Genomic DNA, 57,671 nt, shown 5'->3' on the forward strand with positions numbered 1-57,671 from the left:
AAATACGTTCCCGTGGTAAAATGTGTGTATAGCTCATCGGGAGCACTCCTTTATTAGTTGATTGGCGTTAACTAATGTGTACCCGATTGAGCTATTTTTATTTATCTACCGTTCGACTTAATATGATAATCTACACATTTAAAAAAGGATTACTGCAATATAATATATTATTTTATTTTAGGAGGTTGAACCATGCGATTACTACCGCGTGAAATTGATAAATTGATGATCGTTGTTGCGGCAGACGTTGCCAGAAGACGAAGGGACCGAGGACTTAAATTGAATCACCCTGAAGCAATGGCTCTTATTACATATGAGGTGATGGAAGGTGCTAGAGACGGTAAAACAGTTGCAGAACTCATGGCTTATGGTGCGACGATTCTATCTCGTGAAGATGTAATGGATGGTATTCCAGAAATGATTGATGACATTCAAGTAGAAGCGACGTTCCCAGATGGGACGAAGTTAGTCACAGTGCATAATCCGATCAGATAAATGGTTTATAAAAAGAAAGGGGACGTAACGATGATACCAGGCGAATATATTTTAAAAGATGAACCGATCATTTGTAATGAAGGTGCTGAAAGTATACATGTACAAGTTATTAATCATGGCGACAGACCTATTCAAATCGGTTCCCATTACCATTTTTACGAAGTGAATAATGCATTAAAGTTTGATCGAAAAGTGACATACGGGAAACGTCTCAATATACCTGCAGGCGCTGCTGTTCGATTTGAGCCCGGCGATGAAAAAGAAGTGCAGCTAATTGACTATGCTGGAGAAAGAGAAGTTTATGGATTCCATAATAAAGTAGACGGAGCATTGGAAGGCGGGAATGCAAAATGAGTTTTAAAATGGATAGAGAGCAATATGCTCAAATGTATGGACCGACAACCGGAGACTCTGTCCGACTAGCAGATACAGATTTGTTCATCCAAATTGAAAAAGATTATACGAAATATGGAGAAGAAGTTGTGTTCGGTGGCGGTAAAGTTATTCGTGATGGAATGGGACAACATCCTTTCATTACACGCGAAGAAGACGAACGCGTACCTGATACAGTGATTACAAATGTTGTCGTGCTTGACTATACAGGAATATATAAAGCGGATCTAGCTATTCGAGACGGTAAAATTTCGGGTATCGGCAAAGCAGGTAATCCGCTCGTGCAAGACAAAGTAGATATTATTATTGGAACTTCCACTGAAGTTATTTCGGGCGAGGGTAAAATTATAACTGCTGGAGCAATTGATACGCACGTGCATTTCATTAATCCGGCACAAGTAGACGTTGCACTTACTGCGGGGACAACCACACTAATAGGCGGTGGAGCTGGACCAGGAGATGGTTCTCGAGCTACGACTTCTACACCGGGTGCTTGGCATCTTCATTCCATGTTGAAGGCTTTGGATGGACAACCGATCAATATTGGTTTAACAGGCAAAGGGCATGCAGCAGCGGGTGCTCCTTTAGCGGAACAAATAATTGCAGGTGCGATTGGTTTGAAAGTCCATGAAGATTGGGGCGCGACACCTTCTGTTCTCGATCATGCATTACGGATTGCTGATGAATATGACGTGCAAGTAGCACTTCATGCGGATACATTAAACGAATCCGGATTTTTTGAAGATACGATCAAGGCGATTGATGGTCGCGGTATCCATATGTACCATACAGAAGGTGCAGGAGGCGGCCATGCTCCGGATTTGATTAAATCTGCTGGTATGATGAATGTGTTGCCGGCTTCTACTAATCCGACATTGCCATATACGATTAACACGATTGATGAACATTTGGATATGGTAATGGTTGCCCATAACTTAAATCCTTCTGTACCAGAAGATATCGCATTTGCAGATTCGCGCATTCGCAATGAAACGATTGCAGCAGAAGATGTCTTGCAAGACTTAGGTGTCTTTAGTATGACAAGCTCCGATTCTCAGGCGATGGGCCGTATCGGTGAAGTTGCACTTCGTACATGGCAAGTAGCTCACAAAATGAAAAAACAACTTGGAGTTATGGAAGGTGATAGTGAGCATTCGGATAATAATCGGGTAAAACGCTATGTAGCCAAATATACGATTAATCCAGCTATCGCTCATGGTATATCAGAGTATATCGGTTCAATTGAAGTCGGAAAAATGGCGGACCTTGTTCTATGGGATCCGAAATTCTTTGGAGTTAAACCTGAAATGATTTTGAAAAGTGGAATGGCGGTCTTTAGCTTAATGGGCGATGCCAATGCAACGATTCCGACACCACAACCAATGATTTATCGCCCGATGTACGCGACACTTGGGAAGGCATTATCGCAAAGTTCCATTACGTTTGTATCCCAGATTGCATATGATCAAGGAATTAAAGAAAAGCTTGGACTTGAAAAAGTAGTATTACCTGTTCGTAATATACGCAGTCTGACGAAAAAAGATATGAAATTAAATACCGCTACGCCACATATTGATGTGGATCCACAAACGTATGAAGTGAAGATTGATGGAAAGCTTATTACATGCGATCCGATTGACGTAGTGCCAATGGGACAACGCTATTTCTTATTCTGAGGTGAAGAAAATGATTGTAGAAGAAGTCTTGATGAATATTAGGGATCTAGATCCAAGTGAGTATGAAAGACGTCATAAAGAGAAAGTGTACTTAGAAAGTGCACACTTAATGAAGAGAATTCAACGCGTGGAAACTGATCACGGACGTGAAATTGGAATTCGATTAAAAGACCCGCGTGATTTAGAAGCGGGAGACGTTTTGTTTATGGATGATAAGAATATTATTTTGATTGATGTGTTGTCTGACGATCTCATTATTATTAGTCCACGTACAATGCTTGAAATGGGAACGATTGCTCATCAGCTTGGAAACCGACATTTGCCTGCGCAGTTTGAGGGTGAGGACATGCTCGTGCAATATGATTATTTAGTTGAGGACTTGTTGAAAGAAATGGGTATTCCATTTAAGCGAGAAGAACGAAAAGTTGCAAAGGCTTTCCGTCACATCGGGCATAGCCATGACTAATCATGCACTATCATTGCTACAGCTATGTGATTCTAGTTTTCCTATCGGCTCATTTAGCCAATCATTCGGACTGGAAACATATATTCAGAACGACAAGGTCACCGATGCCCATACGTTTTCCGAGTGGCTACATGTCTATGTGCATGAACAGCTCGCTTATGCAGATGGATTAGCTGTAAGACTTGCTTATGATGCCATGGATATGGATGACCTTGAAAAAATTTGGGAACTGGATCGCATATTGACTGTGCAAAATCTTGCCCGCGAATCACGAGATGGTACACAACGTATGGGTGACAGGATGTTAGACATTGCTGAATCCATTTACAAAATACCGGTATTATCTATCTACGCGCAGAAAATCCGTGATAAAGAAGCTTTTGGCCATCCCGCTATTGTTTTTACGATGATTGGACATCACCTTCAAGTTGAAAAGAATACAACGATTTTATATTATTTATACTCGACGGTTGTTAGTCTCGTGCAAAACGCCGTGCGGGCCATCCCGCTTGGACAAACTGCAGGACAGAAGATTATTTACACATTTCAACAACAACTTCAGCAAACTACAGACAAAATTATGGTGTTAGATCAAGAAGAGTTTGGTGTCGTATCGCCAGGACTCGAACTTTCACAAATGCAGCACGAACGTGTTGGCATACGTATTTTTAGTTCGTAACGAACGCAATGAAATTGATATTAAGGATGTGCTTAGAATGGGACCAATTAAAATAGGTGTAGGCGGACCAGTTGGTGCAGGAAAAACCATGCTGGTCGAAAAGATTACACGCGCTTTAGAGGGCGAAGTAAGTATGGCGGTTATTACTAATGATATATATACGAAAGAAGATGCCAAGTTTTTAGTTGCGAACGGTATTCTTCCAGAAGACCGCATTGTCGGGGTGGAAACAGGAGGCTGTCCACATACGGCAATTCGTGAAGATGCATCGATGAACTTCGCGGCAATTAATGAATTGAAGGAAAAACATCCCGATGTTGAGCTGATTTTTGTAGAGAGTGGCGGGGATAACCTAGCAGCTACATTCAGTCCGGAACTCGTTGACTTTTCCATTTATATAATTGACGTGGCGCAAGGTGAAAAAATCCCGCGTAAAGGCGGACAAGGCATGATTAAATCAGACTTGTTTATTATTAATAAAACAGATTTGGCACCATATGTCGGGGCAAGACTTGAGGTAATGGAGTCTGACACAAAGATATTTAGAGGAAAGAAACCGTTCTTTTTCACCAATTTAAAAGACGATCAAGGACTAGATGAAGTGGTAGAGTGGGTTAGAAAACATGCTTTATTAAAAGGACTAGGACAAGATGTCTGAATGGACAGGCGTTCTTGACCTTGTCATGGAAAATCGGCTAGGCCGTTCCGTGGCGAAAACTGTATACTTCCAAGGCGCATTTAAAGTGATGCGTCCTGTCTATTTCAATAAGAATAGTTATCCATGCTATTATTTATTGAATCCTGGCGGTGGCTATTTAGATGGGGATCGGTATCAAATGAAAGTCACGCTTGGTGAAGGAGCGATGCTGACGTTGACGACTCAATCATCTACGAAAGTATATAGAACGCCTACCAAGCCAGTGTACCAAGAGACGATCTTTCATATGAAAAAGGACAGTTATCTGGAGTACTTACCGGATGCACTTATTGCATACAAAGATGCCAGTTGCTATCAGAAAAATAGTATATACATGGAACAAGGAGCAACATTGCTGTATTCCGATATATTGACTCCAGGTTGGTCGCCAGAAGGGGAAAAATTCAGTTACGAGATGCTTCGTTTGAAAACGGAGATTTATATGGAAAATCAACTTGTTGCCTTTGACCATATTAAACTTCATCCAGCAACTCAAAATATGAATGAGTTAGGCTTTATGGAAGGATACACGCATTTAGGTTCGTTAATTGTCGTTGGAGAAAAAACGAGCGATGCTTTATTGGATCGATTGTATGAAGCAATTCAACAAGAGGCAGGGGAATTTGCATTTGGATTATCCAAACTTGCTGTTCCCGGCTTCACCATTCGCATATTGGCAAACTATACACAGGTTATAGAGCGGATTATTTCAGTATGCCACCATGTTATTAGCGACGAATGGTATCAAACGAAACCAAGTTTTTTAAGGAAGTACTAGAAAAAGGTGCGACAATTCAAAAGAGTTGTCGTGCCTTTTTGTGAATTATAGTAATACTACATAAATGAATATATGTGAAATGCAATGAAGATAGTTTCGTTGTCTACTATATGATATGTAGCTCGCATGCTAAAATCTGTTCAAATAACTGAAGTAGTTAGCGTGTTATTTCAAATGATTGAAACACGAAATTTGGGGTATCATTATATATACGCACTGTAATATATAGAGCTTAAACCTGACCATATTTCCTAATTACACAAAATAGGTAAGAACGATAATTGATTTGACAACAACCTATTGCTAAGATATATTTGAAATTAATTTTTTATATGAAGCGGGATTTGTAAGCGGACAGGAATGATGGGAAAATTAAACTTACGGCTAGGTAGCTTGAATTAGTAGTAATTGATGAAGTAAGATAAGCCATTTTATTAAAAAGAGGGGCTTGATACTATTTTTGGAGGTGTTTCCTGTGGTAGATGACTTTGAAGCGGAAAAAGTTTTTGAAGACAGACCGTACGAGCGAATTCAGTTTAAGCTCATCTTAGATGGACGTAATTATAAAGGTGACTATCATGATGGTGAAATCCAATGGCTTCATCCACATCCTAAGCAAGATGTCGGCGAAGAAGAAGTAATTGCCATAGAGGATAAAGTTTTGGAATTGTTATCCGAGCAAGGAATTAGAAATGAAGCAGATGATATTGAAATCGAACGTTCGCTTGGCAGAAATCAAACTCGGCCACTTCAGTTGTTTAAATTGAAAATTCAAGGCGAAGAGTTTAAAGGGACATTTATTAATGGCAAAATCGAATGGTTTCATCCTAAACCAAGACGTAAACTAAAAGATGAACGCGTGAAGAAAATAGAAGAAGATGTTCAGAAAAAGCTAAAAGAACATCTAGAGTAAAGAATTGAAACTGCATGACTTTTGCCGAAATAAACCAAGAAAATTATTCGGTTGAATGGGGACAACTTGTGGTCTGCTATCAATCACTCTGTTGAAGGTCCGTTAGTGTGTAATCTCAAACCGTTTGACCTTTCTTACAAGATATGCCTACAATGGATATACAAATGAAATAGTCGTTACCGCTAGGGGTGCTCTATGGAGCTGAGAGAAGCATATTGCTTTAACCCTTTAACTTGATCCGGTTCATACCGGCGTAAGGAAGTGGTGTAGATATTACGTAGCTGATTTCTATGCTCTGTGATGTCTCTCCGCCACTTCTGGTCAAGAAGTGGTTTTTTCATTTACTATGAAAAAGGGGAGAGTATACATGAAGTTCACTGAGCGTTTATTAGAGAAGACATTACCGATTTGGAGACAGAATCACAATCATCCATTTGTCCAAGAGATTGGAAATGGTACGTTGGATCAGGAGAAGTTTCGTTTTTATATGGTGCAAGACTATTTGTATTTAATTGACTATGCGAAAGTGTTTGCTGTAGGCACGATGAAAGCGACCGATGTCGAGATGATGGGGAAATTTGCTACGTTACTTAACGGAACTCTAAACACGGAAATGGATCTTCATCGTAAATATGCAACTCGTTTTGGCATTACCGAAGAGGAGCTTGAAAATGCCAAGCCGTCTCCAATTGTCCTAGCGTATACGCATTATATGCTACATGTTAGTCAAAACGGTTCTTTAGCAGAAGTCGTTGCTGCATTACTGCCGTGTGCGTGGAGCTACTGGGAGATTGGTAAAGAGCTCGCTGAATTGCCAGGTGCGTTGGATCATCCGTTGTATGGTGACTGGATTCGCATGTATTCATCGGAAGACTTTGGTGAGTTGGCTACTTGGTGCTTAGAATTAATGGATGAAACGGCAGAAGGAAAGCCTGAATCGGAATTAGTGAGATTAGAGGAGATTTTCCTTAATACGACACGTTATGAGTATATGTTCTGGGACATGGCCTATACGAAACAAATGTGGCCTGGAGTGCAGGAAGAACAGACGATTACAATATAATATATACGAAACATCTAACGATTTTAGTTAGATGTTTTTTATTTAGAATCGATTTGTTACAAACAGCGCATGCTATTCTTGAAGGAGGTGTGCGCCATCTTTGCAAAAATAGGTTTGTCACTTGGAGTGTTATTGACAAGTGGGTCGGGTACTAGTGATGCGCCAATTGCTACACTCAGTAAAGTGGAAGTGCCGGCATATGCGAAATGGTCAAGGCTTGCTATCAAGCAAACGATGCTCAGATATCCCCAGGCAGATATCAAGGATTATTTGCATATCGCTACCGATTCAAAGAAAGTCACGAGTGTGGAGAAATTTCAACTTTGGTTAAAAGAGGACGAACGAGAATTTGGTGTGATCGTGACTGTCACCTATTCAGCTGAAACAGGGAAATTTATTCGCATCGACTTTCAAGAAATGCCTGTTTAATAAAACAACGCCCCTATACCATATAATCTGGCGTAGGGGCGTTGATTTATTCGGGATCTTTCTGATAAAAGAAATTGGGGGTCAAGATATCGTTGGTATAACGCTTGTGATAGACATGCGTGGCGGCAGGTGATAGCGGTGGAATAAGCCATACCCAGTTGCCTGTCACTTTTCTTCCGACACTCTGCTCTTTCTTTTCAAACGATTTGAATTGTTTAGCTGCGGTATGGTGATCGACAAGTGTGACTCCTTCTTGCTGATAGGAATGTAGAACGGCTATATTTAATTCTACAAGTGCTTTGTCTATCCAAAGACAACGATTGGATTTCGTATTAAGCCCCATAAGTTCGGCGACAGACGGCAAAAGGTTATAACGGTCTGCATCTGCAAGATTACGTGCGCCAATTTCTGTACCCATATACCAGCCATTAAATGGGGCCATTGGATATTCAATTCCACCGATATCAAGAAGCATATTGGAGATGATCGGAACGGCATACCATTTTGTATTCAGCTCTGAAATACCTTTAATTTCGGGATGACTGATAGGTACTTCTCTTACTGACGTTTTCGGCAATTCGAAAAGCCGTGGGGATTTCCCATACTCCTGAATGACAAGCGGTAATACATCAAAAGGTGTTTTAGTTCCTTGCCAACCAAGTCGTTCACATAACTTTGTCATCTCAATAGATGCAGAGTCGCCAATGATTGTAGAGCCATCCTCGTATCCGGCATAACGAACCAATTGATGATTCCAGATCCTCAGAGGGTCTTTGTCTTGTGCTCGTGGGGCGAAGACCGTAATCGTCGAACGAATATCTCCGTCGTTCGTTGCATACTCCACATGATGCTTCAATTTTTCAAATGCTTCTTCAGCAGTAGTAATATGTCGTTCATCAAATACTTCAAGGGTTTCCCACAATAAGCGTCCGATACAGTGATTACTGTTTCGCCAAGCCATTTTCGCACCATGTGTCAGTTCAGGTTGTGTATGAGTGTACGTTCCTGTTTGGATAATCTCCTCTTCAATTTCCTTCACGCGCCTGATTTGTTCCTCTTGAGAAAAACCTAGTTCTTCATAACAACTATGAATAAACCGCGCTGCTTCTTGGAAGAGCTCAATTCGATTTACAGATAGTACCATAATCATCAACTCCATATACAGAGTGTAGCATGTGGGTAATGGGATGAGCCCAATAATTCCTTCAAATTACTGACTTTTCATTTAGTCTGGAAATAAACGGCGTATCATTTCTTGCCCCGCGTCTTTCGGATAGGATCGGTATAGGTGACCTGATAGGCGAACCGGGTCACCGAAGAAATATCGTTCATATTGTGTTTGTCTTGTGCCGAACGAACTCATTGTTAAATCCCAAGCTAATCGAAATAGTTGTACACGTTCTATCGCGGGTTTCGTAGCTCCTTGTAAGTACTTTGCGAGATCAGGTTGAATGGACGATTGGAAATCTTTATCTGTAGGTAACGCAACCATCCCACTCGCTCCGATTAGCTGAATAATCTCACTGAAACGTGGGTAGACTTTCGGGAAAATATTACTAGCAACTTGAAGTGGTATTGCACTTGGACACATATATCCCCATTGGTCGAGTGCCGCATCGGCTTCCGATTTATCTCGCAATGCTTTCATCGTTTCGAGCCCAATAATTATTTCTGATAGTTTCTCCTGAATATGGAGATATTCAGATACATTAATTGTTTGGACGAGCTGCTCTGCCAAATTCAGCATAAACTCCGTTTTGACGATCTGTCTAGTAATGACTTGATGTGTGGCAAAAGGATGGAATGAACTCATAGAAAAAAACTCCGAAGCTACTTCGCGATTGTGATGAAAGAATACACGCTCCCACGGGACGAGAACATTATCGAAAACAACTACAGCATCCATTTCTTCAAACCTTGAACTCAGAGGGTGATTGAATGTGGAACTCCCGCCTACGAATGACTCTCTACAAAGAAAACGTAAACCTTCTGTAGCGGAAGGAATTGAAAAGGCGAAAGCTTCATCAGAATCTCCAAGAAATGAAGGCGTGCTGAACACCAATACTTCATCCGTCACGCCGCCCTGTGTTGCAAGTAGCTTAGCTCCTTTAATGATGAGACCTTCTGATGTCTTATCTACAATCTTTGCGCAAATGGGTTCATCTGAAGTGTGAAAGGCACTTTGAGATCGATTGGTTTGTGGTGTAATGAAGGTGTGTGTAAAGGATAGGTCCTCTTCTCTTGCTCGTTCATACAGCGCTTGAATATGTTCTGGAAAACAGTTTTCCTTGCCGATCAAGTGAGGAGAAGAAGAGGCGAAACTCATAATTACGGTATTAAGATAATCGGGACTTCTACCAAGTAAGCCGCAAGAAAGTCTTGCCCATTCTTCGGTCATTACTCGACGTTTCTGTAAATCCGCTTTGGTTTTCGGTTGTAAGTAAGAAAGGCCAATTTGCTCATTGGTGACGGGAGAAGTGTATGTCATGAGAGAACTGTGTGAAGGTGACAGTTGTAAATCATATAGAGAAGCTTTCGTTTCTATAAGACCTTTGAAAGCAGGGTGTTTAGAAATAGGTCCTTTCAATTGTTGCCCATCCAGCCAAATCTCAGTATTCTGCTCATCCATTCTACGGACAAATTCATTGCCATTTATAGCGCCCATATCATTCCTCCTGAATCTTCTAGTTACTATAGTATATTATGACATCGTCCTGAATGATCAAAACAGTTTTCGTTTTGAACAATAGACAATAGTTTTGATACAATACAGAAAGAGTATATAGGGAATTTATCGGGATAAGCGAAAGGTGTGTTGATAAATGGATGAAGAATTGGCAATGAAGTATATCGTGGCGTGCACAAATTTATATGGGATTGTGCCTATTGGAAAAGTTGTTGAAATATACAATGATCAAAACGAAGAAAAGATTTCATTGGATGAAGTAGAAAGCTTTTTGCAATCTACACAAGTGAAAGAAAAACTAGAGGAAAGCTTTGTCTATATTCAATCAAACGAATTTGTAGCTGAAGCGACAAGCGATAAAGATGAAAAGGAAAACCTGAAAAGAATTGCAGCTGGAAAGCCATATTATGTACCGGGAAAAGAAGAATTACTACGTTACATTGACGAAGAGTATTTTCAAGAAACGCCAGAGCAGTTACTAGTAAAGAATATGTTGAAAGAGGATTTCGGTAATCAATTGGATGTAGACGAAGAAGTCTCTGAACTAGTATATAATCTGCAAGTAAGTGGCGGCGACTTCATGATGGAACTGTCTTTATTTGTATCTGGTCTGGAACTGCCTATAAAAGAATCCGAGCGCTATATCCCTGCGATTGTCGAAGTGGCGGACACAACTAGATTATGGGAAAATTGTGGGCATACTATGAAAGAATTACAGCAACACTAATTAGTTCATTTCAATAGACAATGCTTGACCCAGCAAGATAGAATAAGAGTACAATTAAACACTTTGGAGGATATCATTCATGACTTTAAAAGAATTGACTGCAAAAGAAGTACAGGAGCAATTGGAAAGCGGTAAAGAACTCAATATCATTGATGTACGTGAAGATGACGAAGTAGCGGAAGGCATGATTCCAGGTGCACAACATATCGCTCTAGGCAATCTACCTATCGAAATGCATGACTTGAATGCAGAAACACCTTACATCCTAGTATGCCGTTCAGGCGGCAGAAGTGGCCGTGCACAAGAGCTTATGGCAGACGAAGGTTTTGATGTAACGAACATGGTAGGCGGCATGCTAGCATGGGAAGGCGAAACAAAATAATAAACTAAACCAAAGCTGTCGTAAGAAGTGAAAACTTCTTACGACAGCTTTTTTTGTGCGCAGAAAGATCAGTAGTGTTTATGAAGGGCTGAGGCTTTGTTTGGCTCACCACGAACACTTCAAACGCGTCCGCCCGCAACGATGCTTTAACCTTTGCAGATTTCATGTTGTAGCATACGGCAATCCACACAATCTCCTTCTCTAAACTGCTTATCATATACTGCGTAGACATAACCTTAAAAGTCCAAGCGTATAGTGAAAGAAAAAGGCGGTGTCTGTATGAAAAAGTGGCTTGTAGCAGGGTTGCTAATAATTTTCTCATTAGGTGGAGTTTTATATGGAGTCAAAGCATCTGATCGTGGTTTCTTTCTGCCCTCGGAGCTTGGTGGGGTAAGTATCCTCATTGATCCCGGACATGGCGGGGAAGACGGAGGTGCTTCGGCAGGCGAACTCATTGAAAAAGATATTACTTTAAACATCTCCCATGAAGTGAGTAAACTATTAAAGAAAAAAGGTGCAACTGTAGAAATGACGAGGGAGAAAAGTGGAGATGCAGTAGCAGAACATGCGCCATCCGAGAAGTTTACTTCGTTGAGAAGTAGAAAGTTCGCAGACTTGAAACTGCGTGAAAGCATGGCAGTCGATTCGAAGCCGGATATGTTTATTAGCGTACACGTTAACGCGATACCAGAAGAACGTTGGAGAGGGGCGCAAGTATTTTATCATCCAGGTGGTCATCCTGAAGGTAAGCAACTGGCGACGTCTATCCAAAACGAATTGCGTGATCAGTTGAAAAATACTGAACGGGAAGCTATGAAAATCACAGGGGTCTATTTATTGAAAAAAGTTCCGGTTCCAGCTGTATTGGTAGAAACGGGTTTCCTGTCCAATCCGGAAGAAAGAAAACTGTTGGCAAATAAATCGTATCAGAAAAAAGTAGCTGCGGCGATCGTAGACGGAATAGTGAAATATCAACTTGCTGATGAGCAATGAAGCATATGACGTTTGGGTAAATAGGGAATATGATATACTGAAAAGGAGTGAATGAATTCATTAAGGAGTGTTGAATTTGATTAATGAACAACAAGTCCGTGAACTGATTGGCGCATTGGAAGATCCGTTTTTACATAAAACATTGGCAGAAACGAATGGTATTGTGGATGTAACCATTAAACCAGAGAAAGAACACGTCAGTGTTAAAGTCGCGATTGCGAAAGTGAATACCGGAGAGCAATTGACGCTACAATCAAAAGTAGTAGAAGTGTTGAAAGAAGCAGGTGCCGACTCAGTAGGTATTCGATTTGAAGAGTTGCCTAAAGAAGTATTAGAGCAATTCCGTGGTACTGTTACTGAAGCGGAAACACAAGACATCTTATCCCCCTTATCCAATATTGAGTTTATATCGATTGCATCTGGTAAAGGAGGCGTAGGGAAATCTACGGTCTCTGTCAACTTAGCAGTAGCTTTAGCTAGACGCGGCAAAAAAGTTGGTTTGATCGATGCAGATATTTACGGATTCAGTGTCCCGGATATGATGGGTATAACAGCTATGCCTGAAGTTCGGGAAGATCGTATCATGCCAGTAGAACGTTTTGGCGTCAAAGTAATTTCAATGGGCTTCTTTGTTGAAGATAACGCACCCGTTGTATGGCGTGGTCCTATGCTTGGAAAAGTGTTAGATCAATTCTTCCGCGATGTGGACTGGGGAGAGCTGGATTACTTGTTGCTTGACTTACCACCAGGAACAGGTGACGTAGCTCTTGATATTCACCAAATGATTCCTGCATCCAAAGAAATTGTCGTTACTACTCCACACCCAACAGCAGCATTCGTTGCAGCACGTGCAGGGGCAATGGCGTTACAGACTGAACATGAGTTACTTGGAGTTATTGAAAACATGTCTTGGTTCGCATCGGAAGCAACAGGCGAGAAAGAGTATGTCTTTGGGCAAGGCGGCGGTGTTCGTCTTTCTGAAGAACTTCGTACAGAATTATTAGGACAAATCCCTCTCGGACAGCCTGACTGGAACGAAACGGATTTTGCACCTTCCGTTTATGCAGAAGATCATCCGATAGGAAAAATCTATTTAGATGTTGCTGATACAGTAATTAAAAAAACAGAAAAATAAAATGTGACAGACGAAGAAAGGATTACTTTCCTTCTTCGTCTGTTTTTTCTTCTTCTTTACCGCCATCTTTAGCGGATTCTCCTCCAGCACCTTTTCCTGCCTTCATAATCAGTTCTTGCCACTTCGCTTGCATGAGAGGACTATTGATTGTATCCTCTATAGCCTTTTCCATTTCCTTCTTGAGCGTTGCTGAATTCACGATGTTCTCCATTTGTTTCATCATGTCTGGTTGACCAAAAAACTTCTCCATTTCTTTTTGAAAAGAAGCGTCTCCCATCAAATCTTTCATGATATCCGCTTGTTGCTTTTTCATGCTTTTTGCGATGGATTCGGTGAATTTTGGATCTTCAAAAGCTGTTTTCCAAAAACGTTCACCTTCTTTAGAAAGCAATACATTCTCAATGCTCTGCTTAACTTCGGGCTGTTCAAGTACTAATAACTCCCTGAACTCAGGATCTGTCATCAATTTACGGAGTGCCTTTTTTCCGTCTTCCGTCTGGATTGCATCTGTCATCATCTTTTTCATCTCATCATAGCTTGGTGCCGCCTGATGACCTCCGCTGCAACCTGTAAGAAATAGAAGGAATAGAAAAAGAACTGCAAATTTTTTCATTCCACTCAACCTTCCACTTGTATTTTCATTTATTGTTCACAATATAAGAAGGAATATGCATGAATCGTTCAATGAAATAGATTTTTTTGTCGATCGTTGATACACTAGGATGGACATGATAAAAAGGGGAACAGTGCTGTGACAATACGAAATTGGGTTAAATTTTTCTTACGCGCAATGGCAATTGGCGGAGCGATTACAGCGGTTGTCGGTCTAATTGTACGTTGGGACTTTTTCTATGGATACTTACAGGCGGGCGAGATCTGGCAATTTCTTGGTGCCTTTTTATGGATGATTTTCTTAGGATTTACGATGAGTGTAGTCGCGCAGATGGGCTTCTTCGCCTATTTGACCGTTCATCAGTTTGGTGTGAATATGTTCCGTACACTCACCTTGTGGAACTGGGTTCAAATGCTGATCATAGTAGTCGTGCTGTTTGACTTAGTTTTCTTCCGCTTCCAATTAACGAAAGCAGATACGAGTCGCACGATTCTGTATATTTTCTTACTGATTACCTTGATTGCAGTATCTGTAGTGACAGCGTACTTCAAAGCACAGTGGACGAAAAAACATGCATTGATTTCTGCATTATTTTTCATGATTGTCATCACGACGCTTGAATGGTTGCCGGCACTTATGGTTACTTCAGGTAATAAAGATGAATGGGTAACCATTCTTTTATTCCCGCTACTCGCAGTGAATGCATATCAATTATTAGTATTGCCTAAATACAATAAGCAATCCGATATTGATAAAGAAAAGCTGGATAAACGTAGAAATGAAAGAAAAAAGACGAAGAAACAAGCAGAGAAATCTAAAAAGAACTGACAGGAGATCATCTCCTGTCAGTTTTTTATTGTGGAATTTTTTTTGTTTTCACAGTTGACTGAAATAGCAAGTCTTCTACAGATTGAAAAGTACGGCTGGCAATTAGTCGCTGAATATCAGCTATCGCTACGTGTTCATTTTGAGCATATGGAACGGCAATAATTTCTCCCTTAGCAGCCTTCGGTAGTGTTCCGCCAGACCAATGAACGGTAGATCCTAAAGCATTGATTTCTGCTTCGTTCAATTCTTGTAGTAGTGTTAAGGGGAATTCTTCATCTGTCGTTCGGAACCAAAGAGGACGCATGCTAAACAACTCTTCAAACGTTCGAAGTTGCTCGCTTAAAAGATTGGAATCACTTTCATAATGTTGACCCTCAGTACCGAGTAATGCGACAGGAAGAGAACGCTGTTTAATTTTCTCTGTAATGTGAGGGAAGCGTGAAGCCCAGTCACTATCGATAAATAATAAAGGATAGGGCTGCGACAGGTTTTCAAGAAGTTCCTCCACTTCTTTTTCACCGAATGAAATATTAATGGTCAGTGCCGAACCTTGGATACCTTTCACTATCACTGCAGGTTGTTCAGTCAATCGGAAAACTGTTTTCAAGGTAGAGGAAGGCTTGGCCAATTGGGGAACGAAAGCTAAGAATATTGCAATCAATACAAAAAGGAAGAGAAGTTTTTTTATCATGCCAATCTCCTTAATTATGTGAAGTCTAACCTATTGTATGAAAAACTCTTGACGTCTATGACTAAGACCACTATAATTAAAAAAGCTTGAGTGATTTAAAAGTATCTGTTGCACAGAGTTAGCAAGCATGCTATAATGGTTTTTGTCGTCAAGCGTACTAAACATATTATTATTCCGCAGTAGCTCAGTGGTAGAGCAATCGGCTGTTAACCGATCGGTCGTAAGTTCGAGTCTTACCTGCGGAGCCATTTTTTTATGCTTCCATAGCTCAGCAGGTAGAGTGCTTCCATGGTAAGGAAGAAGTCGCCGGTTCGAGTCCGGCTGGAAGCTCCATGAAGACTATCATGGCCCCTTGGTCAAGCGGTTAAGACACCGCCCTTTCACGGCGGTATCACGGGTTCGAATCCCGTAGGGGTCACCATTTAATTTTTAAAAGAAAAGCAGCAATGCGAAGCTTATTGCAATTTTAACACGGTGGGGTAGCGAAGTGGCTAAACGCGGCGGACTGTAAATCCGCTCCCTCCGGGTTCGGCGGTTCGAATCCGTCCCCCACCACCATGTTTGTTTCACCTTTAAAAAATTAACCAGCTATACATTGGGGTATAGCCAAGCGGTAAGGCAACGGACTTTGACTCCGTCACTCGTTGGTTCGAATCCAGCTACCCCAGCCATTTTACTACAGTACCTACAATTCAATAATAAATCCGTCGAATCCTTATTATTAATAAATAATTAAGGGTTTTTTTGTTGTGTAAAATACTTAATCATATAGAACAATTACAATTATCATGTATAATTAACTATAACACATATAGGTAGTTTATCTTGTATGGGCAATGAAAAATAACCAGATATAGGGATTGTGATATAGCTATGCAAGAGTTTCTAAACGATATGGATGTATTTGTGAAGTCTAGTAGTGAAAAAGAAATACAAAAGGTTCTTAGTGATATTGCCTATACATTAGAACAGGCAGCTATTGTCGTAATCACCGACTCAAAAGGAATGATTCAATATGCCAATCAACACTTTGAAAAAATTTCAAAATACTCAAGGGAAGAATTAATTGGCGCTAATCAACGTATTGTAAACTCAGGTTATCATGAGGCAGCATTCTTTAAAGAGATGTGGTCAACAATCGGGACGGGCAATACTTGGCGTGGCGATATATGCAATCGTGCTAAAGATGGATCAACTTACTGGGTAGACACAACGATTGTTGCATTTTTAAATGGTAAAGGAAAACCTTATCAATACATCGCAATTCGCTATGACATTTCCGAAAGAAAGAAAATGGAACTAGAGATTCAAAAAAATGCAGATCTTTATGAAATTATTACAGATAATGCATCTGATTATATCGCGATCATTGATCGGCAAGGGAAGTTCTACTATGTTTCTCCATCTTTTCAGAAGCTTCTTGGACATTCAGTGGACGAACTATATTCCAATTCATTGTATTCTTACATCTATAAGAAAAATCGCCAAAAAGTAGAAAATAAAATTTTGCATTTTGGAGGATATCAACGTCAATCACTTAATTTGGAGTACTCTTTTTTAGATAGTAGAAATGGATTGCATATTATGGAGGCAAAGATTGATGAAGTAAAGGAATTGGTTGAATATGAAGACAAACTTTTAGTCGTCATGCGAGATGTTACAGAACGTGTGAAATCAGACGAGAAAATAAAGTATCTAGTCTACAATGACCAATTGACTTCCTTAATGAACAGAAATTCATTTAGAGAACAGATGGCTTTGGCATTTGAAAGAGCACGTACCCGCAATCAAGTATTTGCTCTTGTTCATATGAATATTGATCGTCTTCGTTATGCAAATGATTTACTTGGGCATGAAGCGGGAGACTATTTATTGGCAATGGTTGGAGAACGACTGAAACAGAGAACAGGTCCTGAAAGCCTGTTAGCCCGTATTGCGGGAGATGAATTTGCATTCATCATATCCGGATTAAAGGACGGAGAAGAGTTCTTTAATCATGCGGAGGAGATTCGTACTTTTTTGGAACAACCTATCCAAGTTGGAAAACAAAACTACACATTGTCTATAAGTTGTGGTGTGTCTTTGTATCCCGAACACGCCAATCAGCCTTCCGATTTGGTTACTAAAGCTACATTGGCATTAGGTAAGGCGAAGTTACAAGGTGGCGGCGATACGGTAATGTACGAGCCGGGTACTTCAAAGATGTCATTAGAGCGAATTTTGTTGGAAAATGAATTGAGAAAAAGCGTACAACAACAACATTTTTATCTTGAGTATCAGCCGAAAGTGTTACTGGATACCGGTGAGTTGACTGGCGTAGAAGCACTTGTACGTTGGAATCATCCGGATTTAGGTATTATTCCACCTAATAAATTCATTCCGCTCGCCGAGGAAACGAAAATCATCATACCACTTGGAGAATGGATTTTGCGTGAAGTGTGTAGGCGTGCAGAAATAGAAGCCGCTGCTGGTGAAACATGTCGGTTTGCTGTGAATGTCTCAACAGTCCAAATGAAAGAAGAGGGCTTTGTTGACTTCGTATTGAATATCATTAAAGAATACCATGTACCACCTGAGATGTTGGAATTAGAACTGACAGAAAGCTCATTTATGGATACAGATGGCATGAAAGAATCCATTCAAAGGCTTCGCAGTGAAGGCGTTACTGTGGCGATTGACGACTTCGGTACAGGATATAGTACATTCAGCTATATTAAAGAGCTCCCAGCCGATACGTTAAAAATTGATATGTCATTTGTGCGAGATATATTGGAAAATGAAAACAGTCAAGCTATTGTCAAAGCGATTGTAACTCTTGCGGATACAGCGGGATTGAATGTAGTGGCAGAAGGAATAGAACTACCTGAGCAGGCAGAAATGCTCTATAAGTTAGGGTGCCGTGAAGGGCAAGGTTATTATTACGGACGACCGATGTCACTAGAAGACGCGAGAGAAATATGAGAATACCGTTCTACTTAAAAATATGAATATCAGGTGGGAGGATTAACTATGCGCGAACTAGTCATTTCTTTAATCGGAGTACCCTTGGATCTTGGTCAGAGCCGGCGTGGAGTGGATATGGGACCAAGCGCGATTCGGTATGCAGGAGCGGTAGATCGCCTGCAGGCATTGGGGCATCATATTAAGGACGAAGGGAATGTTTCTGTTTCTCCTATTCATGATCTATCGTGTAATGAAGCAGGATTGAAGAACTTAACAGAAGTGACAGAAGCGACTGAAGAGCTTGCTGCGAAAATTTCAGCCATAGTAAAGGACAAAAAGTTTCCATTAGTTCTCGGTGGAGATCATAGTATTGCAATTGGTACACTTGCAGGGTTGTCGGAACACTATAAAAATCTTGGTGTTATTTGGTATGATGCGCATGCAGATATGAATACGAGCGAAACATCTCCGTCAGGAAATATCCATGGTATGCCGCTTGCGGTCAGTATGGGGCTGGGACATGAGCGATTGGTAAATGTGCATAGTGAGGGAGCGAAAATCAATCCTAAAAACGTGGTAATCATCGGAGCACGCTCAGTAGATCCTGGTGAACGACAATTGATTAAGGAAAAAGGCGTAAAAGTATTTACTATGCACGAAATTGATCGTTACGGAATGTCAGCGGTCATACAGCAAACACTTGAGTATTTTGCTTCAAGAAAAGTAGATGGTGTTCATTTGTCATTAGACTTGGACGGTTTGGATCCATTGTATACACCAGGAGTTGGAACGCCGGTGCCAGGTGGGATCACATACCGTGAAAGTCATCTGGCTATGGAATTGCTAGAAGATGCAAATGTTATTACATCCGCGGAATTCGTTGAAGTAAATCCTATACTCGACAAGTACAATAAGACAGCTGATGTGGCAGTCGGTCTAATGGGATCATTATTTGGTGAAAAACTACTATAATTCGTTGAAGTGATCTAAGCCTGCGGGTTTGGATCATTTTTTCTATTTAGGAAATCGCTATCACTGGTAGTCAGAATAATGATAAAGTAGAGATGGACATAATAAATGAAAAAAGTGAAACCAAATGCAGTTTCTAACGTATATAAAGGGACAGCCGCATGAGAGCGGAGAGTGAAGCCTATTGGACGAATTAATTAACAAACGAGTAAAAGAAGTTTTACATGGTAATCAGGAAGCTTTTGAGGAAATTGTCATCCATTTTCAACACCGTCTATATCAAGTTTGCTATCGAATGTTGAACAATGCAGCAGAGGCGGAAGATATTGCACAAGAAGCCTTTGTGCGCGCTTATGTAAATTTGGAAACCTATGATCAAAAGCGGAAATTTTCTACTTGGTTGTATCGTATTGCCACCAATTTATGTATTGATCGTATTCGTAAGAAAAAACCCGATTACTACTTGGATGCAACAGTTCCAGGGACTGAAGGCTTGGACATGTATTCGCAAATCGCAATGGTACAACAGTTACCGGAAGAAGAAGTAGAAAAGATGGAAATGAAAGATCGTGTTCAATATGAAGTAAACAGGCTGCCCGATAAATACCGCACGATTATTATTTTACGATATATGGAAGACCTACAGTTGCAGGAAATCGCTGACATCTTGGAGATGCCACTCGGCACAGTAAAAACACGAGTACATCGAGGACGAGAAGCGCTTCGGCAACAAATGGGGAGTATGTAGGAGGTTAGATTCATGGAAAAATGTCCTAAACATGTTGTCCATTATATGCATGCGTTTTTAGATGGTGAAATCACCAATGAAGAAGAGCAGATTATGAACGAACATTTGAAGTTATGTGTTGAGTGCAGAGAAACATTTGAGGAACTAGAGCAAACCGTTACTTTATTTAAGGCTGTAGATGTAGTGGAAGCACCCACTGGTTTTGTCAATGGCGTGACTGCAAGATTGCCAAGACAGACGGTTAAGAAAGGTCCGAATAAGTGGTTACGTCAACATCCATTTATGGTGGCGGCTGCGATGTTTTTACTACTGATGAGTGCATCTTTCTTCTCGAGTTTTGAAAATGAACAGCAGTTTTCGTTTACGAAGCAGCCTAATTTGGTTGTTGAGGGAGAAACGGTTGTTGTACCGGCAGGCGAAACAGTTGTTGGAGACCTTGTCGTGAAGAATGGGAACCTTCGAATAGAAGGAGAGGTTGATGGCGATGTCACGGTCATTAGAGGTTCTAAGTATATGGCTTCGACTGCCGTTATAACGGGATCAAGTGAAGAAATCAATGAAATCTTTGATTGGCTGTGGTATAAGATGAAATCTGTGGCAAAGGAAATTATCCCTGCGTCGAAAGAACAAAAGCTTGAAAATGAGTGATAAAATAAATTACAAAGTGATGCGGCTTACGGGCTTATGCATCACTTTTTTAATTTTCACTCAGACGTACAATACCTTTTAGTTGGGCATGTTAGTTGGGAATTATGTTATACTAAATTTATAAGATTTTTTTTAAAAGGTAGGGGAAGCACATGCCGGGTTTGGAGCAAGCAACAACGTTAGCACCAATAGAAATACTGAAAAATATTGTGGATGTGCTTCTTGTTTGGTTCGTACTATATAAATTAATTACCATTATTAAAGGAACAAAAGCTGTCCAATTACTAAAAGGTATATTTGTGATTTTAATCGGTCGCTATATTACGGAATGGCTCGGTTTGAAGACACTTCAATGGATGATGGAAGAAGTACTGCGATTCGGTTTTTTGGCTGCAATCATTATATTCCAGCCAGAATTACGTAGAGCGTTAGAGCAGCTAGGACGGGGCAGACTCTTTGCGCGGACTGCTATGCAGGAAGAAGAAGAACGTGATCGACTGATTGAGGCATTCGTCAAATCCGTTAGTTATATGGCGAAGCGGCGTATTGGTGCTTTAATCACGATTGAGAAGGAAACAGGTCTTAGTGAATATATCGAAACAGGCACCCCCATGAATTCACATATTACTTCCGAACTTCTCATCAATATCTTCATTCCAAACACACCGCTACATGACGGTGCAGTCATTGTGACGAAAAATCGTATTGCTGCTGCGGGTTGTTATTTACCATTGTCGGAAAGTCCGTTTATTTCTAAAGAGCTCGGTACACGACATCGTGCGGCACTTGGAATCAGTGAGGTCACTGATTCGGTAACTATCATTGTTTCAGAAGAAACGGGTGCTATAAGCCTGGCTGCGGATGGGGAAATTAACCGAAAATTAGATATCGAGGAATTCGAAAAGCTATTACGTATTTCATGGTTCGGTAACACCACAGGACAAACAGATACTTCTCTATGGAAGTGGGGGAAGAGAAAAAATGGATAAATTCATGGATAGCCCCTGGTTTCTACGACTGACTGCTCTGTTTTTAGCAATCATGCTGTTTTTATCAGTAAAAGCAGAGGACCAATCAAGTCGTAATACAATAGGCGATGTGTTTGATCTCATGCAAGACGTACCCGTAGAAGTATATTACGATACGGAAAATTTAGTAGTAACCGGAGTACCTGACATGGTCAATATGACAATTGAAGGACCCGCCCAAATTGTACAGACTACTAAATTGCTAAAGGACTTTACATTGAAATTAGACTTGCAAAACTTGACACTCGGTGAACATAGTGTGCGTATACAAGCAGAAAATTTATCAGATAAACTGGATGTTCGGCTAGATCCTGCAACGGTTACTATTAATATTGAGGAAAAGGTAACTCAATCATTTCGTGTCGATCCAGAGATGAATACTAGATTGCTAGCAGAAGGCTACGAAGTGAAAAGCATGGGCGTCCAACCCTCTTCAATTAATGTTACAGGTGCGAAAAGCGTGGTGGATGCCATTAGTTTCGTAAAGGTCTCTATTGCTAGTGACGGTAGCCTAGATAAGCCTTTTGAGCAAAAGTCACGTGTTCGTGTGTTAGATCGGGACTTGAATAAGCTATCGGTTGCATTGGATCCGGAAGAAGTGACCGTCAAAGTGGATATTCAGGAATATAGTCGTGAAATACCGTTGAAGTTGCAACAAAAGGGACAATCTCCGGATGGAATAACGATTGAAAGTGCAGTACCCGAAGTTCAATTCATTCGAATGTACGGTCCAAAGAGTTCAGTGGACGCAATTAAAGATATTCCAATAGAACTGGAGATAGATAAAATAGATAAATCCGGGAAAGTGGAAGTAGATGTGAAAAAGCCAGATGGAATTACTAAAGTGACACCTGCTAAATTAAAAATCCAGGTGAAGGTTTCAGGTGAAACATCTGACGTATCGAAAAAGACGGATGATACTAAAGAATCGTAAAGCACGTACCAAACATGATCTACTAAGATAAGATCGAAAGGAAGAATACAACATGACACAGTATTTTGGAACAGATGGCGTCAGAGGTGTAGCGAACAAGGAACTTACACCTGAACTGGCATTTAAATTAGGAAGAATCGGTGGATATTTATTTACTAAAGATGTAGAAGGAAAAGCAGAAGTTCTAGTAGGAAGAGATACACGGATTTCTGGTTTAATGCTTGAAAATGCGTTAATAGCAGGTCTATTATCTGTTGGTGTGGAAGTTATGAAATTAGGCGTAATCAGTACACCAGGCGTAGCCTATTTAACACGTGTCATGAACGCACAAGCAGGTGTTATGATTTCAGCATCACATAATCCGGTTGAAGATAATGGAATTAAGTTCTTCGGGGAAACCGGTTTTAAACTGACTGATGCACAGGAAGAAGAATTCGAACAGCTATTGAATGCAGAAGAAGATACATTGCCCCGTCCGGTTGGTGGGAATGTTGGAACCATTACAGAATACTTTGAAGGCGGTCAAAAGTATATTCAATACCTGAAACAAATTGTCGATGAGGACTTTGAGAATATCCATGTGGCACTTGATTGCGCACATGGTGCAACTTCGGTCTTGGCAACCCATGTTTTTGCGGACTTGGATGCAGACTTAACAACAATGGGTGCTTCTCCAAATGGCTTGAACATTAATGATGGTGTTGGGTCTACACACCCCGAAGCACTTGCAGCACTTGTAGTAGAAAAAAGTGCTGATATCGGTTTAGCATTTGATGGTGATGGAGATCGTCTCATCGCTGTTGATGAAAAGGGAAATATTGTTGACGGTGACCAAATTATGTTCATAGTTGCGCGATATTTACATAGCAAGGGCAGATTAAAATCAGATACTATTGTCTCTACTGTGATGAGCAATCTGGGCTTCTATAAAGCTCTAGAAGAATTCGGCATGAAGAGTGTTCAAACAGCTGTAGGGGATCGGTACGTCGTAGAAGAGATGCGTAAAAATCATTATAATCTTGGTGGAGAGCAATCAGGTCACATTATTTTTATGGATTATAATACAACAGGCGATGGCTTACTGACAGCATTGCAACTCGTTAATATCATGCAGCAAACTGGTAAAAAACTTTCGGAATTAGCTAGTGAAATGAAAGTGTATCCGCAAAAATTAACTAATATTCGTGTAATGGATAAATATGCGGTAATGGATAATATGCGTATCGTTGGAGTTATTAATGAAGTAGAGAAAGAAATGAACGGCCAGGGAAGAGTTCTTGTACGACCTTCGGGTACGGAGCCACTCGTCCGTGTAATGGTCGAATCTGAAACAGAAGCACAATGTGCAGACTATGCAGATCGAATTTCACAAGTAGTGAAAGAAGAAATGGGTCTAGAGTAAATATATTGTTGAGCTGGTAATAGGGAATTCTATATTACCAGCTCTCTTTTTATAGAAGTAGAATACCGGGGAATCAGAAGTACAGGCCGAAATGGGAATGCTTCCGCTGAACGGAGAGGAAAACAGTGAGTCAAAAAAAATATCAGAATATGCTTGCACAACGAACAGAGAATATCTTTGAAGAGTGGAAAGTGCGTGGTAGTTTAACGGAAAGAGAGTTGTATTATTTTCTTCATAAATTGAAGGGAACGTCTGGGACAATCGGGTTGCAACAGTTGTCTCTCTTTTGTGCGTCACAATTAGAGATTTTAACATCTTCCAACGATCAGAAAATACCCGTTTCTTCATTAGAAAATTTGAAGAATCGTATTCGTTCGCATTTTGATGATACCATTACTGTGAAAAAAGAAGAATTTCAATTACCGGATCGTTACGTCAACCGTCTTGATCAAGAGACATTCGTTCTAATTATTGATCAAGACTTAGAATTTGTATCCAATTTAAAAGAGTTGCTCGAGAAGCTTGGAGCTCAAGTAATTATTTCATTAAATGGGAAGCGCGGAATTGAACAATTTTACTCTATGAGGCCAAGTATTGTCATCATAGATGCCAAGTTGCCTGATATGACAGGTTTTGAAGTACTTGATCAAATTGCAGAACCTGCGCGGCAAAAAAATACGACTTTAGCTATCTCGAGTGAAGAAGTGACAAAAGAACTTTTGATTGAAACATATCGTAGAGGGGCCATGGATTTAATACCTAAACCTTTTGATATGGATGTCTTTTTCCCTTATTTATTCAATCGGCAAATGCGTCAACATGCGGTCAGTAGCAGTATGATTACAGATAGTTTGACGGGTGTAGGTAATCGACGCTACTTTGACGAGACTATTAATATATTGGCTAAAAAAGCTGATCAATCCGAAGTGATTTTCTCACTTGTCATAATAGATTTGGATCACTTTAAACAAGTAAATGATCTGTATGGACATCCTGTCGGCGATGAAGTTCTGCGGAAGTTTGGTGAAATCATTAAAGAAGAAAAACGTGAAGGTGATTACGTATTCCGCTACGGCGGGGAAGAGTTTGCTTTATTATTTGATACTATCAAAGCAGAAGATACTGTGCATGCCGTCGATCGCATTCGGGAAAAATTTAATGACACTACATTCACTTCTGATGAAGAGACGTTCCAAGTAACCTTCTCCGCGGGCAGTGCGACATATAAGGGGAATACTGCAAACTTGATATATGCTGCTGACCAGGCTCTTTATGAAGCAAAGCGTTCAGGGCGAAATCAAACTGTGATTTACGACCAGAGAAAACGGGTAGTGAAGAGAAAGTTGATTGTCATTATTGTAGATGACGACTCGTTCATTAGGCAGATCCTTCAGCAAACGTTGATGGAGTTAAAGTCTTCGGACATTGATATTACAGTGAAGACGTATGCTGATGGCCCTTCGTTTCTGGAAGATGACTGGTACAGCCCAGACGCTTATTTCATCGTACTACTTGATGGTGTCATGCCAAAAATGGATGGTCTAGAAGTATTAAGTCGATTAAAGAGCGACCATGCTAAAACAAACGTCACAGTATCCATGATGACAGCTAGAAAAAGTGCAAATGATATTAAGGCAGCTCTTTGGCTTGGAGCAGATGACTATATTATTAAGCCATTTCAACCATCAGAAGTCCTCGGAAGAATTGATAAATTAGCTAATCGTTTATTTGATAAAAGAGAATAGAAGGAGGTACCCACTTTGACTCATATAGGAAAAAAAGTGTTAGTTGTAGACGATGAAGATATTTTACGCATGTTGCTGACGGACACTTTGGAATTTGAAGGGTTTCAAGTAGAAGAAGCAGAAGATGGGGTAGAAGCTTTGGAAAAGATTCAAAGAAATTCATATGACGCCATTCTTTTAGATTATATGATGCCACGTATGACGGGTTTAGAATTATTAGAACGTCTACAATCGTTAAAACTAACAACACCTATTATTATGCTTACTGCGAAGGCACAGCAAGCGGATCAGGATACTGCTTTAGCCAAAGGGGCCTCTTACTTTGTTCCCAAACCATTTAGCCCGAGTGAATTAGTAGAATTAGTTAAGTCGCTATTTTAATTACAGTACATAACTAAAAAAGAACGTCCTCTCCGTAAGGAAAAGGACGTTCTTTTTAGTTGTTCTCTGGATATAAAATCAGTCCATCAGATCGTTCTATTGTTTCCATGATAATGGATGATAAATCGCTAAGAGGATAAGGCTTCGTCAAATACTCACTAATATGGAACTTTTTCATCAGTAACGGTTCTTTTTCCAATGAAGAAGATATAACGATGGGGATTGATTTAGTTTTAGTATGTTCTTTCATTTGGCTAATTAGATCCCAACCGTTTTCACCCTCTTCTAGCATAAGGTCGACGAGGACTGCAGCCGGTTGCAGTTTTTCAATACATACAAATGCTTTGTTTACTTTGGAATGATGAATGACTGAAAATCCATTGCTTGCTAACTCTTCTCCCAGTAATAATGAAATATTCACATCATCTTCTACTATGACAATCAAAGGTTTGTCGTAGTCAATATTTTCTATTGGCAACTGCTGTTTCAAAGGAAGGGAGAAGAAGATTGTCGTCCCTACGTTTTCTTCAGAACTTACCCAAATCTGTCCGTTATGGTCTTGTATAATCTCCTTACATATAGATAAACCTAGACCGGTACCGCCAATTTTTCTACTATAACTATTATCGAATCTATAAAATTTCTCAAATAGATGTCCAATAGTATCTGAAGGGATGCCAATCCCTTCGTCCGCTATGGAAACGACAATTGCGTCTTGTTGATTTAACAGGGTAATATTTACATTTCCACCTTCAGGAGAAAACTTAATAGCATTCCCAATTAAATTCATGAATACTTGCAGTACACGATCATAATCCGCTCTGACTATAGATGAATATGTGAGATCTTGCATCTTTAAAGTATGGCGAGGGGATTGTATCATTAAATAGGATACAGCCTTTTCAGCTACTGTATTAACCGATACATCTTCTATTGTATACGATTGACGCCCTGATTCCATCCGCTGTAAATCTAAGAAGTCATTGATGAGGGCAGTCAATCGGTTTGCTTCGCTGTGAATAGTTTCAAGATAGCGTTTTTTGCGTTGCTCATCCATATCTTTATTCAGTAAAAGCTCAGAGAATCCGAGTATACTTGATAAAGGAGTTCGTAACTCGTGACTGACAGTCGACACCAATTCTGTTTTCATTTTATTGACATCGTGTTCATGCGTTATATCACGGTGTACGAAGATCGTACCCACTTTTTCTTGTTGAATAATAATTGGGACACTATACACATTCATGACCCGAGACTTTTTAGAAGGCAATGAAAGTGTATAGTGGTTATTTATGAATTCCGTGGATTCGGATCGGATTGCCTCATCAAGAAATGCTTTGTATTGAACAGGGTCATTGATTTGCTTCAGGAAATACTCTGTCCACTCTTCTCTTGGCCATGCCTTATGTTCCGTTTCAGGTTCCATGCCAAGTAAATCAAATAAGGCTGTATTATACTTATCGCCTTCACTTGTATTTGAAACGAAACGAATTCCTTCATTGATGTTATCCAATATATTCTGATTCAATTGACGTTCATGACTAATGAGTTCGTATTGCTCAATCCGGTCCACAGCAATCGCAATTCGTTTAAGCAAACCGTATAAATCTTTTTGGTCGTCATCCGTAAACGGCTTGCCGATACGCGAGAGAACGGAAACGACACTTAATTCGTTAGCGACATTGTAGATACCTGTCACAAAATCATAGACATATGTAGTACTGTCAGCTATTCCTTTTTCATATACTGCTTCTCGTTTGATCATAAAATAGGGCTCTGTTTCAAGTCTTATTTTTATATAATCTAGTCGTTCTTGTTTTATTTCATTGAAAAAATCTTGTGAAATTCCTTTCAACGTATGAATCCCATTTTTAGGAAGCCAAAGAAAACTTAAATCGGCTTGATAGATGTGATTTAAATAGTCGGAAGTTTGGTCGCATACTTCTTGCTTATCCAAAGAAAATGATAAAATATGACTCAAACCGTTGTAACGTTCTAAACGGATACGGGTAAATCGAGCTTCAGATAAAGCGAATTCCATTTTAGTCTGGCGATTGAATAATTCATCTTGCTGTGTAATCAACTCTTCATTTTGGGCAAGAAGCTCTTGCTCATTCATTTGTATACGTTCCATCATTTTATGAATGGATTGCGAGAGAGCACCGATTTCATTCTCTGACTGAATAGGCTGGAATAAGACAGTACCTTCTGTTTCATACTGATCTGCTGCGCGCGTGATATCCTCTACCGGCTTAACCACCCGGTTGATAACGTTCCAAACCATATAGATTGGAATAAGCAAGAAGGTAAAGCCGAAGATGGTGATAATCAAAAAGAATGCTTTAGTTTGTTGCATCGTATTATTGTATGCGAGTTTCATCTTTTCCTTTGAAGAATCTTCGTATTCATTAGCATATTTAAGGAAACTGTTGACGTTTAGGTTGGTACCACTCTTTGCTAATTCCTGTAAGCCATCATAATCATCCTCTTCAACAAAATGAATCGCTTTTGGAAGGGTGACACTTTCGTATTCCATTAAGAAGTTATCGATTTCGTCAATGATTTGCTGTTCGTCTGCATTTAGTTGAAGAGATTTAAATTCACTGGAATAAGAATGAATGTCTTCGATTGCTTGATAAGCAAAGTTTAGTTCTTCCTCTATTTGAAAAGCGTAGTAACCACGTATCCGAAAGAATAGATCTTGAATCGAATCGGATATTTCTTCAATCAATTCCGATTTATTTATTGAATCTTGCTGTAGATCTTCTAGTTCGTCCCAAGAGCTACTAGCATAGAAATACATACTACCCATTCCGATGATCGCGATGACTATTGATACGATAAATACTTTTATGTATTGTTGGCGAATTCCTTTTTTCTGCACGACCCGATTGCCCCTTCCCACTTTCGCATCTACTCCTATTCTACCATTTTGAGATGTTATATACAGATAGAATTTTCTGTTAAGAAATTATTTATTTGAGATGTGATAGGTCAAAATTATTATGTATGAAGACTAGCCAAAAGTAAATGATAGTTGAAGTGGTAAACATAGAAGTCAGTAGAGAAAAAAAGGACAAGCCGATAATTTAATAGGCTTGTCCTCTAGCGATTCAATGACAGAGTTACTCGAAAATATACTTTAATGCTAAAACTGCTTGATCTACCGATTCTACCGTAACATGTGCTTTACGGGATAGTTCTTTTAATGGGTGGTGATGATTTTCCTGACGAATCAGAATGAGTGGCTTCCCGAAAGCGACTGCTGCGCTGGCATCCATCGCAGTATTCCATTGTTTGTACTGTTCACCAAATAAGGCAATGACGACATCTGATTTTTTCATTAATATTTCCGTTCGTAAGTTGTTGAGGCTTGAAGCTGCAGCATCTTTGAAGATTTTATCCGGTTGTTGTCCTAGTATTTCTTCTCCTATGTTGTCTGAGCGATCATGGTCTTCCATGGGGCCGACAAAGTCGACAGGTAATTGTAGATCTTTTGCTTGTTGTTTGACTTCATCTCGCCAAGATGTGTGAATTTCACCAGCTAGGTATACTGTTAATCGCATGAAAACCCCTCCTAGTTTGATAGACTTTATTGTACCATGCATCCTATCTTCCTTCATCCGATGTACTGGGGGAGAAAGAGTTCATGAATATGGTACACTGAATAAAAAGAGGAGAGATGAGTATATGAATGGACAAAATCGTTCAGATGTAAAACCTGGGTTACGAGTAGCTGTTATTTTAAAGAAAGATCAGCGTAGTGGAGTGAAAACAGAAGGTGTTGTCAAAGATTTATTGACTAATTCCAGCTTCCATCCACACGGTATTAAAGTGCGACTTGAAGATGGACAAGTTGGACGTGTAGCGGAGATATTAGGATAATAGAAAAAGAGAGGGGGGAAACCCTCTCTTTTTCTAATAATGATTATTCTCCATCCCGATACGTAACAGCTGTACCAGTTGCGATACACATCATCATGCCTTCACGTACCATTTCGAAATCTAAGTCTACACCGATGACAGCGTTCGCACCCATAGCACTCGCTTTCTGGGACATTTCATCAATTGCTGTTTGACGTGCTTCAGTTAGTTTGCTTTCATAAGCAGCGCTGCGTCCACCTACAATATCGGTGACAGATGCAAAAATATCTCGTACGATATTTGCTCCCATGATAGTTTCCCCTGATACAATCCCGTGATACGTTTCAATTGTCCGGCCCTGCAGCATGTTAGTTGTCGTGTGTAACATTCGATCTCCCCCTTTTGGTTTGTATATATACGTTATGAAAGAAGGATTGGTTTCAAATAAATGTAAAGTGTGAAAATAAAACGTTTATTTGTTCTATGTCAAATGAAGTAATTTCCCGGGGAATTGTATCGAAAAATAGTCATATTCTACGAGTCTCGAAATAAAGGTTCAAAGCACGCTACCTATCAGGTAGTATGAGTACATAGATAGAAAAAAGGAGATGATAGTATGACAGAACAAATGTATCAGCTTATTTCCATAATCGTTTATATGGCGGCTATGCTGTTCATTGGTTGGTATGCGTTCAAACGTACATCGAATCTGACGGATTATATGCTTGGTGGACGTTCACTCGGACCGGCTGTTACAGCACTGAGTGCGGGAGCTTCCGATATGTCGGGTTGGCTTTTGATGGGATTACCGGGCGCAATTTATTTAAGTGGATTAGGTGAAATATGGTTGGCGATTGGCTTGACGGTAGGTGCTTATTTGAACTGGTTGTTTGTGGCACCACGTTTACGTGCCTATACACAAGTCTCGAATAACTCTATCACGATTCCGAGTTTTCTCGAGAACAGATTAAAAGATACTTCTCGTTTACTACGAGTAGCTTCAGGGATCATTATCTTGTCATTCTTCACGTTCTACGTATCTTCAGGTATGGTAGCGGGTGGTAAGTTCTTCCAAAGTTCATTTGGATTAGAGTATCATACGGGGCTTATTATTGTATCAGTAGTAGTGTTAGCTTATACGTTATTTGGTGGATTCTTAGCCGTCAGTTATACTGATTTTGTTCAAGGATTGATTATGTTTTTAGCGCTAATTTTAGTGCCTTCATTTGGTATTTTCATTACAGGTGGATTTTCTGAAACAGCGGCGAGTATTAGAGAAGTCGATCCTTCGCTGTTTAACTTTGTATCAGGTGTGAGTGTAGTAGGTATCATTTCTTCGCTTGCATGGGGACTCGGTTACTTTGGGCAACCGCATATTATCGTCCGTTTTATGGCAATCAGCTCAGTTAAAGAGACGAAAAGTGCAAGACGGATAGGTATTGGTTGGATGATACTAAGTTTGATGGGTGCAATTTCTACTGCATTAATCGGTATCGCGTATTTTCAGCAAAATAGCGCGGACTTAGCGGATCCAGAAACAGTCTTTATTGTTCTAGGACAGATTATCTTCCATCCGCTAATTGCAGGCATTATGCTAGCTGCAGTTTTGGCAGCTATCATGAGTACGATATCCTCTCAATTGATTGTGACATCCTCTGCGTTGATTGAAGACTTGTATAAAGCGGTTTTCAAAACAAATGCCACGGATAGTCGTTATGTATTTTTAGGTCGTCTAGCTGTTCTGCTCGTGACGATTGTCGCAATGGCGCTCGCTTGGCCGAATAAAGAATCTGTCTTGAAGTTGGTTTCGTTTGCTTGGGCAGGCTTTGGTGGGGCATTCGGTCCTATCATCCTTTTATCATTATATTGGAGAAAATTAACGGCTAAAGGTGCGCTATATGGTATGATCACTGGTGCAATTACAGTCGGTATTTGGGGTAACGTCAAGTTCTTATCGAGTTCATTATATGAAATCGTTCCAGGGTTTGTGATCTGTCTTCTTGTTGCAGTTGTAGTAAGTAAAATAACGTATAAACATGACCCGATTATTGAAAAAGAATTTGATGATACAATAGAGTTAATTGAGGAAGGAAAATAAACGAAAAGAGCTATCCTGCACAGTGTGCACGGATAGCTCTTTTTGTTTATATTTTATAATGCGTCGGTAACTTCATCGCCATCGGGTAAATACTCGTACAAGCCAATTTCCTTCAAGCCCTTTTTAATCTTCGTCGTATAGCCAAGTTTTTCATTGGATAGGAAGGTGGCTTTAGAAATAATTAGTTGCTGCAGCGTAGGCAAGTAACTAGGATCAATTTGTTGCCAAAGTTGATAGGATTCAATTAAGTCTTCTAGTGTCAGATGTTTATAATCATCGCCTTCGAAAGTAGATTCCGGAGAGATTTTATACCAAATATCTCCGGAATCACGAATCCATTTATCTTTTTGATAGACGATGGCTCGCTGGATATTGCGTGCGGTTTGAAGATATCTCCAATCCCCGAACTCCTGGTAAGACATGAGTAAAATATTCATACCACCGAGTGCGTGGTTCATGGATGTATGGGTAGTCACTTTCTGTTTGATCGGAAAGTAATCCGCAATGTAATAGGCATCGCTAGCTACCCGATTAATATTGCCTTTTTGTTGTTGGGAAACGAGCAGGTCAGCATAATTACGCAGTGGTTCATTCGGGGAAGGGATCCCGAACTCACCGCCGATATTATAATAGAATAAAGCTATTTGTTCATTGAAACGCGTATCAATAAATGGTGCGTGAATATCATATAGATTTTTTAAATACGTACTGGTTACTTCTGTTTCCCAGTAGGCTTTGTCCTGCTTGAAGTTTTTCAAGTTGACGAAAGCATTATAGACTAGATTCTCAAAATAACGTCCTTTATTTTCATGATAAAGTGTTAAGGCTCGATCTTCTTTCAGCATCAATAACGTACGTCCGTAGTTTTGACCTGTAACGGGCATCGGTTCTGTTGAATCTGCTAATTTATTATATGAACCATCTGCTGTGTACCAATTATTACGCTTCTTGTGATTCTGACTAGTTTCTCTCATCCATTTGAATATATAATCCTTTGAATTAAATAACTGCTCGTCTGAATCGACATACCAGTGGTCGGCAATTTCCCCTGTGTTGGCTTGTAGTGTATAGGAGGATAGCAGTGTTTTTCCAGCTAACGCATAGGAGAAGTTCTCTTGCTCTTCAAGAAGTTCTCGCGAGACGCTTTGTTCGTTATTATCATAGCGAAGGGATAATTGTTTGGATTGATAAGCCTGTCCAATCATCCGCTCTTCTACAGTGCCGTCTGTTTTGATGAAGCGCAACAGACCTGTCGGATAAGTGGTCATATCAGCATCAGTCAAATCTGTGTTTTCACGCATGAGTGGATAGCGATCATAGCGGAATAAGTTAATACGCGCGACATCCTCTTCCTTTTGAAGTACTTCTACCGTAATAGATTCGTCTGTTGGATTATTTAGTTCCGAGAATACAAATACATCTTTATTAGGTAATTCACGAACAGTTAATTTAATTTCTGCTCCTTCTTTTCCAACGGCATACGTATAGGTACTATCACGTGAAAACCCATAATCAGTTTGTGTAAAGTCTTTATATTCAAAGGCATTCTTGGAGCGCAAATAAAGAGGGTGTGTACTGAACGGAACACTTCCTAAATAAGTCTCGGGAACACTTTTTCTATAGGTAACAGACTCTTCCGGAGTGGAAAGTGTGAACTGCTTTGGTTGCTTAATACGATTAGTTTCCACTAGAATCCGGTGCAATGCTTTTGAAAAGTATGCTCTGGATACGAGCGAGTCGCCGTAATGAAGAAACTCCTCTACTTGAGGAAACGTATAAACAGGAATATTTTTCAGCGTTGATCTATCCAAACTAGAAGGCCAGCTAGTAGATAACACTTTACCAAAGTCCTTTTCCATATCAAAAGCCGTAATGAATGAATTCCATAGTTCTGTCTTCGTCAATGGTTCGTCAAAGCCGAAAACACCTTGTTCGCTTGGTTGAATCCAGCCGTTCTCGACAGCGGTCGAAGCAAAACGTGCTTTATCCGATCCCCATGCGATATCTGAAAACCCGTAAGATTTATCAATAAATTTCGATCCGAAAATTTTAGATAAAGAGACAGCAGCTTGCCCCTTTGTTAGCGGTGTTTCAGGATGGAACTGCATATCGAAATTGCCTGTAATGATTTTCATTTCATCCAGCTGCATTATTTCATTTTTCGCCCAGTGATGATTAGGGACGTCTATATATTTTATATCTGTCGTTTGTGCGCTGACAGACTGAATGGAACAAATGAAAAGTAGTGCTAGTAAACCCATTGCGGTATTCCATTTTCTCACGTTCATAACCTCCACCTAAATGTTGCTTCAATACTCTAGTATACCCCAAAATAAATCATAACGACAACGTAGGAAGCGAATAGGGACATATGATACAATCGGAATAGAATGACTACTATAAAGACGATAATAGAGGAGGTTTCTATATGAATAAAGAACAGTTTTTAGAGCGTTATGCAATTGATCGAAAGGGTACGAACTCGCTGAAATGGGACAAGCTTGAGGAACGTTTCGGTGATGCAGATTTACTTGCTGCCTGGGTAGCGGATATGGAGTTTAAAGCACCAGAGCAAGTGATAGAGGCATTGAAAGAAAAAGTGGATTTTGGGGTGTTCGGCTATACATATGCACCTGAATCATATTTTGAAGCGTTTATTAATTGGGAACGTGAGCGTCATGGTTATGAAGTGAAAGAAGAATGGATGCGTTTTTCGACAGGCGTCGTGACTGCATTGTACTGGTTTGTTAATGCATTTACAAAACCTCAGGATGCAGTGATTATTCTATCCCCGGTCTATTATCCTTTCGCCAACGCAGTGAAAGATACTGGTCGTACACTGATAAGTAGCGAACTCATTAATACGGAAGGTATTTACACAATCGATTTTGAAGACTTTGAAAAGCAAATAATCGAGAATGACGTAAAACTATTCATTCATTGTACACCACATAATCCCGTTGGCCGTGTATGGACAGCAGAGGAAGCGGAAAAACTCCTGTCAATCTGTGAACAGCATGACGTGTTGATCGTGTCGGATGAAATCCATCATGATATGACATTTGGCGATCATACACATATACCATCTGCAATTGTCTCTGGAGGGAAGTACTCAGAGCGTGTCATTACGGTAACTTCTGCTTCAAAAACATTCAACTTGGCGGGCTTGTTAACATCCCAGATCATCATAGAAAATGAAGCGTTACTAAAGCAGTTCGATACGTATGTGAATTCCGTGAATCAAACAGAAGTCAATATGCTGGGAATGACGGCTGCAGAAGCGGCTTATAATCATGGGGTAGATTGGCTTGAAGGATTACGAGAAGTCGTGAAATCCAATGAACGCTATGCGGTTGAACAGTTCGCAGAGCATGCGCCTCAGTTAATCGTTACGCCGTTAGAGGGAACGTACTTATTGTGGATTGACTTGCGTGCACATATCCAGCCAGATGGTGTAAAAGAATTCGTACAAGATACATGTAAACTAGCAATTGACTACGGAGAGTGGTTTGGGGAAAACTCAAAAGGCTTCATTCGTTTAAATCTTGGGACGAAACCGCATTATATTAAGCAGGCAGTAGATAGTATCATCGAGCACTTGCCACAATCATAAGTAATATAAAAAGATCACCGCTTCGTCAATATGACGTAAAGGTGATCTTTCGCTATTATATACTGTAATTGTCATTTGTCGGTAGAAAACCAAGCAAAGGCTTCAGTTCATTCTCCAGGAAAGGCTTAGCCTGCAACATATCCCTGAATGCTGCGTAACGATCAATTTGAGCTGCAGTTGGTTGTTTAGTAGTACGGTAAGCACGTATCAAGATGTTCTTAGGTGTGTGCTCCATATCGATGAACTCGACGAGTTGTGCTTCATAGCCAACTAATGTTAGCAACTCTGCGCGGATGGAATCGGTTGCGAGTGCAGCAAAACGTTCTTTTACAAGGCCGTGCTGCAACATGATGTCGAGTGCCGGAGCATGAACTTGTGAAAACAGCTCATGCTGACAACAAGGAACAGATAGGATGACGGAAGCTCCCCAGTTGACTGCTTTAGCCAACGCCATATCCGTTGCCACGTCACATGCGTGAAGCGTGACGACCATATCCACTGCGGTATCCCCATCATATTCATTGATATCGCCTACTAGAAATTCCAGCTGATCGTATTGCAGATCACGTGCAATTTCTTGACATTCTTCAATGACTTCTTTTTTTAGATCTAATCCTGTCACCCGAATATCCAGACCTTTTTCGATTCGCAAGTAATGATACAGTGCGAACGTCAAATAAGATTTACCCGATCCGAAATCGAGTATGCGAATTGGACGGTCTTTTGGCAAGTGGGAAAGCGTGTCATCAATCAGTTCGACGAAGCGATTAATCTGACGGAACTTATCATGTTTTTGATTCTTAACCTTACCTTCGGGTGTTTGAACACCAAGACGAATGAGAAATGGGTAAGGTGTGCCTTCATGTAATGCATAATTCTTCGTACGATTATGCGCATAGTCTACTGTCTTTTCGGTATTAAGGAAAATTCGTTTAATCGAAACCTTCATCTTCTTGGATATTTGAATCTGCATCGTTTCATCTGACAAATCAATATGGAATTGCTTAAAGTTTTCCAAAGCCTCGTGCAAGGGCTGCGCCACGTCTTCTAGCGCCACATTGTCATGCTTAAGAACACGTTCATGTTGATACTCAAATTGAATATAAAATTCACCTTTTAGTTCAAGCGGTTTTAATTTAATTCGCTTCACATCATTGGATTTCATTCGTGGCCCACTAATTGTGGCACGGATGAATGTTCCATCTGTCATGCGTCGCTGGAGTAGTTCCAGCACGTCATCTACTGACATCGTTTGACACTCCTGTCTGTCTTCAGTTCAATAAGAATCCTTGTTTTTCTAAGAATGCCTGGAGATCCGTTCTTCTTGGTGATTCAAGGAAATCGGCCATTTCTTTTGTCCACATTGCATCACGTTGATTGGAGTCACGGCTTGAATAGTATTCTTTCATGATTTCATCATAAGCTGGTAATAGATCAGTGTACTGTTTTTCGTTATACGTGTTTTCATGCAAAATGGCTTCTACAGGTAAACGTGGTTTGACTCCATTGGATTCATTTGGAACACCGATAGACAATCCGAATAGAGGCACAACGCCTTTCGGTAATTCCAGTACTTCTGAAATTTCTTCCATCGCATTCCGTACGCCGCCGATATAGCAAATGCCGTAGCCTTTCGATTCGGCAGCAATGACGACATTTTGTGCGAATAGACCAACATCGACCGCACCAACTAGTACATTCTCTACTACCGTATAGTCGATTTCCTGACCATGTAAACGAGCAGCGTGAGATAGGCGGTTATAATCCATACAAAATACTAATACCGCGCCGGCTGTATAGAATTGGCGGCGGTTCTTGGATAGCTCAGCTAATTGACCGCGTTTTTCAGTGTCTGTGACATACATTACGGTGCAGGCTTGCACGAAGTGAGAACTTGCTGCGTGCTGACCTGCTTTAACTAGTTCCATAACTGTTTCTCTTGAAATCGGCTCATCTTTGTAACGACGAACCGATGAGTGAGATTTTAATAAATCGATTACCATACAATCCCTCCGCATTCGTTATCATCAGGACATAAATACTCCTGAAACTCTTCTTTTATCCTACACTATTCTGACCTTTCGGGAAACACTGAAGCCTATTTTGACTGTAGCTGTTCTCATACTATGAGAGGTTATATTGCATCATTGTCCCGCATCGTGTATTCGTTGTGCAAAAACAATAGGAATGAAGGGGGACTTTCATTTAAGGGATAGGTCGGTGAATCCCGTTTGGTAAGACAGGTTTGATATGATAGAGGGAGATCATCTATTGAGGAGGGAGGGGTTACTATGAAACTCGACCATATGGTCTATTTCACCCAGAATGATGCACAGAGCATTGTTAAAGAGCAACGTGCAAAAGCTACACAGGCAGTAGCTGGTGGACAGCATGAAAACTGGGGAACAGCAAATGCGTTATTGTATGTTGATAATGCCTATATCGAATGGCTGACAGTAGAAGACGAAGACAAAGCGAGGATTGCGGCAGCGCATTTGCCACTCATTGCACACTACTTTCATGATCGGCAATACGGAGATGGCTGGGCGAATGTATGCTTTTCGGTTGAAGATATGGAACAATGGAAAGATGAACTCGATAACAAAGGTTTCACTACAACAAAAATTCACAATGCCTCACGAAAAACAGAAGACGGTGAGTTGCTTCGATGGAAGATGTTGTTTATCGAACAAAGTGTCTCCAATGAATTGCCGTATCCGTTTTTCATTGAATGGGAAGAACCCGAAGCACAGCGAAAAGCTCGTCTCGCCAAGACAGGTGCAAGAACGACTTTCCATCAACAGCGAAAAGTTTCAGAATGTGTTTTTCATGTGGAAGATCCTTTGCAAGAAGCAGGTGAATGGGCGGTATTATTATCGCAGAAAGTCGGCGATGTACATGATATTCGAATCGGGGACGTAGTCTTGCGCTTTATAGAAAAAAGTGAAACGGTGCAACGTTTGGCGGAGGTTCATTTCATATCGAACGATTAGCAAACAGAACGAAGGGTAAACTATATAGAAAGATGTCGGGGGGATACTAGCATGGATGTGTTAATTGAAAAGGCCGTAGTAGTCGGCGTGCACGAACAAAAGGATCTGCACTTCGAATATGCGATGGAAGAACTGAAGAATTTGGCAGAAGCAATCAATGTGGAAGTCATAGGTGAAGTGACACAGAACTTGGAACGGAAAAACCCATCTACTTATATTGGGAAAGGAAAGATTGGTGAAATTCGTGATGTGTATGAAGAAACCGGAGCAAATTTATTAATCTTCAATGATGAATTATCGCCTTCCCAGTTACGAAACCTGGAGAGAGATCTAGAGTGTAAAATTATTGATCGTACTATGCTTATATTGGATATTTTTGCGAGACGCGCGCGCAATCGAGAAGCACAGATGCAAGTCGAATTGGCGCAACTACAATATACATTACCGCGACTCGTAGGACTTCGTGCTTCACTCAGTAGGCAAGGTGGCGGCACAGGAGGCGGCTTACAGAATAAAGGGGCGGGTGAAACAAAGCTAGAGCTCGATCGTCGGAAAATTGAAGATCAGATCGCGAAGCTTCGCCGTGAGCTAGAGCATGTAAGTGATCAACGAGAAACGCAGCGAAAACAGCGTGTCAGAAGTGGCATACCTGTTGTGTCGATCGTGGGGTATACAAACGCTGGGAAATCCACGTTGATGAATCGGTTGCTGCAATATACAGACGTGGATGAATCCAAAGAAGTTAGTGAAAAAGACATGCTATTCGCAACGCTCGAAACCGCTGTAAGAAAAATTAAACTGCAAGATAAAAAAGAGTTCATTTTAACAGATACCGTAGGGTTCGTTTCCAAACTTCCTCACCATCTTGTCCAAGCATTCCGTTCGACACTAGAAGAAGCCAAGAATGCCGATTTACTGTTGCATGTTGTGGACGTTTCAGACGAAGAACATGGTCATATGATGGATGTTACCAATGAAACACTAGGAGATATAGGGGTGGAAAATGTTCCTACCATCAACATATATAATAAATCGGATTTGACTGAAATCTCCTATCCGCGTATAAAAGATCAAAGTATTTGGATGTCAGCTGGCGAAAATAAAGGCATACCTGAATTACTAACATTGATCCAACAAAACTTATTCCGACAATATGTCACGTGTAAATTAATGATCCCATACGACCGTGGAGAAATCGTTGCACATCTAAATGAAAATGCTTCGATTAAAGATACAGCGTACGAAGAAGAAGGTACATTGATGACTGTGGAAATGCCTGAAAGTGAATGTGAACGCCTACAAGAATTCATTATGAAGTGAATGTAAATAAAAAAAGGGCTGCATGCGCAATGCATGCAGCCAAATCCTTTTATCTTTATAAGAAGAGAAAGGGGGTGGGATGCTTCTAGTTTGCCCGATTACTAAGAATTTAAACCTCTTGATAACAAACAAGAAAAATCATGTAAAATAGTCGTTTATATTGCCTACTAATTTGTATCTGATTCTTAATATAATAGGTGGATTTGAAGATTTTCCCCAACTAACCGCACAACAAAGCGAGAGCAATAATTGAGATAGATATGATTCTTGAACCGCTCGCCATTCGTCAAACGATGAATATGCAAGTTGGTGGTGAAGGAATGGCGATAGAACAGTATATGACAGAAGAAGGCTTCTTCATGAAGGATCCAGAGTCAGGTGGTTGGATCAAACTGCCGGATGAAATGTATAAAGAAGTCACCGGTCAAATGGCGGGAGTGACTGAAACACCAGTGGATTTCACCATGTATGAGGAATACGCAGAAGACTTTACATTTGAAGAGACCAACGATGAATACTTTCTGACGTTGGTAGGCTCCGGTGAAAAGTTCAGTGAGCTCATGAAGGAAATGTTGGAAAAGAACATGCCAGTGGGTGCAGATGAATCCATGATGGGAGAAACAGATATGAAAGTTGGAAAAGTTGATATGCAAATTACCATCGATAAAGAGACATTCTTCACAAAAGACTTTGACATCATCATGACAATGGATGAGCAAGGTCAGCAAGTTAAAGTCACACAGAATATTAAAGGTACTATGACAAAGATCAATGAGATTGATGAAATCAAAGTACCGAAAGAAATACTAGATAGTGCCCAAGAAATGAATCAAGGAATGAATCAGCAGTAAATGAATACGCCGTTTTCCGTGTCATACGGAAAACGGTTTTTTCGTATGATTCCATATGGATGAATAAATAACAGTGCATAAGTCCCGTAATCATCAATTAGTGAAAAGTGTTGATAACGATTTTCATTTAGATATTGACATCATATGCTAAACGCGGTAATGTAGTTCTTGAGCGAATGATAATCATTTTCATTTAAGTGAGAAATGCTCAAATATTCGATATCGGAGTTCTTCATGAAGAAACGTTACTTAATTACAGCAGTTATACTTTTATCATTTCTTTCGCTGTTTGTCGGCGCAAGCCGAATCACACCAGCGGACCTATTGGATTGGCGCTCAGAAGCAACAGAAATTTTCTTGATAAGTCGTGTTCCACGATTAGTTGCTATATTGCTTGCAGGTGCAGGGATGAGTATTGCAGGTTTGATTATGCAACAACTGAGCCGCAATAAATTTGTCTCACCTACTACGGCAGGGACGTTGGATGCGACTAAACTTGGAATCTTAGTGTCTATGTTGATATTTACCAACGCGACACTATTAGAAAAAATGGCGGTATCGTTTACATTCGCCTTACTTGGTACATTCTTGTTTATGCAAATTCTGGATCGTATTAAATTTAAAGATGCGATTTTTATTCCGCTAGTCGGATTGATGTTCGGGAATATTTTATCTTCCATCGCCACATTTTTTGCATTTAAAGCAAACGTGATCCAGAATATGTCTGCTTGGCTTCAAGGAGACTTTTCTATGATCATGAAAGGCCGTTATGAGCTTTTGTATATAAGTGTACCTGTGTTGATCATTACATATTTATATGCGAATCGATTTACAGTGGCGGGTATGGGAGAAGACTTTTCCAAGAACTTAGGACTCGCTTACAAGAGTATCGTCAATATCGGATTGATCTTAGTCGCATTAATTACGACAACCGTTGTATTGACAGTAGGTCTGATTCCTTTCCTAGGGTTAATCATTCCGAACATCGTCTCGATTTTCAAAGGAGACCATCTGCAAAAGACGTTGCCGCATACCGCATTGCTAGGTGCAATCTTCCTTCTTATCTGTGACATTCTAGGCAGGGTTATTATCTTCCCATATGAAATCTCGATCAGTTTAATGGTCGGTGTCATCGGAAGCGCAATCTTCCTGTTCTTGTTGTTTAGGGGGAAAGCCTATGCGTAACTCAACGAAACTGCTAATTTTATTGGCATTCTCATTAGTCTTTTGCGGGCTGTATCTATTTCAAGGTTTGAACGGCAGCTATGACTATGCACTTCCTAGAAGAGCAGTCAAAGTCGTGGCTATGGTTTTAACAGGTGTAGCAGTGGCATATTCCACAGTTATTTTCCAGACAATCACACATAACCGCATTTTGACACCAAGTATCATGGGATTGGATTCACTCTATATCCTGCTGCAAACCGTACTCATTTTCTTTTTCGGATCTACATCATTTGTACTGGTCAACCAGCAGTTTAACTTCATGCTGTCTGTAGGTGCGATGATATTGTTCGCCTTGCTGCTTTATCACTTCTTATTTGGTAAAGGGAATAGGCCGATTTATTTCTTATTACTAGTCGGCATCATCGTAGGTACATTTTTCGGAAGTATATCGACATTCCTGCAAGTGATGATCGATCCGAATGAATTCTTGCGTGTGCAAGATAAGATGTTTGCGAGTTTCAACAATATCAATGGCGATCTCGTTTGGTGGGCATTATCGATATTGGTTATCACACTTATTATCGGTTGGCGCTATATCAATGAACTCGATGTTTTATCATTGGGACGCGATACAGCTATCAATCTAGGTGTGCCGTATCAGTCGGTCGTCAAGATCATGCTGATTTTATCGGCAGTACTGATTGCGGTGTCCACTGCACTTGTAGGTCCGATTACTTTCTTCGGGCTAATTGTAGCCAACTTGTCTTACCAATTCTTCAACACGTTCAAGCATTCAGTGTTAATCGCCGGTGCTGCGTTGATGAGTGTCATTGCATTAGTAGGCGGTCAATGGATCGTTGAACGTCTTTTCTCTTTCTCGACCACACTCAGTGTGATCATTAACTTTGTCGGTGGCATTTACTTTATCTACTTATTATTAAAGGAGAGTCGATCTTCATGATTCAAGTTCGTGAGATAACGAAGTTTTATGGGAAAAAAGCAGTCGTCGAAAAGGTCAGTGTAAATATTCATCGTGGAAAAATCACATCTTTCATTGGACCGAACGGGGCTGGTAAATCTACTCTTCTATCAATGGTAAGTCGTTTAATGGATGCCGACACGGGCGAGGTATTGCTCGATAAAAGCAAAGTGAAAAATATGAAATCCAATGATTTTGCTAAGCGCGTCGCCATTTTAAAGCAATCCAACTTCATGAATGTCAAACTTACCATCCGTGAACTTGTTTCGTTCGGCCGTTTCCCGCATAGTAAGGGCCGTCTTCAGGAAGAAGATGAGCGGATGGTGGATCAGGCGTTGGAGTATATGGGCCTGACAGACATGCAAGAAGCTTATTTGGATGAATTATCGGGCGGTCAGCGTCAGCGAGCTTTCATTGCGATGACGATTGCACAAGACACTGATTATATCTTGCTCGATGAACCACTGAATAATCTGGACATGAAGCACTCCGTGCAAATCATGAAAATCTTGCGCCAGCTTGTCGATGATCTTGGCAAAACGGTGGTCATCGTCTTGCATGACATCAACTTTGCCTCTGTCTATTCAGACCGCATCGTTGCGTTGAAAAACGGAAAAGTCGTCAAGGACGGAGTAACAAACGATATTATTACCTCAGATTCATTACGTGAAATTTATGATATGGAAATCCCGATTCAACAAATGAAAGATTGCCGTATTTGTGTGTATTTTAACTCTTAAAATAAATCATAAAAAGTGAGGAATTATACTAAAATGAAGAAACTTACCCTTTCCCTATTCGCATTAATCTTAATGCTTGCACTAGCTGCTTGTGGCGGTGCGAAAGACGAAGAAAAACCTGCAGACAATGCAACACCTGAAGACAAGCCAGCTGAAGAAAGCAAAGAAGTAACGATTACACATGAACTTGGTGAAACAACACTTGAAAAGAACCCTGAAAAGGTAGTCGTTTTTGACTTTGGAACATTAGATACATTGGATGAGCTAGGAATTGAAGTTGCAGGTCTTCCACAATCAAACGTACCAGGTTACCTTTCTAAATACGAAGATGAGAAATATGAAAATCTTGGTAGTTTGAAAGAGCCTGACTTTGAAGCAATCAATGCAATGAAGCCAGACGTGATCTTCATCTCTGGACGTCAAACAGACTTGTATGATCAGTTATCTGAAATTGCACCAACAATTTACATGGGTATTGATACAGCTAAATATATGGATTCTTTCAAAGAGAACATGGGCAAAATCGCTACAATCTTCGATAAAGAAGATGAGATGAATACTGAATTAGCAGACGTAGATGCAAGCATCGAAGACATCAAAACTAAGACTGAAGGTATCGACAGCAATGCATTGATCATCTTAGCAACTGAAGGAAAAGTAAGTGCATACGGCCCGAGCTCACGTTTCGGACTTGTACACGACGTATTCGGTTTTGAACCCGCTGACGAAAAAATTGAAGTTTCTACACATGGACAAAATATTACGTTTGAATATATCTTAGAAACAAACCCGGATATTCTATTCATAATCGACCGTGACGCAGCTATTGGTAACGGCGCAACAGCAAAAGATTCTGTTGAAAACGATCTTGTGAAGAAAACAAACGCATTCCAAAATGACAAAATGGTTTATTTGAACGGTGAATACTGGTACCTATCTGGTGGCGGGCTTCAATCAATTAAAGAAATGATCAAAGAAGTAGAAGCTGGATTATAAGAACGAATGAAATCCCGGGAGACTCTGTCTTCCGGGATTTTTGTATGCTTGTGGATTGTTCTTTAGCTTTAATTTGTTGGATTGCACCCAATTACGATGTTTGGCCGCTTGATCGTGTCTTGAATGCGCTCAAAGCCCCGGCGTATCAGCTCAATCGTGTCTCGAATGCGCTCATACACGCAGCCCACCCGCTCAATCGTGTCTCGAATGCGCTCATACCCCCGGCCCATCCGCTCAATCCAATCCCGAATGCGCTCATACCCCCGGCCCATCCGCTCAATCCAGTCCCGAATCCGCTCATACCCACAGCCCACCCGCTCAACCGTGTCTAGATTTCGTTCATACACGCAGCCCTCCCGCTCAATCCAATCCCGAATTCGCTCATACCCCCGGCCCACCCGCTCAATCGTGTCTCGAATCCGCTCATACCCACAGCCCATCCGCTCAATCCAATCCCGAATCCGCTCATACCCCCGGCCCACCCGCTCAATCCAATCCCGAATCCGCTCATACCCACAGCCCATCCGCTCTATCACCTCCCGCACCAGCTCACAACCAACAACACCCAATGCCTAAAATTATCCAAAAAACAAGACTAGTCAAATACAAATAAAAAGTGCTATAATGACACCTGTAAAGACATATAAAGATTGCACAATAGAAAGGTAGAAGCCTTGTGAAAAAGAAAGAAATATCTCGGAATAAATTACTAGGTATCGCTGGTACAGGCTGGATGTTCGACGCGATGGATGTTGGAATTCTTTCATTTGTCATTGCTGCATTAGCTGTAGAGTGGAATCTGACTTCAACTGAGATGGGCTGGATTGGTAGTGTAAACTCCATCGGTATGGCAATAGGTGCATTCGGATTCGGTTTATTGGCTGATCGGATTGGGCGCAAGCAAGTATTTATGATGACGTTGGTTTTATTTTCAGTTGCGAGTGGCTTATCCGCGTTGACAACGACATTATGGGCATTTTTAGCCTTGCGTTTCTTAGTAGGAGCAGGGTTAGGTGGAGAGTTGCCTGTTGCTTCTACATTAGTTTCGGAAAGCGTGTCTGCAAAAGAGCGGGGACGTGTAGTAGTTTTACTCGAAAGCTTTTGGGCGGCGGGTTGGCTCATAGCGGCTTTAATAGCGTATTTCGTTATCCCGGAATTCGGTTGGAGAGTAGCTCTGATTATCACAGCACTACCGGCATTTTATGCAATTTACTTACGACGTAATTTGCCAGACTCCAAGAAGTTTGAAGAGCAAGAAAAAACATCGCAAACGACAGGACAGAAACTAAAGCAATTACTGGCTCCTGCATTTAGAAAGCGGACGATTATGTTGTGGATCGTTTGGTTTGCTGTGGTCTTCTCGTATTATGGCATGTTCCTCTGGTTACCAAGTGTTATGGTGATCAAGGGTTTCAGTCTAATTAAGAGTTTCGGCTATGTATTATTGATGACATTGGCACAGTTACCAGGTTATTTCAGTGCCGCATGGTTGATCGAGCGCATGGGGCGTAAATTCGTCCTCGCTACCTATTTAGTTGGAACGGCGCTCAGTGCTCTTGCTTTCGGTAATTCGGAGACATTGACTACGTTGATGGTAGCCGGTGCGTTTCTATCTTTCTTTAACTTGGGTGCTTGGGGAGCTCTTTATGCTTATTCTCCGGAACAATACCCTACAGCGATCCGAGCAACAGGCTCCGGGGTTGCAGCTGCAGTGGGGCGTGTAGGAGGTATTTTCGGACCGCTTCTCGTAGGTTCCTTGTTAACGGCAGGATACGGCTTCGGAATTATCTTTGGCATATTCTGCGCAGCAATTATGGTAGGTGTACTGGCTGTTATTTTCCTCGGAACAGAAACAAAACAAACTGAGTTAACATAGTATAAAGTAAGTCGTTTCCATTTTACATAAATGGGAGCGGCTTTTTCGATGGTTAACATTTTTGATTCGACATCGAAACCTTTATAATTACAGAAAGGAGTGGATACGATGTTTCGTGTACCAGATGAAATTGCGCGTATAGCTTTAGAACGCAGCGAAGGATTTCCAGTAGAAGGCTTTGTTCACGGGGAAGGTCCGAAATCACCGACACTCTTACTAATTGGAGAAGCACCGGGCGAACATGAAGCGATACATGGTGTTCCGTTCATCGGTCGTGCAGGTGATGAATTGATGAAATCCCTTGCATCGATCGGGTTAACACGTGAAGATGTTTATATGACGAGTTCGTTTCGCAGTAGACCGTACAAATGGGGGACGAAGAAAGAACGGGATGGTAGTTTGACGGAACGTAAGTATAATCGTCCACCCACACAAAAAGAGCAATTGGCTCATGCGCTAGTGCTCGATTTTGAAGTAGCCAATCTTCAACCAAAGCTCATCGTAACACTAGGGAATATTGGCTTGCAGCGATTGCTAGGAAAACATGCGAAGGTTACAGCTCTTCATGGACAAGTACTGACGCAACCTGTGCAATATTTAGCCGCATTAGAAGATAAACAATATAGTTTAACCGACGAATCGTACACTATATTACCGACATTCCATCCGGCATCCGTGTTTTACCGCCCATCCCTTAGACCTGAATTGGAAGCCGATTGGCACCGTATAGGTGAATACCTTCAAAGGAAAATGCAACATCCGTTTGAATGAGATAGAAATGAGGAAACATCATGAATGCTCAAGTAAAACCTAAAGGGTCCGTTAAAAACTTTATGAGTCTGGTCAAGACATTGCATTGGCCGGTAGCTGTAACAATCTTTGCCCTCTTGTTATCGCTTGTTGAAACAGCTGCAGGACTAGCTGTGCCGCTGATTACTAAAGATTTAGTGGACTCGTTTACAAGTGAATTATTGAACTGGAAAACGGGCGTTTTTCTGCTCGTTTTATTTGTGGTACAAGCAATCGCCGGAGGCTTCTCCTACTATATGCTGGCCTTTATCGGTGAAACGGTAGTTGCGGATTTGCGTAATCAATTATGGCAAAAAGTACTGCGCTTACCAGTTCCATATTTTGATCGAAATGAAACTGGTGAAACGATGAGTCGGATTACGCAAGATACGACCGTATTAAAATCACTTGTTTCAGAGCATCTAGTATCGTTCATCTCGGGGATGATTTCGATTATTGGGGCGATCATTATTTTATTGGTACTTGATTGGAAGATGACGATTATCATGTTGATCAGTGTGCCTGTAAGTATGGCGATCTTGTATCCGCTTGGGCGCCTAATGCACAAAGTGGCAAAAGCGACACAGGCTGAGATGGCAAAATTTTCGGGGCATCTTGGCCGTGTGCTTGGAGATATCCGTTTAGTGAAAGCATACCGCGCAGAACCTACTGAAGGAGAGAAAGGCAAAGTTGCCATTCAATCGCTATTTCGATATGGGCTGAAAGAAGCGAAAATTCAGGCGGTTATTTCACCTATCATGATGTTGACGATGATGGGTATCCTAGTAGTGATTCTCGGATATGGAGGAGCTCAAGTTGCAAAAGGAGAATTATCTGCAGGAACGTTAGTTGCAATTATTTTCTTGCTATTTCAGATTATCGTGCCGTTCGCACAAATGGCTCAATTTTTCACTTCATTCCAAAAAGCAGTAGGTGCGACAGAGAGAATTCAAGGGATTCTGCGAATGAATTCTGAGCCCTCTGACAGTGAACGTTCATCGGAGACGGAAGGTGCCATTGCATTTTCAAATGTTCATTTTTCATATGAAGAGGGAAAAGGAGTAGTGAACGGAATTTCATTCATTGCAGAGAAAGGAACTGTAACGGCATTCGTCGGGCCAAGCGGTGGAGGGAAGACCACAATCTTTTCTTTGATGGAAAGATTTTATCAACCGACTTCGGGGGAAATACGGCTTGGAGCAGATCCAATCCAAATGATTCCGTTATCTGATTGGCGCCAACGTATAGGTTACGTATCGCAGGAAAGCCCGTTATTGAGCGGAACCATAGTAGATAATATTGCGTACGGTTTGGAAAAGAGACCACCCCTTGAACAGATCATTGAAGCGGCAAGAGCAGCCAATGCGTATACATTCATCAAAGATATGCCGGATCAATTTGATACGATGGTAGGAGAGCGCGGTATGAAGTTGTCAGGTGGCCAGCGCCAACGTATTGCGATCGCGCGTGCCTTATTGCATAACCCTGAGATTTTATTGTTAGATGAAGCTACATCGAATTTAGATAGCGGTTCGGAAATACATGTACAAGAAGCATTACGCCACTTGATGCAAGGCAGAACTACACTTATAATTGCACACCGATTGGCAACTGTTTTGCATGCAGATCAATTACTGTTTTTGGAGAATGGTCAGATTACCGGTAGGGGAAATCACGCCGAACTATTGAAAACACATGATCTTTACCGTGAATTCGCGGAAGGACAAGGATTGGCATGAAAACTGAAGGGAGAAGATAATATGTATGAACCGATTGATTCATCTTTCTTTAATGTACCAGTGCTCGGGCTTGCTCGTAATTTAGTCGGTCAATATATTGTCCATGAGCAACCCGAAGGATTATCAGTAGTGAGAATTGTGGAAACAGAAGCGTACCACGGAGCTGAAGACCGTGCTGCGCATAGTTATGGGAATCGTAGAACGAAGCGTACAGAAGTGATGTTTGGTAGGCCTGGTTCTGTCTATACATATCAGATGCATACCCACACACTAATGAATGTTGTCTGTGCACAAGAGGGGACACCGCATGCTGTGTTACTACGGGCGGGTGAACCAATAGAAGGAGTAAGTCATATGCAACAACGCCGCGGCATACACATTAAGAAAGAAACGGATCTTACAAATGGCCCCGGTAAGCTCTCCAAGGCTCTCGGCGTGACGATGTCATACTATGGCCATCATTGGACACAGAGGCCTCTCTATATAGCAGAAGGCTTTCCACAGGCTGAAATAGAAGCGGGTCCGCGGGTAGGGATTGGCAACACTGGTGAAGCTGTGCATTATCCTTGGCGTTTCTATGAAAAAGACAACCCGTTCGTCTCAAAATACAGAAAATAGATTAATGAACATCTCGAATTTGTGTGGTTATAGAGAAGAATAGGGGAAATTATGAAGAAAATATTGAGAATGGGCAGTGCTTTTATTGGGATTATCGTAGGGGCGGGATTTGCTTCCGGTAATGAAATCATGACGTATTTTACGAGTTTCGGTTACTTAGGCATGATTGGCGCAGTGATTTGTACGGCGCTGTTCGCGTACTTAGGCATGACATTAACACGTCTTGGAAGTCGAATGCGAACTCCTTCACATAAAGAAGTAATTTATAAAATTAGTGGCCGCTATTTAGGTGTAATTGTGGATGGTATTATCATCTTTACCCTATTTGGTGTGGGTGTAGTGATGCTGGCGGGTGCCGGTGCCAACTTACATCAGCAATTTGGCTTGCCAACGTTTGTAGGTAGTTTGCTCATGATAATTTTGGTGTTTTTCACGATATTATTAAATGTAGATAAAGTGGTTGCTATAATCGGGAGTGTGACACCGTTTTTAATTATTACAGTAGTTGCCGTATCTGTTTACAGTATCGTCACGATGGATACAACATTCGCTGTTCTTGATCCTGTTGCAAAAGCAGTGCCAACGACATTGCCTAACTGGTTCATATCCGCAATTAACTATGTGTCATTCAATATTGCAGTAGGTGCTTCAATGGCCATTGTCATGGGCGGGGCGGAAAAGGATGAAAAGATTGCAGCACGGGGTGGATTTGTAGGGGGTCTTGGGTTAGGTATTTTAATTCTGTTAAGTCACTTGGCTATTTTTTCACAAGTGGAAAACGTAGCAGGAGCAGATTTACCGATGCTTGCGATTATCAATAATATTTCACCGGTTTTTGCGATCTTCATGGCTATTATTTTATACGGCATGATCTTCAATACAGCAGTTAGTATGTTCTATGCGTTTGGTGCTCGCTTCATCCAAAGTGGAACGATGAAGTTTAAGTTATTCTTAGCATTTTCACTAGTAATAGGCTATGCATTGAGCTTTTTTGGATTCACAAAATTGGTCAATACACTGTATCCGGTTGTCGGCTATTTAGGTCTGTTTTTAGTAATTGCACTCATTAGGGCTTCGATTCGTATGCCAAAGAGAGTATAAAAATACCCCCGTGAATGATTCACACATTCGCGGGGGTTGTTTATGCTTAAACAGATTGTAATTGAAGTGCTACAGCCGGGCCGAAGAACTCAAAGTGAAGTTTATCTTCAGGTACACCCATAGCAGTAAGTTGTTGCAGTACGAACTCCATGAAGCCAGTTGGTCCACATACATAGACATCACTGCCCGCAATGACGTTTTCTTCAAGGAACTCACGAGTGAACATGCCGTCTCCCTCTTCTGAATAAAGAGCCTTGTACGTAGAGTTTGGCAATTTTGCATTTAATTGCTCTAGTTTATTCGCAAATGCTTGTTGGCTGCGTGTACGTGCAGAATGCAAGAATGCTACTTCACGTTCAGGAGACAAGTCTGCAATCGTTGAATACATAGCTTTCATAGGTGTAATACCTACACCGCCGCTGATTAATGTAACTGGTGCTGTACCTGTAGGATCCAAGAAGAAATCACCTGCTGGTGCACTGACTTCGATAATGTCGCCAACGCTTGCATTTTCATGCAAGTAGCAAGATACTACGCCGTTTGGTGATAATGTATCTTCGCGTTTAACCGAGATACGGAATGTCTCATCGTTTGATTTTTGAGACAAACTATATTGACGATTAACAATATTTTTCGCGCCTGGGATTTCCATGCGGATTGTAATGTATTGTCCTGGTAAATAGTATGGTAATTTTTTGCCATCAACAGGCTTTAAGTAAAATGAAGTAATGACATCACTTTCTTCTACTTTGTCGACGATTTCGAAGTCTTTAAATAATGCCCATCCGCCGTCAGCTTTTTCTGTATTCTCATACATATCTTTTTCTACGCCGATGAATGCACCGGCGATTACACCGTAAGCGGCTTCCCATGCATCCATAATTTCAGGAGTCGCTGCATCGCCAAGTACTTCTTTGATAGCTTTTAACAGATACTCTCCGACAATTGGATAATGTTCAGGCAAGATTCCAAGAGATACGTGCTTGTGCGCGATTTGTACAACAACCGGTAAAATGGCTTCTAGGTTATCGATATGTTGCGCTGCTGCGTACACAGTGTTTGCAAGAGCTGTCTGCTGACGTCCTTGAGATTGATTAGCGTGGTTGAATATATCTAGTAATTCCGGATGAGCCACGAACATATTTTTGTAAAATGCTGTAGTAATAGCTGTTCCGTGTTCCTCTAGTACTGGTACTGTGGATTTGATAACGTCGATAGTTTTTTGATCTAACATTGTTAATACACAACCTCTCCGTATTTGATATCTCTATCATAAATCATTTAATATTTAAAAGCTATATTTAAAATACATGTTTAAAAATAAAGTGTGAATGTTGTCACATTCTATTCAAAAAGTAGTCAGGCTTATATGTGGAACGCGCGGTGTCAATTAATGATTTTTCGAATGAAAATGCTATAATGAGGTGAGAGTAGAAAGTGGTGATATTATGCGTTTAACGATGTATACAGATTATTCGCTGCGTGTTCTGATTTATTTAGCTTCTAAGCAATCGGATGAACTATCTACAGTTCAAGAAATCTCGGATGCTTATCAAATCTCGAAAAATCACCTCACCAAAATAGTCCATGAGTTAGGAAAACTGGACCTGATTGTAACCACTCGTGGTCGTGGTGGTGGAATCCGTCTCAGTGTAGATCCAAATAGCATCAATGTAGGCGAACTAGTTCGAAAAACAGAAGACGATTTTCACTTAGTCGAATGTTTTGATCCGAGTAAAAATATGTGTGTGTTGTCTCAAGCCTGCCAACTAAGAGGTGTATTATACGAAGCGCTTCAAGCTTACTTTGAAGTGCTAGACCGTTACACAATTGCAGATTTCCTTCATAATAAGGAAGTAATACAATCTTTACTATTTCCCACTAGTCAATCCTGAATAGTGTGGTAGAATATAGTTAGTAAACATAGTGAAATAGGAGGAATTAAAAATGTCAAAAGTGTTAGTCATTGGGCATAAAAACCCGGATACAGATTCCATTGCATCTGCAATTACTTATGCTTATCTTAAACAACAAATCGGAGTGGACGCAGAAGCTGTTCGTCTAGGTAATATTTCAAAAGAAACAGCGTATGCGCTTGAAACTTTCGGTTTTGAAGCACCACGCTTAATTGAAAAAGCGGCACCTGAAACATCTCAAGTCATCTTAGTCGATCATAATGAGAAACAACAAAGTGTGGATGACTTGGATGATGTACAAGTGTTGGAAGTGATTGATCATCACCGTATCGCGAACTTCCAGACAAACGATCCATTGTATTATCGTGCGGAGCCAGTAGGCTGTACGGCGACGATTTTGAACAAATTATTCAAAGAGCATGGCGTTGAAATTCCGAAGAACATTGCGGGCTTAATGCTTTCTGCAATTGTATCGGATTCATTATTATTCAAATCTCCAACATTTACAGATCAGGACAAGACAGCAGCTGAAGAACTTGCTGCAATTGCAGAAGTAGATGCCGCTGTTTACGGTTTGGACATGTTGAAAGCTGGAGCAGACTTAAGCTCTGTACCTGTAAAGGATTTAGCTAATCTGGATTCGAAAGAATTTATTTTTGGCGATGTGAAAATGGAAATTGCACAAGTAAATGCAGTAGACTTACAAGATATCCTTGGTCGACAAGATGAACTGGAAGCGGAATTAAATGAAGTAATTGAACAAAAAGGGCTAGATTTATTCCTATTTGTTGTGACGGATATCATCAATAGCGATTCCGTAATCATTGCGCTAGGAAAAGAAGCTGAACGTGCAGGATCTGCATTTAATGTAGCGTTCAATAATAATTCGGCTTTGTTAAAAGGTATCGTTTCACGTAAGAAGCAAATTGTACCTGTATTGACTGAAGCACTTTCATAAATACTAGACTGTCACGGAAATCGGTAGCCCGATCTTCTGTGACAGTTTTTTATCCTAAATCTAGAGGTTGTGTGGCGGGACCTTCCAAGACGGTTCCATCCGCACGAAAACGTGATCCGTGACATGGACAGTCCCACGTTTGGTCTCCTTTATTCCAACGGGTACGACATCCCATATGCGTACAGATCGGCGAGTCGGTCCGTGCGATATGTCCTCCGGCAAATTCCTTTACGGTACGTCCTGCTAATAGTAAAGCGCGACTAGATAAAGAGCCGAAATCGGTTCTACCAGGAGAGAATAACTCGCTTGCGGCATTCGATCGACCTACAATCGCATCCGAGATAATTTCCGCGCAAGCTAAGGAATTAGATAATCCCCATTTTCGATAGCCGGTACTAATATAGACGTCTGGCGAAGAGTTTGAAATAGCTCCTGCATAAGGCACTAAATCAGGTGTGGACGGATCCTGAGCTGACCATTTGTAGACAACTTCAGGATGCCCCAATGTCGTTTTTATATCCTCTGTCAAGCTGTCGTAATGTAGTTGTGTTTCTTTTTCCGAGCCAGCAGGATGAGATTGAGCGCATAGCAACAAGTAAGACTGGTCATCGATTGTCGCTGTCCGTATCGAACGTTTCGGCTCATCTACCGAGATATATTGATGATCAAACGGAGTCTCCGTTTTTGCCGCAGCAATATAGGAGCGCTCGACGTCCAGTTTAAGAATTTGCATGCCTTCTAGGGCCTCAATTGGATAATGTGAGCAGATAACTAGTTGTCGATAACTGACTACTTTAGATGAAGACAGTTTGACAAAATGACGATCCGTATCCAGAGCAGCTACTTGTGCATGTTCAAATATACGTGCACCTTGTTTCACAGCGAGCTGTGCTAATCGTTGTCCAAAACGCACTGGATGTATTTGAGCTTCGTCCTCAATTAGTAAAGTGTGAGCTGTTTCAAATGGTAAATAGGATGCATTGCCTGCAAGTGTAAATGGAATCCCAATCGCTTCATATGCCTTTTTCTCTGCCAATAATCGTTCCGTACCTTCAGCCGTTTGGGAATATAAAGCAGAGTGTGCAGTTTGCAGTTGGTCCGCCTCCGCAATGGATCGCGCGAAATCAACGGCTTGTTCATTTGTATTGAAATATTGTTTTGCGCTCTCCACACCAAACTGTTCAATCATGTCAGCGTATACCAAGTCATGTTGGGCGGTTAATTTACCCGTAGAATTTCCCGTTGCTCCATGCAATAAACTGTTTTTCTCAAGCAACACAACGTCCTTTCCTTGTTTAGATAAAAAATAAGCATTTGCTATGCCGCTCAATCCGCCTCCGATGATTAACACATCACAAGTTACATCATCATCAACTGTTGGATACGCGGACTTTGGATAAGCGGTGGCAAGCCATAACGATTCATTCATTTCGACACCTCATTCTGTAAAATTACATAACCCAAGCATTAACATTGTTGCCAACTTTACTTGAATCTAAAATAGAGAATAGAAAGGTGGGGCAAAAAAATGAAAATTGAAGTATGGTCGGATTATGTTTGTCCGTTTTGCTATATTGGAAAAAGACGTTTGGAGCATGCCTTGAAACAATTAGGCTTGGAGGAAAAATCAGAGGTTGTATTCAAGGCGTATCAGCTAGATCCGAATACACCAGTAGCTTCAGACCAATCAGTAGTGGAAGGGTTAGCCGGTAAATATAATATCAGCAAGCAACAAGCTGAAAACATGATGACGAATATAGAGGAGCAAGCAAAAACGGTTGATCTTCACTATCAAGTGGATAAAATGAAAACGTCTAATACGCTTGATGCACATCGTCTAGCGAAATTCGCAGAGAAGCACAATGTAGCGAAGGAAGTAACGGAGCGTCTTCTGCATGGCTACTTCGTGGAAGGAGAGCGTATCGATACGGAGGAAGTACTCGTAGCGATCGCAACAGAAGTTGGATTAGATGCAAATAAAACCAGAGAGATGCTTCATAGTAATGATTTCGAGGATGAAGTGAAAAACGATATCAAAGAAGCGCAAGAAATTGGTGTCCAAGGTGTACCGTTCTTCGTAATTAATCGTAAATATGCTATAAGTGGAGCGCAACCTACAGAAGCATTTGTTGAAGCGCTTGAAAAGATTGCTGAGGAAGAGGGAATGGCGAAACCTAAGTTGCAAGTACTCGGTACAGATGAAGGCGGGCTATGTGATGATGGGGCATGTGATATCTAAAAAATAATAAGCTCAATAGGTAAACTGTTTTAAAGGACTGAAGAAAACTCTGAAGAATGGAGTGGAGTTTTGTCTTCAGTCCTATTTATAATGGATCTCTTTTCTGTTCCGCAACAGTACGTTAGTTTTGTAAGTGGAATGGGACCCACTGGAACGTCAATTAAAGGTGCTTTCCGTTATCTTGCGTCCTTACAAATTACAACCGACATATTGATATCAATTATATCCCCAACCATAACCCCGCCAGCTTCAATTGCACGATTCCACATTAATCCGAAATTTTTTCGTTTGATTTTACCCTCGACAAGATAAGTAGCGCCGAATACGGTAACTTCTTGAGGGGTGATGTAGAAAATGGCTCTTTTGGTCGTGTTTTTAATAGTCAAGTCTCCTGACATTTGATATATACCGTCTGTATCGTTGTATATTGCTCGGGAAGTGAATGTCATTTCGGGAAAAATTTCAGCATCAAAAAAGTCTCCGGAGCATAGATGTAGATCACGGTCTCTATTCTTCGTCTGGATGGAAGAAACGATTACTCGAAAACTAATCTTCGTTTTCGTTAGATCCGCTATGTTACCTTGTAATTCTCCTGAAAACTCTTCAAACGTTCCTGTGACAGTTGTTACCATCATGTGTGGGACGGAAAAGCCGACAGTGGACGCGATAGGATCTACCTTCCATGTATTCACTTTCACTCCTCCTTGTGGATATTTAAGTAGCTAAACTGTAATTGAAAAAACGCCAAAAGTCAAAATGAAAAACCTTGTCAAAAGGACCGTTTGCAAGCATACTAATAGATGGATAAGATTGTTTCCGTAAAACTGGAGACACGTATACTGAAAGGACTTGATGTAGATGTCAAAACATCGATGGTTTGAAGATCTTCAAAAGAATATAAAAAGCGGTTGGTTATTACTTGATGAGCCACTAAACAAATATACGAAAACACGTCTTGGCGGTAAAGCGGATGTCGTCGCGGCGCCTGGCACTATAGAAGAAGTGCAATCGGTTGTTAGCTATGCGTATAATCATGAAATTCCAATTTTATTGCTCGGGAACGGTTCGAATATGGTCGTTCGTGATGGTGGCGTTCGTGGCATTGTAATGTATATGGCAAACCTCAATGATATCAAGATTGATGGTAATAGAATGATAGCGGAAGCTGGTGCGAATATTATTGATGCATCGAGAGAAGCAGCGACAGCTTGTTTAACCGGTCTAGAGTTTGCGTGCGGAATACCAGGTTCAATTGGTGGCGCAATGGCTATGAACGCAGGAGCGTACGGTGGAGAAATCAAAGATATTATTCATCACGCAACTGTAATGGATGAAACAGGAAAAATTTTCGAGCTCTCCAAAGAAGAATTGG

At 40.8% G+C, this 57,671-nt stretch carries 56 protein-coding genes, 5 tRNA genes and 1 riboswitch (1 of these 62 running past the window's edge); of the genes, 48 read left to right on the forward strand and 13 right to left on the reverse strand.

The window, feature by feature from the left end:
• Positions 1-192 precede the first annotated feature (192 nt).
• The 10 genes from CSV72_RS08370 (at position 193) to CSV72_RS08415 (ending at position 7,589) form a co-directional block, all read left to right on the forward strand.
• Complete coding sequence (locus tag CSV72_RS08370; protein ID WP_099677967.1) at positions 193-495, forward strand: urease subunit gamma; 303 nt, start codon at positions 193-195, stop codon at positions 493-495.
• Between the two features lie 30 nt (positions 496-525).
• A complete protein-coding gene (locus tag CSV72_RS08375) occupies positions 526-849 on the forward strand; it encodes an urease subunit beta (protein ID WP_099677968.1) in 324 nt (107 codons plus the stop codon).
• A complete protein-coding gene (gene ureC, locus CSV72_RS08380; RefSeq protein ID WP_099677969.1) occupies positions 846-2,564 on the forward strand; it encodes an urease subunit alpha in 1,719 nt (572 codons plus the stop codon). Before CSV72_RS08375 ends, ureC begins: the two co-directional genes overlap by 4 nt.
• A 10-nt stretch (positions 2,565-2,574) precedes the next feature.
• Positions 2,575-3,030, forward strand: a complete 456-nt coding sequence (ureE, locus tag CSV72_RS08385) for an urease accessory protein UreE (protein ID WP_099677970.1) — start codon at positions 2,575-2,577, stop codon at positions 3,028-3,030.
• Positions 3,023-3,709, forward strand: a complete 687-nt coding sequence (locus CSV72_RS08390) for an urease accessory protein UreF (protein WP_099677971.1) — start codon at positions 3,023-3,025, stop codon at positions 3,707-3,709. The genes ureE and CSV72_RS08390 overlap by 8 nt, the downstream gene beginning before the upstream one ends.
• A gap of 37 nt (positions 3,710-3,746) precedes the next feature.
• A complete protein-coding gene (gene ureG / locus CSV72_RS08395) occupies positions 3,747-4,367 on the forward strand; it encodes an urease accessory protein UreG (RefSeq protein ID WP_085427438.1) in 621 nt (206 codons plus the stop codon).
• Positions 4,360-5,184: an urease accessory protein UreD gene (locus CSV72_RS08400; protein WP_099677972.1), complete on the forward strand. Its 825-nt coding sequence runs from the start codon at positions 4,360-4,362 to the stop codon at positions 5,182-5,184. Before ureG ends, CSV72_RS08400 begins: the two co-directional genes overlap by 8 nt.
• A 475-nt stretch (positions 5,185-5,659) precedes the next feature.
• The gene (locus tag CSV72_RS08405; protein WP_233191187.1) at positions 5,660-6,097 is read left to right on the forward strand and encodes a HicA family toxin-antitoxin system; all 438 of its coding nucleotides are present in this window, start codon (positions 5,660-5,662) and stop codon (positions 6,095-6,097) included.
• A 174-nt stretch (positions 6,098-6,271) separates the two neighbouring features.
• A riboswitch (TPP riboswitch) is annotated at positions 6,272-6,374 on the forward strand.
• 90 nt (positions 6,375-6,464) lie between these two features.
• Entirely contained in the window at positions 6,465-7,160 is a 696-nt protein-coding gene (tenA, locus tag CSV72_RS08410) for a thiaminase II (protein WP_099677974.1), read from the forward strand.
• A gap of 114 nt (positions 7,161-7,274) precedes the next feature.
• Positions 7,275-7,589 carry a DUF3889 domain-containing protein gene (locus CSV72_RS08415; protein ID WP_233191188.1) on the forward strand — a complete coding sequence of 105 codons (315 nt, stop codon included), beginning with the start codon at positions 7,275-7,277 and terminating at the stop codon, positions 7,587-7,589.
• Positions 7,590-7,635: 46 nt separating this feature from the next.
• Here the strand turns inward: CSV72_RS08415 and CSV72_RS08420 are convergent, their stop codons facing one another.
• Positions 7,636-8,733: a nitric oxide synthase oxygenase gene (locus CSV72_RS08420; protein ID WP_199170076.1), complete on the reverse strand. Its 1,098-nt coding sequence runs from the start codon at positions 8,731-8,733 to the stop codon at positions 7,636-7,638.
• A gap of 81 nt (positions 8,734-8,814) precedes the next feature.
• Positions 8,815-10,254: a 4-hydroxyphenylacetate 3-monooxygenase, oxygenase component gene (gene hpaB / locus CSV72_RS08425; RefSeq protein WP_099677977.1), complete on the reverse strand. Its 1,440-nt coding sequence runs from the start codon at positions 10,252-10,254 to the stop codon at positions 8,815-8,817.
• Positions 10,255-10,411: 157 nt separating this feature from the next.
• On the opposite strand from hpaB, the gene CSV72_RS08430 reads away from it, so the two are divergent.
• From CSV72_RS08430 to CSV72_RS08445, 4 genes are all read left to right on the forward strand, one after another.
• Entirely contained in the window at positions 10,412-11,002 is a 591-nt protein-coding gene (locus CSV72_RS08430; RefSeq protein ID WP_099677978.1) for a hypothetical protein, read from the forward strand.
• 79 nt (positions 11,003-11,081) lie between these two features.
• Positions 11,082-11,384, forward strand: coding sequence for a rhodanese-like domain-containing protein (locus tag CSV72_RS08435; protein WP_099677979.1), 303 nt, complete (start codon positions 11,082-11,084; stop codon positions 11,382-11,384).
• A gap of 279 nt (positions 11,385-11,663) precedes the next feature.
• The gene (locus tag CSV72_RS08440) at positions 11,664-12,377 is read left to right on the forward strand and encodes an N-acetylmuramoyl-L-alanine amidase (RefSeq protein ID WP_099633823.1); all 714 of its coding nucleotides are present in this window, start codon (positions 11,664-11,666) and stop codon (positions 12,375-12,377) included.
• A 76-nt stretch (positions 12,378-12,453) separates the two neighbouring features.
• Entirely contained in the window at positions 12,454-13,512 is a 1,059-nt protein-coding gene (locus tag CSV72_RS08445) for an Mrp/NBP35 family ATP-binding protein (RefSeq protein WP_099677980.1), read from the forward strand.
• 22 nt (positions 13,513-13,534) lie between these two features.
• On the opposite strand, the gene gerD is transcribed toward CSV72_RS08445, so the two are convergent.
• Positions 13,535-14,125, reverse strand: a complete 591-nt coding sequence (gene gerD, locus CSV72_RS08450) for a spore germination lipoprotein GerD (RefSeq protein WP_099633825.1) — start codon at positions 14,123-14,125, stop codon at positions 13,535-13,537.
• A gap of 138 nt (positions 14,126-14,263) precedes the next feature.
• Here gerD and CSV72_RS08455 point away from each other — a divergent pair, with 138 nt between their 5' ends.
• Positions 14,264-14,953 (forward strand): KinB-signaling pathway activation protein, encoded by a 690-nt coding sequence (locus CSV72_RS08455; RefSeq protein ID WP_099677981.1) that lies wholly within the window; start codon positions 14,264-14,266, stop codon positions 14,951-14,953.
• A gap of 25 nt (positions 14,954-14,978) precedes the next feature.
• Here CSV72_RS08455 and CSV72_RS08460 read toward each other — a convergent pair whose 3' ends face one another.
• Positions 14,979-15,644, reverse strand: coding sequence for a polysaccharide deacetylase family protein (locus tag CSV72_RS08460; protein ID WP_099677982.1), 666 nt, complete (start codon positions 15,642-15,644; stop codon positions 14,979-14,981).
• A 173-nt stretch (positions 15,645-15,817) separates the two neighbouring features.
• On the opposite strand from CSV72_RS08460, the gene CSV72_RS08465 reads away from it, so the two are divergent.
• The 14 genes from CSV72_RS08465 (at position 15,818) to CSV72_RS08530 (ending at position 26,442) form a co-directional block, all read left to right on the forward strand.
• A tRNA-Asn gene (locus tag CSV72_RS08465) sits at positions 15,818-15,892 on the forward strand.
• A 9-nt stretch (positions 15,893-15,901) separates the two neighbouring features.
• Positions 15,902-15,977, forward strand: a tRNA-Thr gene (locus tag CSV72_RS08470).
• A gap of 13 nt (positions 15,978-15,990) precedes the next feature.
• A tRNA-Glu gene (locus tag CSV72_RS08475) sits at positions 15,991-16,065 on the forward strand.
• Between the two features lie 52 nt (positions 16,066-16,117).
• Positions 16,118-16,202 (forward strand) — tRNA-Tyr (locus CSV72_RS08480).
• Positions 16,203-16,240: 38 nt separating this feature from the next.
• Positions 16,241-16,315: transfer RNA gene (locus tag CSV72_RS08485), tRNA-Gln, on the forward strand.
• A gap of 202 nt (positions 16,316-16,517) precedes the next feature.
• On the forward strand, positions 16,518-18,605 hold the full coding sequence (locus tag CSV72_RS08490; protein WP_099677983.1) for a sensor domain-containing protein: 2,088 nt from the start codon (positions 16,518-16,520) through the stop codon (positions 18,603-18,605).
• A 48-nt stretch (positions 18,606-18,653) separates the two neighbouring features.
• Positions 18,654-19,559, forward strand: a complete 906-nt coding sequence (gene rocF, locus CSV72_RS08495) for an arginase (protein ID WP_099677984.1) — start codon at positions 18,654-18,656, stop codon at positions 19,557-19,559.
• Positions 19,560-19,740: 181 nt separating this feature from the next.
• Positions 19,741-20,304 (forward strand): RNA polymerase sigma factor SigW, encoded by a 564-nt coding sequence (sigW, locus tag CSV72_RS08500; protein WP_099633830.1) that lies wholly within the window; start codon positions 19,741-19,743, stop codon positions 20,302-20,304.
• A 12-nt stretch (positions 20,305-20,316) separates the two neighbouring features.
• Positions 20,317-20,952 (forward strand): anti-sigma factor family protein, encoded by a 636-nt coding sequence (locus tag CSV72_RS08505; protein WP_099677985.1) that lies wholly within the window; start codon positions 20,317-20,319, stop codon positions 20,950-20,952.
• Positions 20,953-21,104: 152 nt separating this feature from the next.
• Complete coding sequence (gene cdaA / locus CSV72_RS08510) at positions 21,105-21,941, forward strand: diadenylate cyclase CdaA (protein ID WP_099630572.1); 837 nt, start codon at positions 21,105-21,107, stop codon at positions 21,939-21,941.
• Positions 21,934-22,914: a CdaR family protein gene (locus CSV72_RS08515; protein WP_099677986.1), complete on the forward strand. Its 981-nt coding sequence runs from the start codon at positions 21,934-21,936 to the stop codon at positions 22,912-22,914. Before cdaA ends, CSV72_RS08515 begins: the two co-directional genes overlap by 8 nt.
• A gap of 52 nt (positions 22,915-22,966) precedes the next feature.
• Positions 22,967-24,316 (forward strand): phosphoglucosamine mutase, encoded by a 1,350-nt coding sequence (gene glmM, locus CSV72_RS08520; RefSeq protein WP_099633833.1) that lies wholly within the window; start codon positions 22,967-22,969, stop codon positions 24,314-24,316.
• A gap of 125 nt (positions 24,317-24,441) precedes the next feature.
• Positions 24,442-26,061 (forward strand): diguanylate cyclase, encoded by a 1,620-nt coding sequence (locus tag CSV72_RS08525; protein WP_099677987.1) that lies wholly within the window; start codon positions 24,442-24,444, stop codon positions 26,059-26,061.
• Positions 26,062-26,076: 15 nt separating this feature from the next.
• On the forward strand, positions 26,077-26,442 hold the full coding sequence (locus CSV72_RS08530) for a response regulator transcription factor (protein ID WP_099677988.1): 366 nt from the start codon (positions 26,077-26,079) through the stop codon (positions 26,440-26,442).
• A 55-nt stretch (positions 26,443-26,497) separates the two neighbouring features.
• Here CSV72_RS08530 and CSV72_RS08535 read toward each other — a convergent pair whose 3' ends face one another.
• Both CSV72_RS08535 and CSV72_RS08540 read right to left on the reverse strand, forming a co-directional pair.
• Positions 26,498-29,326, reverse strand: a complete 2,829-nt coding sequence (locus CSV72_RS08535) for an ATP-binding protein (protein ID WP_158232180.1) — start codon at positions 29,324-29,326, stop codon at positions 26,498-26,500.
• A 241-nt stretch (positions 29,327-29,567) separates the two neighbouring features.
• The gene (locus tag CSV72_RS08540) at positions 29,568-30,008 is read right to left on the reverse strand and encodes a YtoQ family protein (protein ID WP_099677990.1); all 441 of its coding nucleotides are present in this window, start codon (positions 30,006-30,008) and stop codon (positions 29,568-29,570) included.
• 124 nt (positions 30,009-30,132) lie between these two features.
• Here CSV72_RS08540 and CSV72_RS08545 point away from each other — a divergent pair, with 124 nt between their 5' ends.
• Positions 30,133-30,327, forward strand: a complete 195-nt coding sequence (locus tag CSV72_RS08545; protein ID WP_099633838.1) for a YwbE family protein — start codon at positions 30,133-30,135, stop codon at positions 30,325-30,327.
• Positions 30,328-30,370: 43 nt separating this feature from the next.
• On the opposite strand, the gene CSV72_RS08550 is transcribed toward CSV72_RS08545, so the two are convergent.
• Positions 30,371-30,694 (reverse strand): YbjQ family protein, encoded by a 324-nt coding sequence (locus CSV72_RS08550; RefSeq protein ID WP_099633839.1) that lies wholly within the window; start codon positions 30,692-30,694, stop codon positions 30,371-30,373.
• Positions 30,695-30,922: 228 nt separating this feature from the next.
• On the opposite strand from CSV72_RS08550, the gene putP reads away from it, so the two are divergent.
• On the forward strand, positions 30,923-32,404 hold the full coding sequence (gene putP / locus CSV72_RS08555) for a sodium/proline symporter PutP (protein WP_099677991.1): 1,482 nt from the start codon (positions 30,923-30,925) through the stop codon (positions 32,402-32,404).
• Between the two features lie 53 nt (positions 32,405-32,457).
• On the opposite strand, the gene CSV72_RS08560 is transcribed toward putP, so the two are convergent.
• Positions 32,458-34,686 (reverse strand): S-layer homology domain-containing protein, encoded by a 2,229-nt coding sequence (locus CSV72_RS08560; protein WP_158232181.1) that lies wholly within the window; start codon positions 34,684-34,686, stop codon positions 32,458-32,460.
• A gap of 146 nt (positions 34,687-34,832) precedes the next feature.
• On the opposite strand from CSV72_RS08560, the gene CSV72_RS08565 reads away from it, so the two are divergent.
• Positions 34,833-36,017 (forward strand): MalY/PatB family protein, encoded by a 1,185-nt coding sequence (locus tag CSV72_RS08565; protein WP_099677993.1) that lies wholly within the window; start codon positions 34,833-34,835, stop codon positions 36,015-36,017.
• A gap of 55 nt (positions 36,018-36,072) precedes the next feature.
• Here CSV72_RS08565 and CSV72_RS08570 read toward each other — a convergent pair whose 3' ends face one another.
• Together CSV72_RS08570 and nfsA are read right to left on the reverse strand one after the other, a co-directional pair.
• Positions 36,073-37,266, reverse strand: a complete 1,194-nt coding sequence (locus tag CSV72_RS08570) for a class I SAM-dependent methyltransferase (protein WP_099677994.1) — start codon at positions 37,264-37,266, stop codon at positions 36,073-36,075.
• 22 nt (positions 37,267-37,288) lie between these two features.
• On the reverse strand, positions 37,289-38,020 hold the full coding sequence (gene nfsA, locus CSV72_RS08575) for an oxygen-insensitive NADPH nitroreductase (RefSeq protein WP_099677995.1): 732 nt from the start codon (positions 38,018-38,020) through the stop codon (positions 37,289-37,291).
• Positions 38,021-38,308: 288 nt separating this feature from the next.
• Between nfsA and CSV72_RS08580 the strand changes: the two genes are divergently transcribed.
• The 12 genes from CSV72_RS08580 (at position 38,309) to CSV72_RS08640 (ending at position 51,186) form a co-directional block, all read left to right on the forward strand.
• Positions 38,309-39,010: a VOC family protein gene (locus CSV72_RS08580; RefSeq protein ID WP_099677996.1), complete on the forward strand. Its 702-nt coding sequence runs from the start codon at positions 38,309-38,311 to the stop codon at positions 39,008-39,010.
• 51 nt (positions 39,011-39,061) lie between these two features.
• Entirely contained in the window at positions 39,062-40,330 is a 1,269-nt protein-coding gene (hflX, locus tag CSV72_RS08585; RefSeq protein ID WP_099677997.1) for a GTPase HflX, read from the forward strand.
• Between the two features lie 248 nt (positions 40,331-40,578).
• The gene (locus CSV72_RS08590; protein WP_369802895.1) at positions 40,579-41,181 is read left to right on the forward strand and encodes a DUF6612 family protein; all 603 of its coding nucleotides are present in this window, start codon (positions 40,579-40,581) and stop codon (positions 41,179-41,181) included.
• A 234-nt stretch (positions 41,182-41,415) separates the two neighbouring features.
• Complete coding sequence (locus CSV72_RS08595; protein ID WP_099633848.1) at positions 41,416-42,366, forward strand: ABC transporter permease; 951 nt, start codon at positions 41,416-41,418, stop codon at positions 42,364-42,366.
• On the forward strand, positions 42,359-43,309 hold the full coding sequence (locus CSV72_RS08600) for an iron chelate uptake ABC transporter family permease subunit (protein ID WP_099677999.1): 951 nt from the start codon (positions 42,359-42,361) through the stop codon (positions 43,307-43,309). The genes CSV72_RS08595 and CSV72_RS08600 overlap by 8 nt, the downstream gene beginning before the upstream one ends.
• Positions 43,306-44,067, forward strand: a complete 762-nt coding sequence (locus tag CSV72_RS08605; RefSeq protein WP_099678000.1) for an iron ABC transporter ATP-binding protein — start codon at positions 43,306-43,308, stop codon at positions 44,065-44,067. Before CSV72_RS08600 ends, CSV72_RS08605 begins: the two co-directional genes overlap by 4 nt.
• Before the next feature lie 33 nt (positions 44,068-44,100).
• Complete coding sequence (locus CSV72_RS08610) at positions 44,101-45,063, forward strand: siderophore ABC transporter substrate-binding protein (RefSeq protein ID WP_099678001.1); 963 nt, start codon at positions 44,101-44,103, stop codon at positions 45,061-45,063.
• A gap of 733 nt (positions 45,064-45,796) precedes the next feature.
• On the forward strand, positions 45,797-46,939 hold the full coding sequence (locus CSV72_RS08620) for an MFS transporter (protein ID WP_199170079.1): 1,143 nt from the start codon (positions 45,797-45,799) through the stop codon (positions 46,937-46,939).
• A 108-nt stretch (positions 46,940-47,047) separates the two neighbouring features.
• Positions 47,048-47,710 (forward strand): uracil-DNA glycosylase, encoded by a 663-nt coding sequence (locus CSV72_RS08625; RefSeq protein WP_099678003.1) that lies wholly within the window; start codon positions 47,048-47,050, stop codon positions 47,708-47,710.
• 20 nt (positions 47,711-47,730) lie between these two features.
• Entirely contained in the window at positions 47,731-49,467 is a 1,737-nt protein-coding gene (locus CSV72_RS08630) for an ABC transporter ATP-binding protein (protein ID WP_099678004.1), read from the forward strand.
• Between the two features lie 21 nt (positions 49,468-49,488).
• The gene (locus CSV72_RS08635; protein ID WP_099678005.1) at positions 49,489-50,085 is read left to right on the forward strand and encodes a DNA-3-methyladenine glycosylase; all 597 of its coding nucleotides are present in this window, start codon (positions 49,489-49,491) and stop codon (positions 50,083-50,085) included.
• 51 nt (positions 50,086-50,136) lie between these two features.
• Positions 50,137-51,186, forward strand: coding sequence for a YkvI family membrane protein (locus CSV72_RS08640; RefSeq protein WP_099678006.1), 1,050 nt, complete (start codon positions 50,137-50,139; stop codon positions 51,184-51,186).
• A 46-nt stretch (positions 51,187-51,232) separates the two neighbouring features.
• On the opposite strand, the gene hmpA is transcribed toward CSV72_RS08640, so the two are convergent.
• Positions 51,233-52,420, reverse strand: coding sequence for an NO-inducible flavohemoprotein (gene hmpA, locus CSV72_RS08645; RefSeq protein WP_099678007.1), 1,188 nt, complete (start codon positions 52,418-52,420; stop codon positions 51,233-51,235).
• Positions 52,421-52,634: 214 nt separating this feature from the next.
• On the opposite strand from hmpA, the gene CSV72_RS08650 reads away from it, so the two are divergent.
• Both CSV72_RS08650 and CSV72_RS08655 read left to right on the forward strand, forming a co-directional pair.
• On the forward strand, positions 52,635-53,081 hold the full coding sequence (locus CSV72_RS08650; RefSeq protein ID WP_099678008.1) for an RrF2 family transcriptional regulator: 447 nt from the start codon (positions 52,635-52,637) through the stop codon (positions 53,079-53,081).
• 52 nt (positions 53,082-53,133) lie between these two features.
• Positions 53,134-54,060 (forward strand): manganese-dependent inorganic pyrophosphatase, encoded by a 927-nt coding sequence (locus CSV72_RS08655; RefSeq protein WP_099678009.1) that lies wholly within the window; start codon positions 53,134-53,136, stop codon positions 54,058-54,060.
• A gap of 49 nt (positions 54,061-54,109) precedes the next feature.
• Here the strand turns inward: CSV72_RS08655 and CSV72_RS08660 are convergent, their stop codons facing one another.
• The gene (locus CSV72_RS08660) at positions 54,110-55,489 is read right to left on the reverse strand and encodes an FAD-dependent oxidoreductase (RefSeq protein ID WP_099678010.1); all 1,380 of its coding nucleotides are present in this window, start codon (positions 55,487-55,489) and stop codon (positions 54,110-54,112) included.
• A 99-nt stretch (positions 55,490-55,588) separates the two neighbouring features.
• Here CSV72_RS08660 and CSV72_RS08665 point away from each other — a divergent pair, with 99 nt between their 5' ends.
• The gene (locus tag CSV72_RS08665; protein ID WP_099678011.1) at positions 55,589-56,299 is read left to right on the forward strand and encodes a DsbA family oxidoreductase; all 711 of its coding nucleotides are present in this window, start codon (positions 55,589-55,591) and stop codon (positions 56,297-56,299) included.
• 176 nt (positions 56,300-56,475) lie between these two features.
• Here the strand turns inward: CSV72_RS08665 and CSV72_RS08670 are convergent, their stop codons facing one another.
• Positions 56,476-56,991, reverse strand: a complete 516-nt coding sequence (locus CSV72_RS08670; RefSeq protein ID WP_158232182.1) for a YceI family protein — start codon at positions 56,989-56,991, stop codon at positions 56,476-56,478.
• A gap of 166 nt (positions 56,992-57,157) precedes the next feature.
• On the opposite strand from CSV72_RS08670, the gene murB reads away from it, so the two are divergent.
• Positions 57,158-57,671, forward strand: the 5' portion of a protein-coding gene (gene murB / locus CSV72_RS08675; protein ID WP_099633864.1) for a UDP-N-acetylmuramate dehydrogenase. The gene runs 407 nt beyond the window's last position; 514 of the gene's 921 nt are visible here — the first part of the coding sequence; the start codon lies at positions 57,158-57,160; its stop codon lies off the right edge, out of view.

The organism is Sporosarcina sp. P20a, from assembly GCF_002743175.1.
Classification (GTDB): domain Bacteria; phylum Bacillota; class Bacilli; order Bacillales_A; family Planococcaceae; genus Sporosarcina.

Coding starts and splice junctions, on each gene's coding strand:
- CSV72_RS08370 (WP_099677967.1), top strand. CDS start 193: ATGCGATTACTACCGCGTGAAATTGATAAATTGATGATCGTTGTTGCG.
- CSV72_RS08375 (WP_099677968.1), top strand. CDS start 526: ATGATACCAGGCGAATATATTTTAAAAGATGAACCGATCATTTGTAAT.
- ureC (WP_099677969.1), top strand. CDS start 846: ATGAGTTTTAAAATGGATAGAGAGCAATATGCTCAAATGTATGGACCG.
- ureE (WP_099677970.1), top strand. CDS start 2,575: ATGATTGTAGAAGAAGTCTTGATGAATATTAGGGATCTAGATCCAAGT.
- CSV72_RS08390 (WP_099677971.1), top strand. CDS start 3,023: ATGACTAATCATGCACTATCATTGCTACAGCTATGTGATTCTAGTTTT.
- ureG (WP_085427438.1), top strand. CDS start 3,747: ATGGGACCAATTAAAATAGGTGTAGGCGGACCAGTTGGTGCAGGAAAA.
- CSV72_RS08400 (WP_099677972.1), top strand. CDS start 4,360: ATGTCTGAATGGACAGGCGTTCTTGACCTTGTCATGGAAAATCGGCTA.
- tenA (WP_099677974.1), top strand. CDS start 6,465: ATGAAGTTCACTGAGCGTTTATTAGAGAAGACATTACCGATTTGGAGA.
- CSV72_RS08420 (WP_199170076.1), bottom strand. CDS start 8,733: ATGGTACTATCTGTAAATCGAATTGAGCTCTTCCAAGAAGCAGCGCGG.
- hpaB (WP_099677977.1), bottom strand. CDS start 10,254: ATGGGCGCTATAAATGGCAATGAATTTGTCCGTAGAATGGATGAGCAG.
- CSV72_RS08430 (WP_099677978.1), top strand. CDS start 10,412: ATGGATGAAGAATTGGCAATGAAGTATATCGTGGCGTGCACAAATTTA.
- CSV72_RS08435 (WP_099677979.1), top strand. CDS start 11,082: ATGACTTTAAAAGAATTGACTGCAAAAGAAGTACAGGAGCAATTGGAA.
- CSV72_RS08440 (WP_099633823.1), top strand. CDS start 11,664: ATGAAAAAGTGGCTTGTAGCAGGGTTGCTAATAATTTTCTCATTAGGT.
- gerD (WP_099633825.1), bottom strand. CDS start 14,125: ATGAAAAAATTTGCAGTTCTTTTTCTATTCCTTCTATTTCTTACAGGT.
- CSV72_RS08460 (WP_099677982.1), bottom strand. CDS start 15,644: ATGATAAAAAAACTTCTCTTCCTTTTTGTATTGATTGCAATATTCTTA.
- CSV72_RS08490 (WP_099677983.1), top strand. CDS start 16,518: ATGCAAGAGTTTCTAAACGATATGGATGTATTTGTGAAGTCTAGTAGT.
- rocF (WP_099677984.1), top strand. CDS start 18,654: ATGCGCGAACTAGTCATTTCTTTAATCGGAGTACCCTTGGATCTTGGT.
- CSV72_RS08505 (WP_099677985.1), top strand. CDS start 20,317: ATGGAAAAATGTCCTAAACATGTTGTCCATTATATGCATGCGTTTTTA.
- cdaA (WP_099630572.1), top strand. CDS start 21,105: ATGCCGGGTTTGGAGCAAGCAACAACGTTAGCACCAATAGAAATACTG.
- CSV72_RS08515 (WP_099677986.1), top strand. CDS start 21,934: ATGGATAAATTCATGGATAGCCCCTGGTTTCTACGACTGACTGCTCTG.
- glmM (WP_099633833.1), top strand. CDS start 22,967: ATGACACAGTATTTTGGAACAGATGGCGTCAGAGGTGTAGCGAACAAG.
- CSV72_RS08540 (WP_099677990.1), bottom strand. CDS start 30,008: ATGCGATTAACAGTATACCTAGCTGGTGAAATTCACACATCTTGGCGA.
- CSV72_RS08545 (WP_099633838.1), top strand. CDS start 30,133: ATGAATGGACAAAATCGTTCAGATGTAAAACCTGGGTTACGAGTAGCT.
- CSV72_RS08550 (WP_099633839.1), bottom strand. CDS start 30,694: ATGTTACACACGACAACTAACATGCTGCAGGGCCGGACAATTGAAACG.
- putP (WP_099677991.1), top strand. CDS start 30,923: ATGACAGAACAAATGTATCAGCTTATTTCCATAATCGTTTATATGGCG.
- CSV72_RS08565 (WP_099677993.1), top strand. CDS start 34,833: ATGAATAAAGAACAGTTTTTAGAGCGTTATGCAATTGATCGAAAGGGT.
- CSV72_RS08570 (WP_099677994.1), bottom strand. CDS start 37,266: ATGTCAGTAGATGACGTGCTGGAACTACTCCAGCGACGCATGACAGAT.
- nfsA (WP_099677995.1), bottom strand. CDS start 38,020: ATGGTAATCGATTTATTAAAATCTCACTCATCGGTTCGTCGTTACAAA.
- CSV72_RS08580 (WP_099677996.1), top strand. CDS start 38,309: ATGAAACTCGACCATATGGTCTATTTCACCCAGAATGATGCACAGAGC.
- hflX (WP_099677997.1), top strand. CDS start 39,062: ATGGATGTGTTAATTGAAAAGGCCGTAGTAGTCGGCGTGCACGAACAA.
- CSV72_RS08595 (WP_099633848.1), top strand. CDS start 41,416: ATGAAGAAACGTTACTTAATTACAGCAGTTATACTTTTATCATTTCTT.
- CSV72_RS08600 (WP_099677999.1), top strand. CDS start 42,359: ATGCGTAACTCAACGAAACTGCTAATTTTATTGGCATTCTCATTAGTC.
- CSV72_RS08605 (WP_099678000.1), top strand. CDS start 43,306: ATGATTCAAGTTCGTGAGATAACGAAGTTTTATGGGAAAAAAGCAGTC.
- CSV72_RS08610 (WP_099678001.1), top strand. CDS start 44,101: ATGAAGAAACTTACCCTTTCCCTATTCGCATTAATCTTAATGCTTGCA.
- CSV72_RS08620 (WP_199170079.1), top strand. CDS start 45,797: ATGTTCGACGCGATGGATGTTGGAATTCTTTCATTTGTCATTGCTGCA.
- CSV72_RS08625 (WP_099678003.1), top strand. CDS start 47,048: ATGTTTCGTGTACCAGATGAAATTGCGCGTATAGCTTTAGAACGCAGC.
- CSV72_RS08630 (WP_099678004.1), top strand. CDS start 47,731: ATGAATGCTCAAGTAAAACCTAAAGGGTCCGTTAAAAACTTTATGAGT.
- CSV72_RS08635 (WP_099678005.1), top strand. CDS start 49,489: ATGTATGAACCGATTGATTCATCTTTCTTTAATGTACCAGTGCTCGGG.
- CSV72_RS08640 (WP_099678006.1), top strand. CDS start 50,137: ATGAAGAAAATATTGAGAATGGGCAGTGCTTTTATTGGGATTATCGTA.
- hmpA (WP_099678007.1), bottom strand. CDS start 52,420: ATGTTAGATCAAAAAACTATCGACGTTATCAAATCCACAGTACCAGTA.
- CSV72_RS08650 (WP_099678008.1), top strand. CDS start 52,635: ATGCGTTTAACGATGTATACAGATTATTCGCTGCGTGTTCTGATTTAT.
- CSV72_RS08655 (WP_099678009.1), top strand. CDS start 53,134: ATGTCAAAAGTGTTAGTCATTGGGCATAAAAACCCGGATACAGATTCC.
- CSV72_RS08660 (WP_099678010.1), bottom strand. CDS start 55,489: ATGAATGAATCGTTATGGCTTGCCACCGCTTATCCAAAGTCCGCGTAT.
- CSV72_RS08665 (WP_099678011.1), top strand. CDS start 55,589: ATGAAAATTGAAGTATGGTCGGATTATGTTTGTCCGTTTTGCTATATT.